Source organism: Pseudomonas sp. SDI, from assembly GCF_003105155.1.
Classification (GTDB): domain Bacteria; phylum Pseudomonadota; class Gammaproteobacteria; order Pseudomonadales; family Pseudomonadaceae; genus Aquipseudomonas.
The window spans coordinates 55,091-108,537 of record NZ_QETK01000018.1 but is presented as its reverse complement, the minus strand read 5'-3'; the positions used below and the strand labels follow the sequence as shown (position 1 = coordinate 108,537).

The following is a 53,447-nucleotide window of genomic DNA, read 5'->3' as shown; positions in this document are numbered from 1 at the left end:
ACAGGGTAGGCGCTGCCTTTGTGGGAGCGGGCGCGTCCCGCGATTGGCTCAGCGCAATCTCGAACGGATCCGGTGACACACATCCAGCACCTGCGCCACATCCTGCTCGCCCAGGTCGATCTTGCAGGCCATGTTGCTGAACACCTGCGCCGCCTCGGCCTTCAGCTCGCGGCCCTTGTCGGTCAGCAGCAGGTTGCGGCGCCGGCGATCGCTCGGGTCCAGGTACACCGTGATAAACCCGGCATCGGCCAAGCGCTTGACGATCGGCGTCAACGTCCCCAGGTCAAACAGGGTCAGCTCGCTCAGCGCACTGATGGAGACATCGTCCTTGCCCCACAGCCCGGCCATCACCAGCAGTTGCGGGTAGGTCACGCCACGGCGCTTGAGCGGTTCGGCGTAGTCGCGAACCATGGCGTTGGCGGTCGAGTACAACGAGAAGCAGAGCATCTTGTCGAAGTCGAAAGTCGGATCAAGCATGCACACCTCCTGCAACGCGGCTGAACTCGTGCACCGCGTCGACCAGCACAGCCACCGCCTCGGGCGAGACAGCCGCCGAAATCCCATGGCCCAGATTGAACACATGGCCAAAACCCGCCGCCGGCGGCCCCAGGCTCTGCAACACCCGACGCACTTCACGACGGATACTGGCCTCATCGGCGAGCAGGATACTCGGGTCGAGGTTACCTTGCAGGGCTACCCGGCTGCCCACCAACTGCCGGGCCATGGCCAGGTCGCAGCTCCAGTCCACCCCCAGCGCATCGGCACCGCTGTCGGCCAGCACATTGAGCCACTGGAACGCGCCGCGGGTATGGATCAGCGAAGGGATCCGCTGGCCGTTGTGGCTCTTGTGCAGGCGTGCCAGCACTTCGCGCATGTAGAACAACGAAAAGCGCTGGTACATGCCGTCGGCCAGTGCCCCGCCCCAGGTATCGACCACGATCACCGCCGCCGCGCCTGCCTCGATCTGCGCGTTGAGATCGGCCGCCACCGCCTGCGCCAACGTGCGCAACAGGCTGTGCAGCAGCTCTGGGCGCCGGTAGAGCATCTTCTTGATCAGCTGGAAATCGCCCGGCGGCCCACCTTCCACCATGAAACAGGCCAGACTCCAGGGGCTGCCGGCAAAGCCGATCAGCGGCACCCGGCCGGCCAGCTCGCGGCGCACCTGGGCCATGGTCAGGTAAAGATGTTCGAGGGCATGCGGTTCGGGCACACGTAAGCGCTCTATAGCCGCCTCGTCGCGCAACGGATGGCGAAAGCGCGGGCCCTCGCCGTGGACGAAATACAACCCCAGGCCCATGGCGTCGGGCAGTTGCAGGATGTCCGAATAGACCACCGCCGCATCCAGGTCGAACCGTCGCAACGGTTGCAGGGTAGCTTCGGTGGCGTAGTCCGGGGTGCGCAGCAGGTCCAGGTAGGAGCCGGCCCGCGCGCGCAACACGCGGTGCTCGGGCAGGTAACGCCCGGCCTGGCGTAATAGCCAGACCGGCGTACGCGCCGTGGGTTGACGCAGCAAGGCCTTGATAAACATATTATTTTGCAAGGACGGGTAACTCATATTGTTCGCGGAAAATCGACAGGCGCAGGCAGCTCGGTTAACGCCCGATGGCGTCGGCCATCGTGCTGCGCAAGGCATGGATGGTGGCGCGGTAGTCGCGTGTGGCGAAGATTGCGGTGCCGGCGACGAACATGTCGGCGCCGGCGGCGGCCACCTGGCCGATGGTCTCGAGGTTAACGCCGCCGTCCACTTCCAGGCGGATATCGCGGCCGCTGGCATCGATCAGCTTGCGCGCCGCCTCGATCTTGGGCAACACCGAGGGGATGAACGATTGCCCACCGAAGCCCGGGTTCACCGACATCAGCAACAGCAGGTCGAGCTTGTCCAGCACATAGTGGCTGACCTCCAGCCCGGTGGCCGGGTTGAACGCCAGGCCCGCCTTGCAACCAAGGTCCTTGATCAGTTGCAGCGAGCGGTCCAGGTGCAGGGTGGCATCGGGGTGGATCGAAATGTAGTCGGCCCCGGCCTCGGCAAACGCCTGGATCATGCTGTCGACCGGAGTGACCATCAGGTGCACATCGATCGGCGCGGTGATGCCATGCGCGCGCAGGGCCTTGCAGAACATCGGACCCATGGTCAGGTTAGGCACATAGTGGTTATCCATCACATCGATGTGGATGACGTCGGCACCGGCGGCCAGCACCTGCTCGGCTTCATCGCCGAGGCGGGCAAAGTTGGCCGCCAGTATCGACGGAGCAATCCAGAACTCTTTCACACGCGTACTCCATTACTCATTGACTAATCGTTGCAGCGGGCCCTGCTCACTCTGAGCCAGCGCCGCGTTGATCTGCTCGATCAGCACGGTGTCGGGTTCGTCCAGGTGGAAGTGGTGACCGCCGTCGTGCCAGTGGACCCGCGCGGCCCACGGCAAGGCTTTTTTGCGTTTATCGAAGCCGGGGCCGGCAAACAGCCCCTGGCGGCCGAGCATCAGGTGCAGCGGGCAACTGATCTGGCGAAGGAAGTCGCAGGCTTGCTGTTCGGTCAGTTGCATCGGTTCGGGCAATACCAGCCGCGGGTCGTGGCGCCAACGGTAGCCGTCGCCGACGCCGAGCAGGTCGCGCAGCGCCAGCAGCCGCGCGCCTTCGGCGGACAAGGTGCCGTCAATGCTGTTGCGCCGCTCGTTGATCGCCGCCTCGACGCTGCTGAACTGCACGCTGTCCGGCGCCGAGAAACCATGCAGGCGCGTGCGCAGCGCCAGGCGCAGCAGGCGATGGGACTTTTTCAGGTGCTCGACGGTGTCCTGCTCGTCGATGGTGAACGGCGCGCCCATGCCATCGATAAAGATCATGCTGTCGATCGACTTGTTCATCGCGGCCAAAATCGAGGCCACGCCACTGCCCATGGAATGGCCCAGCACCGAGAAGCGCTTCCAGCCCAGGCACTCGACCAGGGCGTTCATGTCATCGGCGTGCTCCCACAGGTAATAACCGCTGTCGCCGCGCCGGTGCGAGGAACGGCCGTGGCCGATCAGGTCCGGGGCGACCACAAAGCAGTTCTGCAGGTGCGGTGCCAGACGGTCGAACGAAGCAGCGTTGTCCAGCCAGCCGTGCAGCGCCAGCACCGGGTGCCCGCTTTCGTTGCCCCAGATGCGCAAGGCGATCTGGTTGCCGTTGACGTCCAGCGTTTGCTCCCTGCCCTTGTTGCTCAGACTCATGACGACACTCCTAGGCCACTGACTCGACGAAACGGGCGCCGCCGGCGCCCACCCGGTTCAACCGGCAACTGCCAGCTGTGCGTTGCGTGCATGCACCTGCAACTGACGTAGATCGAACTTGCCATTGGCGGTGCGTGGCAGGTTGCTTTCGATGCGGATCGCCAGCGGCACCTTGTGCGCTTCGAGGCCGGCACGGCAGCGTTCGAGCAGGAGTTCGCTGCTCAGCGGAACGCCCTCGCCCAGGCTGACGAAAGCCCACAGGCCTTCGCCGACGGCCTCGTCTTCGACCCCGACCACAGCGGCAGCCTCGACGCCGTCGATGGCATAGAGGAAGCTTTCCACCTCGCTCGGGCTGACCTTCATGCCGCGCGACTTGATCACGTGGTCCATGCGCCCCTGGAAATACAGGTAGCCGTCTTCGTCGAGGCTGCAGTAGTCACCGGTGTACAGCACGCTTTCGCCGGGGTACAGGCCCGGCTTGAGCTTCTCGGCGCTGGCCTGCGGGTTGCGCCAGTAGCCGGCCATGACCGTCGCGCCACGAATCACCAGTTGGCCGACCTGATACGGCTGTTCGATGCGCTGGCCGTCTTCATCCACCAGCCACAGCTCGGTGTTGGGGATCGCGATGCCAACGCTGCCGGGCTTGCTGTCGATGTCTTCCGGCGGCAGGTAGGTGCAGCGCTTGCACTCGGTAAGGCCGTACATCGAGTAGATCAGCGCCTGCGGGAACAGCGCCTTCATCTGCGCGATGTGATTGGCCTTGAGCGCCGCGCCGGTGTTGGTGACCATGCGCACCTGCTCGAACACCGCGTCGCGCTTGTGCGCGTACTCGTGCAGCAGCATCAGCATGGTCGGCACGAACGGAATGACCGTGACCTGGTACTGGCGGATCTTCTTGATCAGGAAGATCGGCCAGGTGAATTCCTTTTCCAGCACCAGCGTGGCTCCGGCGCTGAGCGCCATGATCATCTGGTACAGGCCATAGTCGAACGACAGCGGCAACGAACACAGCACGTTGTCGCGCTCGTTGTAGCCGAGGTAGGTGTGCAACGAGTTCAGCGCCGCCAGCATGTTGCGGTGAGTCAGCATCACCCCCTTGGGCGCGCCGGTGGAGCCGGAGGTGTAGATGATCGCCGCCAGGTCCAGGTCCAGCGTGCCGCACGGCAGCGGCGCGGCGCCGCCTTGGCTGAGCACGCTTTCGAAGGTCAGCGTTTCGGCGGCATCGGCGATGCCGTCGAGCAGCACGATGGCGCGCAGGTGCGCCAGCGCCCGGGTCGACGCCGGCAGGCTGGCGAACTTCTCGGAGGTGGTGATCAGCACCGAGGCCTCGGCATCGCGAACGATGTAGTCGAGACCGTCGGGCGGAGTTTCCAGGCCGACGTTGACCACCACCCCCCCCGCCTTGAGCACGCCCCAGAAGGCACAGACGGTTTCCACCCGATTGCCCAGGCACAGCACCACGCGCTCCTGGCGTTGCAGGCCGAGCACTTGCAAACCGGCACCCAGCCGCGCGCTGGCTTCGTCCAGCTGCGTGTAGGTGTAGGTCTCATCGGCATAGATGATCGCAGCCTTGTCCGGGTGCTGGCCGTTGCGCGCCTCCAGGACATGCTGCAAAAGCACCTTAGACACGCTCATGGTGCACCTCGGCGAAGCCTGCTAGCGCGCGGGCCGGCGCCGGCCGGCTGTGCGCGTCGACATACTGGGCCAGGCTGGCCACGGTATTGAAATGGCCGGGCGTGATGGTGTCGGGGTTGACGAAGAAGCCATCGATCTGGTCTTCGAGGTGGACCAGCAGCTCCATCGAGGTCAGCGAGTCGAGGCCAAGGTCATCACGCAGGTGCGAGTCGGCGCCGATCTGGGTGTGCTCGGGAAGCTTCAGCACTACCCGCAGGATTTCGCCCAGCCGCCGCTCGGTAGCCGCCTGGCTGGCCGTGGCACTGGCCGCCGCCGTCGGCAGGCTGACCACATTGGTGCCGAGCATCTCGCTGACCGGTACGTCGGCATGGCTGTCGCGGATGTCGATGGCCGTCTGGCGGGCACGGGCGAGGAACAGCCGGCCATTGCTGGCAATCACCTCGGCCGGGTGGCCATGGCTATGGAACAGGGTTGGCGAAGCGGTCGGGCCATAGGCGCCGGAGGCCGTTACCGCGAGCACGTCGCCTTCGCGCAGGGTTTCGATGCGCACATCGCGCCCGAGCAAGTCGTCGGGGCTACAGAGCGGCCCGGAGATATGGTATTCGCGCAGCGGCGCACCCGTGCTGCCGCTGGCATGGACAATGCGGAAGTTGCGCTTGAGCACCTGACCGCTGCCGGCCGCGGCGCCGTGGCAGTTGGTGCCACCGTCGGTCACGGCGAAGGTCTTGCCGTGGTTTTCCTTGATGTTGTCGACGGTCACCAGCAGCGCACCGCATTTACCGGCGATGAAGCGGCCCGATTCGAGGATGATCCGGGTGTTCGGGAACTGTCGGTGGAAGGTCTCGAACAAGGGCGCCAGCAACTGCTTGAGCGCGTGGGTGTCGAGTTCCTTTTCATTCTCGTAATACTTGATGCCCAGGCCGCCGCCGACATCGACCATGCTCAGGTTCAAGCCATAGCGCAGGGTGAGGTTGCGGTACAGGTCGAGGATGTAGCTGGCGTTGTCGTAGACCGACTGCGCGTCGAGAATCTTCGTGCCGTTGTAGACGTGGATACCCTTGATGTCCAGGTTCGGCAGCTTGATGTACTCGCCGAAATGCTCGACGGCGGTGTCTTCCTCGATGCCGAAATGGGTCGGCCGCCCGCCCATCTTCCACGGCGAACCGGAGGCGGAGAAATTCGGGTTGATGCGGATCGCTACCGGTGCCACGCAACCCAGCTCGCCGGCCAGCAGCGAGAGCTTGCGCAGCTCGGTTTCCGACTCGACGACAATCGCGAACACCCCGACCTCAAGGGCACGGCGGTGCTCTTCAGGTTTCTTGTAAGGACCGAGGAAAATGATGTCCTGGGCGGCAACCCCGGCCTTCAGGGCAATTTCCAGCTCACCCAGCGAACACACCTCGGTATTGCCGCCGTAGGAACGGATCAGTTTTACCAGGGACAGGTTCGGGTTCACCTTCAGGGCGTAGAAGATGTCCACACAGTCCGGCAACGCGTGGCGCAACTCGCTGAAACTGCTGCGCAACACGGTTTCGTCGTAGATATAGGTCGGCGTTCCGAACGTCGCTGTGGCCTGGTTGACGAGTTCCTTGGAAAGCTTCATCTGTTGCTCCCTTCGTTATTATTTTGCCGGTGCCAAGGCGCCGCCACAGGACTGGCAACGGTGCCGTTCCCGGGGGGCTCAAGGCGTCTGGGCGTCAAGTGTGGGTTGCGCATGACAGACAGGCCGAATGGCGTCCTGCCGAAAACTTTGCGCGCAAAGTTTGAGAAATTCTCTATCGCGCTTCGCAGTGATGTCAAGATAATTCCACTGTCTTGCGGGTGCGGCCGAACGCCGCTTGTTTAGTCCGCAGACAACTGAGTAACAGCGAATAAATTTTTGCATTTATCCAGAACAGTAGGCATTTGACTCAATGATTACGGGGCCATTATCTGATCTGTATATATGTCTGGTTTCTGAGTCTGTTTAGTTTGCGGCGAGCTTCCTAGCATCTGCGCCTGCATTCGACCCCAAGGTGGGGCGAGCCTGGAAAGGAACCGTGGATAAACAGCCATGAACACACATCAACATGTGCAGGCCTACAACTACAGAGTGGTCCGACAATTCGTCGTCATGACGGTGGTCTGGGGCGTTATCGGCATGGCCATGGGCGTTTGGATTGCCTCGCAACTGGTCTGGCCAGACCTCAACCTCGACCTGCCGTGGACCACCTTCGGCCGCTTGCGCCCGCTGCACACCAGCCTGGTGATCTTCGGCTTCGCCGGCAGCGCGCAATTCGCCGCCAGCTACTACGCCGTGCAACGCACCTGCCAGGTGCGGCTGTACAGCGACTGGCTGGCCAGTTTCACCTTCTGGGGCTGGCAAGCAACCATCGTCATCATGCTGGTGAGCCTGCCGCTGGGGCTGACCACCACCAAGGAATACGCCGAAATCGAGTTTACCGGCGCGGTCTGGATGGCCATTGTCTGGGTGGCCTATGGCGTGGTGTTCTTCGGCACGCTGCTGCGGCGCAAGGGCAAGCACATCTACGTCGGCAACTGGTTCTTTGGCGCCTTCATCGTGGTGATCGCCATGCTGCATGTGGTCAACCACCTGTCGATCCCGGTGAGCTGGTTCAAGTCCTACCCGGTGTATGCCGGCGCCACCGATGCGATGGTGCAATGGTGGTACGGGCACAACGCGGTAGGCTTCTTCCTGACCACCGGGTTCCTCGGCATGATGTATTACTTCGTGCCCAAGCAGGTTGGGCGGCCGGTGTATTCGTATCGGCTGTCGATCGTGCACTTCTGGGCGCTGATCACCCTGTACATCTGGGCCGGCCCGCACCACCTGCACTACACCGCCCTGCCCGATTGGGCGCAATCGCTGGGCATGGCGATGTCGCTGATTCTGCTGGCACCGAGCTGGGGCGGCATGATCAACGGCATGATGACCCTCTCGGGCGCCTGGCATAAGCTGCGCACCGACCCGATCCTGCGCTTCCTGGTACTGTCGCTGGCGTTCTACGGCATGTCGACCTTCGAGGGGCCGATGATGGCGATCAAGACCGTCAACGCCCTCTCGCACTACACCGACTGGACCATCGGCCACGTGCATGCCGGTGCGCTCGGCTGGGTGGCGATGATCACCTTTGGCGCGGTGTACCACATGATCCCGAAAATCTTCGGTCGCGCGCAGATGCACAGTATCGGCCTGATCAACGCGCATTTCTGGCTCGCGACCATCGGCACCGTGCTGTACATCGCCTCGATGTGGGTCAACGGCATTACCCAGGGCCTGATGTGGCGGGCGACCAACGACGACGGCACCCTCACCTACTCGTTCGTCGAGGCCCTGGTGGCCAGCCATCCGGGTTTTGTGGTGCGCTTTGCCGGTGGCGTGTGCTTCCTCGGCGGCATGCTGCTGATGGCCTATAACATGTGGCGCACCGTGCGCGTGGCCGACTCGGCCGTGGCGCTGGCGAACGCGCGCACCGCCTGAGGAGTCGCGCGATGAACGATTGGCTATATGGCCTGTATTGCTTCAGCGGGGTGCTGTTCTTCTACCTGATCACCAGCGCCTGCCTGAAACGGCACGACACGCGGATCGACGACGAAGCCAGCCTGATCCCCTTCGCCGACGACCCGCAGGTAGCGCGGCGGGTCGAGCGGGCGATTGGCAAGGCGGTGCCGGCCACCGCCCCAGATGCCGCGCTGAAGGCCTGATACGCACTGCGGGGCAGCGCACTGCAAGGGTGACGCTGCCCCGTGGATCGGCTTAGGATAGGCAACTTTTTCGTTGCCCATCGAGCCTGCCATGCCCCTGAATATCCGCCCTGCCCGCGTCGAAGACGCCGAACAGATTCTGGCCTTCATCATCGAACTGGCCGAGTACGAGCGTGCTCGTCAGGCAGTTGTCGCCAGTGTCGAGGATATCCGCCATAGCCTGTTTGGCGAGGGCGCAGCGGCCAAGGGGCTGATCTGCGAGCGGGATGGCCAGGCGATTGGCTACGCGGTGTATTTCTACAGTTATTCGACCTGGCTGGGACGCAATGGGGTGTACCTGGAGGACCTGTACATCACCCCGGAGCAGCGTGGCTCCGGGTCGGGCAAGCAACTGCTGCGACACATCGCTCGCGAGGCGTTCGAGCAGGGTTGCGGGCGCCTGGAGTGGAGCGTGCTGGACTGGAACGAACCGGCGATCCAGTTCTACACATCCCTGGGCGCCGAACCGCAGGACGAGTGGGTGCGCTATCGCCTGGAAGGTGAAACGCTGAGGAATTTTGCGCGGGGTTGAGCCCCCCTGCAGGCACCGCTCCCACAGCGTATGTGCGTGGCCGGCAACTCATCACTCTGCCAGCAAGAAGCCTTCGACTTCATGCGCCGCCGCATGTGGGTCTTCCTGCATGAAGCAGTGCCCGCCCGCCACCTGACGCGGCTCCACCCGCGGCGTCAACCTTGCCCAGCTGTGCAGCGACAGCGGTACAAACGGGTAGGTTTTCTCGCCATACAGCACCAGGCACGGCGTCTGCACCTTGGCCAGCGACGCCCACATGCGCTGCGGGAACGAGCTGAAGATCTCCACTTCCCGACTCGGCCGGCACTTGAGTACCACGCCCTCGCCACAGTCGCCAATCGCGTGTTCGACATACGCCTGCAGTGCCGCCTCGCTCCAGCCCTTGAAAATCCCTCGGCCCTGTAGCGAGTCGTACGCCGCCTGGCGGTCCGGCCAGTAACTGCGGCGGGTTGCCGCCTTGCGCGCCAGGGCGTGCCGGCGGTGCAGGCCGAACAGCGCCGCCACGCCCATCACGCCGATCATCGTGCGGCTGAACACCACCGGATCGAGCAGCACCGCGCGCTGGAACAAGCCCGGCGCACGTGCCAGCATCAACCCGGTCAAGACCCCGCCGAAACTATGCCCCAGGGCAAAACACGGCACCGCGCCATACTCGCCGCGGCCCGCCTGGAACGCCTCCAGGGCCAACTCCGCAGTGCGGTTCCAACCAACGAAGGCGCCGCCATGATCACTGTCGCCATGGCCCTGCACATCGCACAGCCACAGGTCGAAGCGCTCGGCAAGAATCTCCAGCATCGGCTGATAGGCCAGCGCGCAGAAACCATTGCCATGCAGGAAATGCAGCAGCGGCTTGCCGCTGGCAGGCGAACGCCAGCCGCGCAAGGTGAAGTGTTCGGCGCACTCATGCGACCAGGGGATCAGTTCCATCGGGACTCGCTGCAAGGCTCAGGAAAAGCCGGATTCTACAAACAGCAGCGGATACAGCGATAGCACCAACAGCGCCGCCATCAGCAAATTGAACAGCATCAGCCAGCGCGGGTTCTGCAACACGTTGCGCAGGGCACTGCCGAACATCACCCAGACACACACGCTGGGCAGGTTGACGACGGCGAAGACGATGGAAATCACCCCCACGTTGAACAGGTACCCTTGCGCCGGGGTGTAGGTGGTGATTGCGCCAATGGCCATCACCCAGGCCTTGGGGTTCACCCACTGGAACGCCGCCGCCCCCCAGAAGCCCAGCGGCGTGCGGCGCTGCGGGTCGGTCGCCGACAGCGGCCCGGAGCTGGCGATCCTGTACGCCAGGTACAACAGGTACAGCGCGCCGATGTAACGCAGCACGGTATAGGCCAGTGGATAGGCCTTGAACACCTCGCCCAGGCCCAGGCCGACGGCCAGCACCATGACCATGAAGCCAAGGGTCACGCCCATGGCGTGGGGAATGGTCCGGCGCACCCCGAAGTTCACCCCGGACGCCAGCAGCATGGTGTTGTTCGGCCCCGGCGTAATCGACGAGACGAAGGCAAACAGAACGAAGGCTGTCAGCAGGTCGAGCGAGCTCATCATGACGGGCATCCGGGGCAAGTGGGTGATTGACACTACCCAGGTTTGGCCCCGCCCCAGCCATACAGCTGCAGGAAATTGTGCCGCTACACTTGCCTGGCTTGTCGGCATTGGCGCACCGGGCACCTGACATTTCTGTCAGTAGCGGATGCTCGGCAATTGCACCATCCTGCGGTTCTATCGTCGATTTTCAGGTTTGGCGCCATGCCCACCCAACAGAAAATGGCCGGATCCCACTACCATTACGATGCGCTAGACCGCTTGCAGGATTGTTCGTCCGGTGGCACGCGGTTCTATCGTGGCGATCAGGTGGTCAGTGGGATCGACGCCAAACGCAATTTCACCCTGTTCCAGCACGAAGCGCACCTGTTGGCGCATTGCCAACGCCAGGCCGAAGCGCCGACAGTCACGCTGCTGGCTGCCGACGCCCAGCGCACGCGCCTGGAACTCGTTTGCACGGCCTATGGCTATGCCCGGACGGCCACTGACCTGCCGGGTTTCAATGGCGAACTGCCGGACCTTGCCAGCGGGCACTACGTGCTCGGCAGCTACCGCCTGTACAGCACCGTGCGGCTGCGTTTCAACAGCCCGGACAACGCCAGCCCGTTTGGCGAGGGCGGCTTGAACGCCTATGCCTATTGCGCTGGCGACCCGGTGAACCGCAGCGACCCCAGCGGGCACAACGTCCTCGCGTCGCTGCGCCTGGCGGCAGGCATTCTGCCGCGGCGGGTCAAAGCCGCGGACGCGTTTCACTTCAGCAGCCAAACACGCGACGTTTACAACATCAAACGTTTCAGTAAAGGTATCTCCACCTTCGAAGACAACTTCAAAGGAGGGCGTCGCCTGAACATTGTCGGCCATGGTTACCAGCAGAAGATGAAATCGGCACGGATTTCGCTGAACGGCGATAAAAGCGAGTTCCTCACCGGCACGCAATTCGGCAAGCGGCTAAAAGAAAGCCCTGATTTCGACGCGTCGAGGTTCAACTCGATTCAAATGTACATGTGCAAATCTGCGCTAGGCGGGAGCGAATCCTTTGCGGCCCAGTTGGCGAAAGCCGTGAAACTCCCGGTCAAGGGCCAACATGGCGTGGTTACGTCCTTGGACACTGAAGCGCTCGCGTATGGAGGGCCTGGGCGTTTCACGGTCGACAAGATCGAGGGCTCCTACCGCTCCGAGATGTTCTATCCGCCGTTTTACGAAGCGCGAAGAATCATTCGCCTGCTGCGCCAGCCGGAGAGTCGGCTCGCCTTACACGGTTAGAACAGGCCCAACTGGCGATCGATCAAGGCACAGAAATCATCGCCGACGAACGGCAGGATCGCATCGGCTACCGGTTGCAACTGCCGGCTCAGGTAATGCTCGTAGTCGATACCGTTGCGGCGGTTTTCCAGCGGTTCGGGCCCGGCGAGGGTGATCACGTAGCTGATCCAGCCGCCATTCTGGTACTGCCGCGGGCGGCCCTGGCTGTCGTTGAAAGCATCGGCCAGGCGCGCGGCGCGCACATGCGGCGGGACATTGCGCTGGTAATCGCCCAGCGGCCGGCGCAGGCGCTTGCGATAGATCAGCAACTCGTCCAGTTCGCCGGCCAGGGTGCGCCGCACATATTCGCGCACATACTCCCTGTAGGGCTGGCGCAGGAAAATCCGCTGGTACAGCGCCTGCTGGAACTGCTGGGCCAGCGGCGACCAGTCGGTACGCACGGTTTCCAGGCCCTTGTAGACCATCTCCTGCTGCCCGTCGGCCCTCTGCACCAGGCCGGCGTAGCGCTTTTTGCTGCCCTCCTCGGCGCCACGGATGGTCGGCATCAGGAAGCGTCGGTAATGGGTTTCGAATTGCAGCTCCAGCGCACTTTCCAGGCCATAGCTGTCACGCAGGTGCTCGCGCCACCACTGGTTGACCTGCTGCACCAGGCGGCGGCCAATGCGGGCTGCGGCGTCCTCGTCATGCTCGCGCTTGAGCCAGACGAAGGTGGAGTCGGTGTCGCCGTAAATCACCGCATACCCCTGGGCCTCGATCAGTTCGCGGGTGCGGCGCATGATTTCATGGCCACGCATCGTGATCGACGACGCCAGACGCGGGTCGAAGAACCGACAACCGCTGGAGCCGAGCACGCCGTAGAAGGCATTCATGATGATCTTCAGGGCCTGTGACAGCGGCGCATTGTGCTCGCGTTTGGCCGCCTCGCGCCCCTGCCAGACCCGTTCGACAATCGCCGGCAGGCAATGGCTGCGGCGCGAAAAACGCGCCCCGCGAAAGCCCGGCACCGAATGCACATCGTCTGGTTCGCGCAACCCTTCGACCAGGCCGATGGGGTCGATGAGAAAGCTGCGGATGATCGACGGGTACAGGCTCTTGTAATCGAGTACCAGCACCGACTCGTACAGGCCTGGTCGCGAGTCCATGACGAAGCCGCCCGGGCTGGCTTCGTCCGGCCGCCCGCCGAGGTTCGGCGCAACGAAGCCCTGGCGGTGCATCAGCGGGATATACAAGTGACAGAAGGCCGCCACCGAACCGCCGCTGCGGTCCGCCGGCAAGCCGGTGACCGTGGCCCGCTCGAGCAGGAAGGTCAGCAGCTCGGTCTTGGCGAAGATCCGCGTCACCAGCTCGCAGTCCTTGAGGTTGTAACGGGCCAGTGCCGGCTTGTCCTCGGCGAACATGCGGTTGATTTCGTCCATGCGCTGGTACGGCGTGTCGATGGCCTTGCCCTCGCCGAGCAGGGTTTGCGCGACATTCTCCAGGCTGAACGAGGAAAAGCTCCAGGTCGCCGAGCGCAGCGCTTCGATACCATCGATGATCAACCGCCCGGCAGCGCCGGCAAAAAAGTGCGCACGGCTAGCGTGCTCGCGCCACTCCATCGGCGCACCACCGCGTCCCAGGCGCAGCGGCACCTGCAACTGCTCGGCATGCTTTTGCAGCACGCGCAGGTCGAACTGCACCAGGTTCCAGCCGATGATCGCATCCGGGTCGTGGCGCGCCAGCCAGGCATTCAGGCATTCGAGCAGCTCGGCGCGGCTGGCGCAGTAGGTCAGGTCGAAATCGACGCCGCTGGCGTCGCCATTGGCCGGGCCGAGCATGTACACCTGGCGCTGGCCACAGCCCTCAAGGGCAATCGAATAAAGTTCGCCGCGCTCGGTGGTCTCGATGTCCAGCGACACCAGCCTGAGCGTCGGCCGGTAATCTGCCGCTGGCTTGAGCTGGGCGTCCAGCAGCAGGCCATTGGCATCGGGCGTACCACTGAAACTCACCGGCGCGGTGATGAAGCGCTCCATCAGGAAGCGCTCTGGCGGGCGGATGTCGGCTTCCAGGACATCGATGCCGCCGCCGCGCAGGCGCTTGTCGAGCTGGATCAGTTGACGGTGCTGGCGGCAATACAGGCCGAGCACCGGGCGCTGCGCGAAATCGCGCAGGGCCAGCGGCCGCAGCTCGACCTCGCGCTCGTTGCGCAACAGCGCTTCGGCGCGCTCGCGTTGTTCGGCGGGAATGAACGCGACCGACGTTTGCAATGGCAAGCGCACCTGCCGCGGGCCCTGGTCGGTGGCCAACCAGAACTCCACGTGCGTACCGCCCGGCGTATCTCGCCAGTGCCGGGTCAGGACAAAGCCCTGTTGAACCTCCACCGCAGTAACCTCGAAACGCTGTGTGTGGCGGGATTCTACCTGAGCGGCACCGGCTTAACCCGGATTGCCCCCGTCTTGAGCACTGCGTTCGGGGTAGCAGGCAACTGATACTTTTATCAGGTTCAATTGTTTTTATTCCGCCTTACACTCCGCACGTACCAGGCAGAGGCCCGCACAACCCAGGAAGAACGCCTCCGGACCAACGACATCAAGGCGTTCACAAGAATCGGTCAGGTAGCGCTGTACAAGGGCAACGTTCAATACGCCCCCGTCGTATCAAACCGTCAGCAACCCAGCAGATCCGCCGTTCGGCATGAAACCGTACGTGGCGATGGCCTGCAACGACCTGGAAACACGCATCTGCTGTGGCCATCCGGCCAACAGCTTTCAGCGCCCCCCCGGCAACGGCTAGAATGGCCAGCGTTGCGCAGGATCTGTCATCGAAGGAGCGTTGAAACCATGAACACCGCAACAGCTTTTTTCCGCCCGCCAAGCCTCGGGCACAAGGATCGCAAACGTGCGTCGTGACCGCCCTCTTCTTTCACTGTTGTGCCTGTACCCGCTCCTGGTCGTGGCCGATCCACCAGCAATCGACCCCCACGCCGACCTGCTGTACCGCCAGGCCCTGCCGTTTCTGGAACAGGCCGACGCGCAAAGCAGCGCTCTGGCCAGCGGCAACGGTCCCAGCGACCGCGAGCTGGTCACCCAGGTAGAAGCCCTGGGCCGCACGCTGGAGCCGGCCGTCGACCTGCTCGACAAGGCCGCCGAATTGCACCACCCGGTCGCGCAGTACCGGCTGGCCTTGCACTATATCGCCTACCTGCCCACGGCAAAAATCTCCACGGCGGCCTGCCCGTTGCTCGACGCCAGCCTGGCGCAGGGCTTCGCCCCGGCCGCGCTGGCCATCGACAGCTGGTGCCCAAGCCTGCGCAACGCGCCTGGTTATCGCCACGCGCTGGAGCGCGCGGCAAGCCTGGACACGCGCTTTGCCGCGTACTTCCCGCAACCGGCCGTGCGCCTGCAGTGCCAACGGGGCCAGCCACAAGGACTGGCCATGCAGTGGGGCCGGCAGCGCGACTTCCAGGCCGAGATCTACCGTCTGCTGGCCAGTGTCGACCACGCCCAGCGCACCCTGTATTTCCAGAAGGCCGTCGATATCAACGGCTGCGTCGGCGCTCAGCGGCGCCTGACCAGCCTGCACTGAGCGGCTCGTCACCAGCCTGGCGGCGGTGTTGGGTAGAAAAAAAACCGGGCACAGCAAGATCGTTCAAGCCCTGATGCCGACGCCTCTGGCATGCTGGTCAACCGTTTTCCAGCGTGCCCTCGTTCATGCCCACTGCCCAGCTTGCCCGCGCCGCCTTCCTGCGCGGCACCATCGCCATCCTGCCGCTGTCCCTGGCCGTCGCGCCATGGGGCCTGCTGGCCGGCTCCATGGCCATCGAGGCCAACCTTACCCCACTCGAAGGCCAGGGCCTGTCGGCCATCGTCTTCGCCGGCGCTGCGCAACTGGTGGCGATCGGCATGATCAAGGGCGGCGCCAACCTCTTCTCGATCCTGCTGACTACCCTGCTGCTGACCTCGCAACACCTGCTCTACGGCCTGTCGATGCGCCCGCTGATCGCCGATCTGCCGCTACGCTGGCGCATGGGGCTGGGCTTTCTGCTCACCGACGAGTTCTTCGCCCTCACCAGCCAGTATGACAAGGCCCAGTTCAACCGCTGGTATGCCCTGGGCATCGGCCTGACCTTCTATGTGGCGTGGAACCTGTTCACCTTCGCCGGCATCGTCCTGGGACGCAACATCCCGCACCTGGACCAGGTGGGCCTGGACTTCTCCATCGTCGCGACCTTCGTCGCGCTGATTGCCCCGGTGGTGCGTAACCTGCCAACCGTGGTGTGCGTGGCGGTATCGCTGTTCTGCTCGGTGCTGTTCAGTTACTGGCACTGGGAAACCGCGCTGGTGGCCGCCGGCCTGTTGGGCATGAGTGCCGGCTTTATCTGTCAGAAATTCACGGGAGCACGGGCATGATTTTCCTGGCGATCTTCGGTATGGGCCTGGTGGTGTTCCTCAACCGTTATGCCTTCCTTGAACCGCGCCTGCCGCTGCGCCTGAGCTCGAACGCGCGGCAGTTCCTCGGCTTTGCGGTGCCGGGGATGCTCACCGCAATCTGCGGGCCGATCGTGTTCCTGCCGGGCCAGCAGCTCGACCTGAGCCCCACCAGCCCGTACCTGCTGGGCTCGGTGGTGGCCACGGCACTGGTGCTGTTGACCCGTAACGTGTTGTTCAGCATGCTGGCGAGCATGGCGTTCTTCTTCGTTTACCGCTGGTGGCTCAACGGCGCAGCATGAAAACTTCCCCGCAGGAACAGACCCGCTTCTGGCAGGCGTCGGCACTCGGCGACATCGAGATGCTGCGCGCGCGCTATTTCCAGCAGCGCTTCGCTCCGCACGTGCATGAAGGCTATGCAATCACCATCATCGAGTCCGGCGCCCAGCGCTTCTGGCACCGCGGTGCCGAGCACCTGGCCCCGGCCGGCAGCGTGGTACTGATCAACCCGGACGAACTGCACACCGGGGCCAAGGCCCACGCCCAGGGCTGGCGCTACCGCGGCTACTACCCGCAGGCGGAGCGCATCACTAGCGTGCTCGATGAATTGGGGCTCAAGCACGACATCGTGCCGGCGTTCGACGGCAGCGTGTTCCACGACCCGCAGTTGGCACAGGCGTTCATTGCCGTGCATCGCCTGGCCGAAGAAGGCGCCAGTGCCTTGCAGCAGCAGAGCGCCTGGCGCGAGGTGGTGCTGATGCTGGTACAGCGTCATGCGCGGGTGCGCGGCGTGGCCGCAGCCGGGCAGGAACCCGGCGCGGTGGCGCGGGCCAAGGAACTGCTCGACAGTCGCCTGGCCTACCCGCCGTCGCTGGAGGAACTGGCCACCGCGGTGGGCCTGTCGCCATTCCACTTTGCCCGGGTGTTCCGCCAGGCCACCGGCTTGCCGCCACATGCCTGGCTCAAACAGCGCCGGCTGAGGCGCGCCCGCGAGTTGCTCAAGCGCGATTGTGCGCCGTTCACTGTGGCGTTCGAGCTGGGCTTTTCCGACCAGAGCCATTTGAACCGGCAGTTCAAGCAGGCCTATGGGGTAACGCCGGGGGAATACCGTAAGGCCTGTGTCGCTACCTAAGGCCTCATCGCGGGACGCGTCGGGTCGTCGCATCGCCGCTCGCACAAGTGCGACAGCGCCCTAGCCAGCAGGTTGTTGGCGCGTCAGACAACCGTCTGAATATCTCATCCGGAAGCGGCGTCCGCCGCCCTCGCCCCAACGCCGGCGGCGACAACCTGTAAACCTCGACAGGGGGCCGGACGTCCAGACCGCCCCCTGAGCGGTACCAAAGTGCCGTTACCAGTTGTAGGTGAGGTTGGAGGTGATGGTCCGGCCTTCGCCGTAGTAGCAGTCGAACGGCCCGGTGCAGCTACTGACGTAGGCCTTGTCTTCGAGGTTGGTCAGGTTGACCTGCAGTTTCACCCCGTTGAGCTTGAGCGGCGACTGGCCGAAATCGTATGAGAGCATGCCATCGAGCACGGTGTACGAGGGAATGTTGAAGTAGTCCTGGGCGGTGTCGGTACCCTCGCTGCCGCGCACATAACGCACGCCCAGGCCACCACCTAGGCCGGCAAACAGGGTCTCGCCGGTCAGCGTGTAATCAACCCACAGCGACGCGGTCAGCGGCGACTGGCCGGCCGGGTGGCGACCTTCGCGGCCACTGTTGTCGCTGGTGTATTTCACATCGTTGCGCGATACCGATGCCGTCAGGTTGAGGTTGTCGGTGAGGCTGGCCTTGCCCTCCAGCTCGACGCCACGCGAACGCAGGGCGCCGGACTGGTTACTGAACCGCGGGTTCTGCTTGTCGATGGTGAGGATGTTTTCCTGATCGATCTGGTACACCGACGCCTGAATGAAGCTCTCCTGCCCCGGCGGCTGGTACTTCACCCCGGCTTCGTACTGCTTGCCGGTGGACGGGCTGAAGGCACTGCCGGCGGCACTGGTACCGCTCAGTGGCAGGAACGATTCGGCATAGCTGAGGTACGGCGTCACGCCGTTGTCGAAGGCGTAGCCGAGGCCGGCGCGGCCGGTGAATTTCTCGTCCTTGGCTGCGGTCTTGGTGCCGGCCTGCGGGATCTTGTTGGTGGTGTCTGCCCAATCGTAGCGGCCGCCCAAGGTCATGAACCAGTTGTTCCACTTGAGCTGGTCCTGCACGTACAGGCCGGTCTGGCTGATGGTGTTGTCCCAGCGGTACGGCTTGACGAAGTTCAGCGCCTGGCCATACACCGGGTTGTAAAGGTCGATCACCGGCGGGGTGAAGTCGTAACGGCCAAGGAACTGCGAGTTGAAGTGGTAGTAATCCAGCCCGATCAGCACAGTGTGGGCCACGTCGAAGGTGTCGAATTTGGCCTCGGCCATGTTGTCGACACCGAACACCTTGTTGTGCTGCGCCCAGTCGACACCGAAACGCTCCTGGTAACGCTGGTCGTTGGCACCGGTCTGCGGGTTGGCGACAAAGTCATAGCCGTGCAGCGGCGCGCGGTAGCGGTCGTCGACATAGGCGTAGCGGGTGTTCTGCTTCAGCGTCCAGACATCGTCCAACTCATGGCTCAGCTCGTAGCCAGCGGTGAACTGTTCGCGGTCGTAGGCATTGCTGCCCGGTTCGCCGATGAAGCGGCTGCGCTTGATCTTGCCGTTGGGGCTGTTGAACAGCGTGCCGAGCGCTGGCAGGCCCTGGGCCTCGGGCACGTCGTTGTCCTTCTGGTACTGCGCGTAGAGGGTCAGCCTGGTCTGCTCGTTGGGGCGCCAGGCCAGGCTCGGGGCGAGCAGGAAGCGCTGCTTCTGGACGTAGTCGATCTGGCCGTTTTCATCGCTGGCGAGGCCGGTCACGCGGTACAGCAGCGTGCCCTGCTCGTTGAGGCGATCGCCGTAGTCGAAGGCGCCGTAGCGGCGGTCGAAGCTGCCACCGCCAAGCATGATTTCGCGCACCGGGGTGTTGCTCGGGCGCTTGGACACCATGTTCACCAGGCCACCCGGCTGGTTCTGGCCGTACAGCACCGACGACGGGCCCTTCATCACTTCGATGCGTTCCAGGGTGTACGGGTCGATCTGCAGCGCACCGCCGGTGCTGCCACCGCCGTATGGCAGGTGAAGACCATCGAGGTACAGCGGAGTCGGGCTGAAGCCGCGCGAGGTCGGCTCGTCGAAGATCCCGACGCGGTCCGGGAAACCGCCACCGGTGATGCCGGGGGTGTAGCGCAGGGCCTGGGTCAGGGTTTGCGAGCCACGCACCTTGATTTCGTCCTGGGTCACCACGTTGATGGTCTGCGGCACTTCCAGCACCGAGGTGTCGGTTTTGGTCGCGGTGGCCGTGCGAGTTGCCACGTACCCCTGGACCGGGCCCCAGGCGCTTTCGCTGTCGCGTTCGACGATCTGCGTCGGGCCCAGCTCCAGCGCTGCGCTGTCGGCGGCCGGCGCCAGGCTCCAGGTGCCGCCGGCGGTGGTGCTGAGCTTCAGCCCACTGCCCGCCAGGGCTTGCATGGCCGCTTGCTCGGGGCTCATCTGCCCCGTGATGGCCGGTGCCCGGCGCCCTTGCAGCAAGGCCGGAGGTACCGACAGCAGGTGCCCGGATTCCCGGGCGATGCGGCTCAGGGTCTCGCCCAGGTTGCCCGCAGGAATATCGAAACGTTGCTGGCTGAGAGTGCCTGGGCTGCCAGTGGCGGCACAGGCGGGCAAGGCGGCGCTGCTACCCAAGGCGATGGCAAGGGCCAGCAGGCTGGGGCGAAGGATGACGTCGGGCATGGCAAGTCGGCTCGATTAAAGTGGTTTTCCATAACGAGGACACGCCAGCTACAGGATCCCCTCACAGCGAATGCAAATTCTTCGCATTTATTTCAGGTCGATGCGGGTCAGCCAGGGACCGAAGCGCTCAACCCGGATCGGCAGGGTTTCGGCCAGCGATTGCAGAGTGCGCGCGCTGTCGTCGAGCAGGAAGCTGCCGTAGACCCGCACCTGCGCTGCTTGCGGGCTGATCCGCAACAGGCCGGCGCGGTACGGGCGCAATGCCTCGACCAGCTCGCCGAGCGGCTCGTCGCGTACATCGATGCGCCCGTCGCGCCAGGCCGCGCGGGTGCGCATGCTCGGTGCCAGCGCGGCAATGTGCTGGCTGTCGAAGCGGAACGCCTGGCCACTGTCGACCTGCTGGCTGCGGCCACTATTGGTAGTCAGCAAGACGCTGTGCTGCTGCACCGCAACACAACTGGCAGCGCTCTGCTGGCTGACGCTGAAGCGGGTGCCGAGGGCCTGCACGCGGCCGTCGTGGGTTTCGACGATAAACGGCCGCGCCGGGTCGGCGACCACATCCACTTGCAGTTCGCCATCACGCAACAGGATGCGCCGGCTGCGCCCGTCGAAACGGAGGTCGACGGCGCTACGCGCGTTCAGGTGCAAGCGCGAGCCATCGCTCAGGATCACGCTGCGACGCTCGCCGGTAGCGGTGTGCAGGTCGGCCAGCAGCCCGCCCAATGGCGTCACGCGCTGGGCGATGCCAGCGCCACCGAGCCCCAGCAGCACCATCGCCAGGCCACCGCCCAGGACCTTGCGCCGCGACGGCGACGGCAACCCACGCAAGGCCCGGCTGGCGGCAGCGAGCTGGCCGGGATGGCGCTGCTCGGCCTCATGCAGGTCGGCCAGCGGCGCGCCGAGCAGGCCGTTGACCTGGGTCCAGGCCCTGGCGTGCGCGGGGTTGCTCCCCAGCCAGCGCTCGAAGGCCTGGCGGGTCGGGCTGCCGGGCGCCTGGCCTTCGAGTTTGAGCAGCCAGTCGACGGCTTCGTGGGTAGCGTGATCAAGCGCGGTAAAGGTCATTCCGGCCGCGCACTCAGGCAATGCAGGAAGGCCCGGCGCAGGTCGCGTTCGACCGTGGCCACAGAGACCCCGAGCTGGTCGGCGATGGCCGCCTGGGTCAGCCCTTCCAGGCGGTTGAGCAGGAAGGCGTGACGCACCCGCAGCGGCAGGCCGTCGAGCAGGCGGTCGATCTGTTCCAGGGCTTCGCGGACCACTGCCAGTTGTTCTTCGCCGGGGATGCAGTGGTCGGGCAGATGGGCCAGTTCTTCGAGGTAGGCATGTTCCAGCGCGCGGCGGCGAAACAGGTTGATCAGCAAACGCCGGGCTACCGTGGCGAGGAAAGCACGCGGTGCTTCGAGGCTGGGCAACTGACTGCTGCTCATGGCGCGCACGAAGGTGTCCTGGGCCAGGTCGGCGGCATCCTGCGGGCACTGTAGGCGCCGGTACAGCCAGGCGCGCAGCCAGCGGTGGTTGTCACTGTAGAGTTCGGCCACGACGGCCTTGGAGTCGACAGAGCTGGACACGAAGGAATTCGCCACAAATGGTAATTGATCTCATTATCACGACAGTGATAGCAGAAGACAATCCCTCATCCAATCGAATGATTGAAGGTGGCTGTGGCCGGACCTGAGCGCGGCACACTTCAACCTGCAGGTGCTGGCTTGCCTGGCCTAGGTCGGCGCCCGGGGCGCCCAGCAGCGAGCTGAACGTCCAGGACATCGTCCCCGTCAGCCGCTAACCGTCGGCAGGCTGTAACGCTCGGCAACGTACTGGTGCAGCAATGCTACCGGCACTTTCGCCGAGCTGAGCAACGGCGTGGTGTACAGCGGCCAGATGCCCGCCAGGCGGTCGTGCAGGCCCAGGCGGATATCCAGCAGCGGACAATTAGGCCGGACGCAGGATCAACACCGCCAGCGGCGGCAGCTTCAACCCCAGCGACAACGGCTGCCCATGGCTCGGCAGCGCGGCACTCTCCACCGCCCCACCATTGCCATAGTTCGACCCGGCATAGCCTTGCGCGTCGCTGTTCAACACCTCCACCCAGCGTTCGCCGAACGGCACGCCAATCCGGTAGCCCTCACGCGGCACCGGGGTGAAGTTCGCCACCACCAGCAACGGCTCGCCCGTGGCACTCCAGCGCAGCCAGGCATACACGCTGTTGCGCGCATCGTCGCCGATCAACCACTGGAAGCCCTGCGGCAAGCAGTCCTGCTCATGCAGCGCCCGCTCCTCGCGGTACAGACGGTTGAGGTCGCCGACCAGCCGCTGCACACCAAGGTGTTCCTTGTACTGCAGCAGGTACCAGTCCAGCTCGCTGTCATGGTTCCACTCGCGCCACTGGCCAAACTCGCAGCCCATGAACAGCAGCTTCTTGCCCGGATGGCACCACATGAACGTCAGGTACGCGCGCAGGTTGGCAAATTTCTGCCAGCGATCGCCGGGCATCTTGTCGATCAGCGAATGCTTGCCATGCACCACTTCGTCATGGGAAATCGGCAGAATGAAATGCTCGGAATAGGCATAGATCAGCCCGAAACTCATCTCGTTGTGATGATAGTTCCGGTGGATCGGGTCGTTCTGGATGTAATGCAGGGTGTCGTGCATCCAGCCCATGTTCCACTTGTAGGCAAAGCCCAGGCCGCCCTGCTGGGTTGGCTGGCTGACCCCCGGCCAGGCTGTCGACTCCTCGGCAATCACCAGCGCCCCCGGCACCTCTTGTGCCACCACGTCGTTCAAGTGACGCAGAAAATCGATGGCTTCCAGGTTCTCTCTTCCACCGTGGCGGTTCGGCACCCACTCGCCGGCCTTGCGCGAATAGTCGCGATAGAGCATCGAGGCCACCGCATCCACGCGCAGCCCGTCGATATGGAACTGCTTGAGCCAGTACAACGCCGACGCCAGCATGAAGCCGTGCACCTCGTTGCGCCCAAGGTTGTAGATCAGCGTGTCCCAGTCCTGGTGAATGCCTTCCAGCGGGTTCTCGTACTCATACAGCGCAGTGCCGTCGAAGCGCGCCAGGCCATGGCTGTCGGTCGGAAAATGCGCCGGCACCCAGTCGAGGATCACGCCGATCTCGGCCTGGTGGCAGGCATCGATGAACGCCGCGAAGTCCTCCGCACTGCCATAGCGCGCGGTCGGCGCGAACATCGACAGCGGCTGGTAGCCCCAGGACCCGCCAAACGGGTGTTCCATGATCGGCATCAGCTCGATATGGGTGAAGCCCAGTTGCTGGATGTACGGCACCAGCCGCTGCGCCAGCTCGCGCCAGTTGAAGAAGCGCGTGACCTCGCCGCTGTCGTCCAACTCGCACTGCCAGGAGCCGGCATGCAGCTCGTAGATCGACAACGGCGCGTGGCTGGCCTGGCGTTGCCCACGCACGGCCATCCACGCCTGGTCCTGCCATGGGTGAGCAAACTCGCCGGCGACCCGCGAGGCAGTGCTCGGCGGCAGCTCGGTAGCACGCGCCAGCGGGTCGGCCTTGAGCGGCAGCACGCCGTCGCGGCCGAGCACTTCATATTTATAAGCCTCGCCCGCGTGCAGGCGCGGCACGAACACTTCCCACACCCCACTCGGGTGGCGCAGGCGCATCGGGTGGCGGCGGCCGTCCCAGTTATTGAAATCACCGACCACCGAAACCCGCCGGGCATTCGGCGCCCACACGGAAAAACGTACCCCGGCGATGCCATCCACCTCGACCACTTGCGCACCAAGGCGGTTGGCCAGGTCGCGGTGATTGCCTTCGGCGAACAGGTAAAGGTCGATCTCGCCCAGCAGCGGGCCGAAACTGTACGGGTCCTCGCTCAGTTGCTCGCCGCCGGCCCAGTTGATCTGCAGCAGATACGCCTGCGGCGCGGCCAGACGGCCGACGAACAGCCCCGGCACACTGCCCTGTTCCATTTCCGCCAGCACTTCGCCGGACGCCCGCGCTACCACCCGCGCGCTCAAGGCATCGGGCAGGTATGCCCGCACATAGTGCCCACCTGCACCATCCGGATGCGGTCCCAGTACTGCGAAGGGGTTGGCGTGCCGCGCGTTCACCAGGTCATCGATGTCCGCCCGGCCCAACCCTCCATGTTCCCGCTTGTGCGTGCTCATCTACTGCTCTCCCCAGGTACTGACCAGCCCATGCAGGCCATGCAAAGGCACGGCCAGCCAACTCGGGCGATGTTCGGCTTCATACAGAATTTCGTAAGCGGCTTTTTCCAGGCTGAACAGCTCAAGCGCCGCGCGCTCGCCGTCGGCCTGTGGCCAGACGTGCGGCACACTGGCCGTGGCCAGGCCATAGGCCTGGACGAAGGCATGACGGGCCTGAGCAGGTACTGCCGCGCCACCCGCTGACGCGCCTGACGGGCTGCGGCCGAGACGTCGCCCCCCGACGCACTGCGCAGCACCGTCGCAGCAGCATAGTCGAAGGATCGCAGCACACCGCTGACATCCTTGTACGGGCTGTGCCTGGCCCGACGCTCGTCCAGCGGCCGCGCGGGTTCGCCTTCGAAGTCGATCAGGTAGGCATCGCCCTGCACCACCAGCACCTGACCCAGGTGCACGTCACCATGGACCCGCATCAGCAGGCCGCCGACGGCCTGTCTGGCCCGTTGCGTGACTTCCTTGAGCAAGTCCTTGCGCTGCGTCTGCAATTCGTCGACCAGCGCCTGGCTGCCGTGCTCAAGGCCGTCGCGGTGTTCGGCCAGCAGGCCCAGCGCGCGGTTCAGTTGCTCGCCGATGTGATGGGCCCAGGCCTGGCTGTCCTTGGCCGTGCTCGGTCATGGCTGGTGCATCTCGCCCAGCCGCTGGCCAAGCATGGCAGCGAAGGCCGAGAGTTCCTGCAGGGCGTCGGCGTGCGGTGCCAGACAGGCTCAGGGCTGGCGCTGACAGGGCGTCGCTGCTGGCCAGCTGGCTGCTTTCGAAAGGCTCATCACGGGTCATCGAACATCGCTCCGTTACAAGGTGACGGTAAGGGTTCAGAGCAATGGCAGCCGTGGGGGTTCAATAAAAAATGAGCGCAGCGCGCGGGGGCTGGTCCAAGGCTGAGTCACGTCTACTTCACCCCCCCGCGAGGTGAGGCCATGAACATTCCCATCCCGGCGGAAACGCCCGATCCGAATATCGACGACCCGAACCTGCCAGCACCGGCGCCTACAGTAGATTTCACCGCGCAGTCAGCTCCTCGATGCTGATTTCGCGCATGCGGAACTTCTGTACCTTGCCGGTCACGGTCATCGGGAACGCCTCGACGAACCGGAAGTAGCGCGGGGTCTTGAAGTGCGCGATACGGCTCTTGCACCACAACTGCAGCTCTTCGCTGGTAGCGCTGTGCCCCGGGTGGAACTTGACCCAGGCCACCACTTCCTCGCCGTAGCGCTCGTCGGGAATGCCGATCACCTGCACGTCGGCCACCGCCGGGTGGGTAAAGAAGAACTCTTCCAGCTCGCGTGGGTAAATGTTCTCGCCGCCACGGATGATCATGTCCTTGTTGCGCCCGGCGATGCACACATAGCCCTGCTCGTCCATCGTCGCCAGGTCGCCGGTATGTATCCAGCCTGCCGGATCGATGGTTTCCGCAGTTGCCGTCGGGTTGCCCCAGTAGCCGAGCATCACACTGTAGCCGCGGGTGCACAACTCGCCGATCTGCCCGCGTGGGACAATACAGCCCTGCTCGTCGATGATCTTGCTCTCCAACTGCGGCTGAGTCCGCCCGACGGTGGTCACGCGCAGCTCCAACTCGTCGTCCGGACCGGTCTGCAACGACACCGGGCTGGTTTCGGTCATGCCGTAGGCAATCTGCACCTCACCCATGTGCAGCTCGTTGATCACCCGGCGCATCACCTCGATCGGGCAGGTCGCACCGGCCATGATCCCGGTGCGCAGGCTACTCAGGTCGTAGTCGGCACGCTGCGGTTGGTCGAGGATGGCGATGAACATGGTCGGCACGCCATAGAGCACCGTGGCCCGTTCCTCGGCAACGCAGCCGAGGGTCAGCGCCGGGTCGAAGGCATCACTGGGGTAGATCATGGTCGAGCCGTGAGTAATACAACCCAGGTTGCCCATGACCATGCCGAAGCAGTGGTACAACGGCACCGGAATGACCATGCGATCCTGCTCGGTCAAACCAAGGCTCTCACCGACCATGTAGCCATTGTTGAGAATGTTGTAGTGGCTGAGGGTCGCCCCCTTGGGGAAGCCGGTAGTGCCGGAGGTGTACTGGATGTTCACCGGCTGGTCGAACTGCAGGCTGCGCTGACGCGCCACGTAGTCGGCAGGATCGATCTGTGCCGCCAGCGCGGCCAGCGCTGGCCACGGCAGGAAGCCCGGCGGCGGCTCGGCATCCAGGCTGATCAGCCCGCGCAACTCGGGCAGGCGCTCGCAGTTGAGCTGGCCGGCGACCTGCAGCGGCAGCTCGGGCAGCAGTTCGCCGAGCATGGCGTGGTAGTTCGAGGTTTTGAACGCACCGGCGCAGATCAACCAGTGGCAGCCGGACTGCTTGAGCACGTATTCGAGCTCGCTGCTGCGGTACGCCGGGTTGATGTTGACCAGGATGATCCCGGCCTTGGCGCTGGCGAACTGGGCAATACACCACTGCGCGCAATTGGGCGCCCAGATGCCAAGACGATCGCCGGCTTTCAGGCCCAGGGCCATGAAGGCGCGGGCATGCAGGTCGACGCTGTCGGCCAGCTCGCGCCAACTGAAACGCTGCTGCTGGTGCCGCACTACCAGGGCTTCACGCTCGGCAAAGCGCGCTACGGTGTCATCGAACGCCTGACCGATGGTCATGGCCAGCAAGGGCTTGTCTTGGCGGCCCCGCGTGTAGCTGGGTTGATTCATGGCGATCCCTTTTTGTGTTTGTTCTGGGAGCTGATTCAAGCGCAATTACTCTGGCGCAAATTAACGTTAACGTAAAGGTCACTACGCGATTGACAGTTTGCGGGGCCAGGTTTACGTTAACGTCAAGGCGATAGGCCGCCGTGCGCCTATCGCGGGACCCGCCCCCATTCCAAGAACAATCACAAGAAGGTGACAGCATGCGTTATCCCTCCCTGAACTTTGCCCTGGGCGAAACCATCGACATGCTGCGCGACCAGGTGCAGGCCTTCGTCGCCTCGGAACTGGCCCCGCGCGCTGCACAGATCGACCATGACAACCTGTTCCCCAACGATATGTGGCGCAAGTTCGGCGACATGGGTCTGCTCGGCGTCACCGTCTCCGAAGAATATGGTGGTGCCGGCCTCGGCTATCTGGCCCACGTGGTGGCCATGGAAGAGATCAGCCGCGGCTCGGCCTCGGTCGCCCTCTCCTACGGCGCTCATTCCAACCTCTGCGTGAACCAGATCAACCGCAACGGCACCCCGGCGCAAAAAGCCAAGTACCTGCCCAAGCTGATCAGCGGCGAACACATCGGCGCCCTGGCCATGAGCGAGCCGAACGCCGGCTCCGACGTGGTCTCGATGAAGCTGCGCGCCGACAAGCGCGGCGACCGCTACGTGCTCAACGGCAGCAAGACCTGGATCACCAATGGCCCCGACGCCAACACCTATGTGATCTACGCCAAGACCGATCTGGAAAAGGGCCCGCACGGCATTACCGCCTTTATCGTCGAGCGTGACTGGGCCGGCTTCAGCCGCGGCAGCAAGTTCGACAAACTCGGCATGCGCGGCTCCAACACCTGCGAACTGTTCTTCGACAACGTCGAAGTGCCGGAAGAAAACATCCTTGGCCAGCTCAACGGCGGGGTAAAAGTGTTGATGAGCGGCCTCGACTACGAGCGTGTGGTGCTGGCCGGCGGCCCGACCGGGATCATGCAGGCGTGTATGGACCTGGTGGTGCCCTACATCCACGACCGCAAGCAGTTCGGCCAGAGCATTGGCGAATTCCAGCTGATCCAGGGCAAGGTCGCCGATATGTATACCCAGCTCAACGCCAGCCGCGCCTACCTGTATGCCGTGGCCCAGGCCTGCGACCGTGGCGAGACCACCCGCAAGGACGCCGCCGGGGTCATCCTGTACACCGCCGAACGCGCCACGCAAATGGGCCTGGAAGCCATCCAGATTCTTGGCGGCAACGGCTACATCAACGAATTCCCGGCCGGCCGCCTGCTGCGCGACGCCAAGCTCTACGAGATCGGTGCCGGCACCAGCGAGATCCGCCGGATGCTGATTGGCCGCGAACTGTTTAACGAGACGCGCTGAAGCGCGCCAGTGGCAAGCCTCAAGCCACAAGCTGCAAAAAAAAGCAGCCGTTGCACCGACCTACTCTTGCAGCTTGAAGCGTGTCGCTTGAAGCTGCGCCAGGAGCTCCGATGATTCTGAAGTCTCAGCTAAACCCGCGCTCAGCCGAGTTCGCGCTCAACAGCGCGGCCATGCTCGAACAGGTCCAGGCCCTGCGCACACTGCTTGCCCAGGTCCATCAGGGCGGTGGGCCAAAAGCCCAGGAACGCCACACCTCGCGCGGCAAACTGCTGCCGCGCGAGCGCATCGACCGGCTGCTCGATCCGGGCTCGCCGTTTCTCGAAATCGGCCAGCTCGCCGCCCATGAGGTGTATGGCGAAGACGTACCGGCCGCCGGGGTGATCGCCGGGATCGGGCGGGTCGCCGGGGTCGAGTGCATGATCGTGGCCAACGACGCCACGGTCAAAGGGGGTTCCTACTACCCGCTCACGGTGAAAAAACACCTGCGCGCGCAGACCATCGCCCAGCAGAACCGCCTGCCCTGCCTGTACCTGGTGGACTCCGGCGGTGCCAACCTGCCGCGCCAGGACGAAGTGTTCCCCGACCGCGAACACTTCGGGCGGATTTTCTTCAACCAGGCCAACATGAGCGCCCTGGGCATTCCACAGATCGCCGTGGTGATGGGCTCGTGCACCGCCGGCGGCGCCTATGTGCCCGCCATGGCCGACGAAGCGATCATGGTCCGCCAGCAAGCGACCATCTTCCTCGCTGGCCCGCCGCTGGTGAAAGCAGCCACTGGTGAGGTGGTCAGCGCCGAAGACCTCGGCGGTGCCGACGTGCATTGCAAGACCAGCGGCGTTGCCGACCACTATGCCGACAACGACGAACACGCCCTGGCCATCGCCCGGCGCTGCGTGGCCAACCTCAACTGGCATAAACAGGGTGAGTTGCAGCAGCGCACGCCGATTGCCCCGCTGTACAGCGCCGACGAGCTGTACGGGGTGGTACCGGCCGACGCCAAGCAGCCGTTCGACGTGCGCGAAGTGATCGCCCGGCTGGTCGACGGCTCGCTGTTCGACGAGTTCAAGGCCCTGTTCGGCACCACCCTGGTGTGCGGTTTCGCCCACCTGCACGGCTATCCGGTAGCGATTCTGGCGAACAACGGGATCCTCTTCGCCGAAGCCGCGCAAAAAGGCGCGCATTTCATCGAGCTGGCCTGCCAGCGTGGCATTCCGCTGTTGTTCCTGCAGAACATCACCGGTTTCATGGTCGGCCAGAAATACGAAGCCGGCGGCATCGCCAAGCACGGCGCCAAGCTGGTAACCGCAGTGGCCTGCGCCAAGGTGCCGAAGTTCACCGTGATCATCGGCGGCAGCTTCGGCGCCGGCAACTATGGCATGTGCGGGCGTGCCTACGACCCACGCTTCCTGTGGATGTGGCCGAACGCACGAATCGGCGTGATGGGCGCCGAACAGGCCGCCGGGGTGCTGGCTCAGGTCAAGCGCGAACAGAGCGAACGCAGCGGCCAGCCGTTCAGCAGCGACGACGAAGCGCGGCTCAAGCAGCCGATCCTCGACCAGTACGAACATCAGGGCCACCCCTACTACTCCAGCGCCCGACTGTGGGACGACGGCGTCATCGACCCGGCGCAAACCCGCGACATTCTTGGCCTGGCCCTCTCGGCAGCCCTCAACGCACCGATCGAACAAAGCCGTTTCGGCATTTTCCGGATGTGACCGATGAGCGACTTCTCTACCCTTGAACTGATCAAGGACCCCCGTGGTTTCGCCACCCTGTGGCTGAGCCGGGAAGACAAGAACAACGCCTTCAACGCGCAGATGATCCGCGAACTGATCGTGGCCATCGAGCGCCTCGGCGCCGATGCCAGCCTGCGCTTCGTGCTGCTGCGCGGCCGTGGTCGGCACTTCAGCGCCGGCGCCGACCTGGCCTGGATGCAGCAGTCGGCCGAACTCGACTACAACACCAACCTCGACGACGCCCGCGAGCTGGCCGAACTGATGTACAACCTGGCCAAGCTCAAGCTGCCGACCCTGGCCGTGGTGCAGGGCGCGGCCTTCGGCGGCGCGCTGGGGCTGATCAGTTGCTGCGACATGGCCATCGGCAGCGAAGACGCGCAGTTGTGCCTGTCGGAGGTGCGCATCGGCCTGGCCCCGGCGGTGATCAGCCCATTCGTCGTACAGGCCATGGGCGAGCGCGCGGCACGCCGCTATGCGCTGACCGCCGAACGCTTCAGCGGCAGCCGCGCCCGCGAACTGGGCCTGCTCGCCGAAGCCTATCCGGCGGCCGAGCTGGAGCAGCAGGTCGAGGCCTGGATCGACAACCTGCTGCAGAACAGCCCACAAGCCATGCGCGCCAGCAAGGAGCTGCTGCGCGAGGTTGGCCATGGCGAGCTGACCAGCGCGGTGCGGCGCTATTGCGAGAATGCCATTGCCCGGATCCGCGTCAGCAGCGAGGGCCAGGAAGGCCTGCGCGCCTTCCTCGAAAAACGTAAACCGAACTGGCTGAACACACCTTCGGACAAGGAGCCGCGCCCATGAGCCGTCCCGTGCTGACCACCCTGCTGGTTGCTAACCGCGGCGAAATCGCCTGTCGGGTCATGCGCACCGCCAAGGCCCTGGGCCTGACCACCGTGGCCGTGCACAGCGCGGTCGACCGCGATGCCCGGCACAGCCGCGAGGCGGACATCCGCGTCGATCTCGGCGGCGCCAAGGCCAGCGAAAGCTACCTGGACGTCACCAAGCTGCTGGCAGCGGCCAAGGCCAGCGGCGCCCAGGCGATCCACCCGGGCTACGGCTTCCTCTCGGAGAACGCCGGGTTTGCCAAGGCCATCGAGGATGCCGGGCTGATCTTCCTCGGCCCGCCCGCCTCGGCCATCGAGGCGATGGGCAGCAAGTCGGCGGCCAAAGCGCTGATGGAAACCGCCGGGGTGCCGCTGGTGCCGGGTTACCACGGCGAAGCCCAGGACCTGGAAACCTTCCGCGCGGCTGCCAAGAACATCGGCTACCCGGTGTTGCTCAAGGCCACCGCCGGCGGTGGCGGCAAGGGCATGAAGGTGGTCGAACAGGAAAACCAGCTCGGCGAGGCCCTGGCCTCGGCGCAGCGTGAGGCACTGTCGTCGTTCGGCGATGCGCGCATGCTGGTAGAAAAATACGTGCTCAAGCCACGCCACGTCGAGATCCAGGTATTTGCCGACCAGCACGGCAACTGCCTGTACCTGAACGAGCGCGACTGCTCGATTCAGCGCCGCCACCAGAAAGTCGTCGAAGAAGCGCCGGCCCCTGGCCTGAGCCTGGAACAGCGGCGCGCCATGGGCGAAGCGGCGGTTCGCGCGGCGCAGGCCATCGGCTATGTCGGCGCCGGGACCGTGGAGTTCCTGCTCGATGCACGCGGCGAATTCTTCTTTATGGAGATGAACACCCGCCTGCAAGTGGAACACCCGGTCACCGAAGCCATCACCGGCCTCGATCTGGTCGCCTGGCAGATTCGCGTCGCCCGTGGCGAAGCGCTGCCGATCACCCAGGCGCAGGTGCCGTTGATCGGCCATGCCATCGAAGTGCGGCTGTACGCCGAAGACCCGGCCAACGACTTCCTGCCGGCCACCGGGCACCTGGCGTTGTACCGCGAGTCGGCGCCGGGCGCTGGGCGCCGGGTCGATACCGGGGTCAGCGAAGGCGACAGCGTTTCGCCGTTCTACGACCCGATGCTCGGCAAGCTGATTGCCTGGGGTGAAGACCGTGAACAGGCGCGCTTGCGCCTGCTGGCAATGCTCGACGAGTTTGCCATCGGCGGGCTGAAAACCAACATCGCCTTCCTCCGACGGATTCTGGCACACCCGGCATTCGCCGCAGCCGAGCTGGACACCGGGTTCATCCCACGTTATCAGGACGCGTTGCTGCCAGCGCCGTGCGAGCTGCCGGCGGCGTTCTGGCAAGCGGCTGCCGAGGCCTATATCCAGAGCGAAGCGCCGCTGCAGCGGGCAGACGATCCACATTCGCTGTGGGCCTCGCGCGACGGTTTGCGCGCCGGGGTGCCGGCGCAGGTCAGCCTGCACCTGAGCTGCAATGGCCAGGACCGGGCCGTGAACCTGACCCGCGCAGCGGCCTCGACCTGCAGCCTGGACGGCGAGCAACTGGTGATCGACGTCAACGGCTTGCGCCGCCAGCACCTGGCGATTCGACGCGGCTCGACGCTATACCTGCAGTGGGATGGCGAGCTGCAGGCGGTCAACGCCTACGATCCGATTGCCGAAGCGGATGCCAGCCATAGCCATCAGGGCGGGCTGAGCGCGCCCATGAACGGCAGCATCGTGCGGGTGCTGGTCGAGGTAGGTCAGGCGGTCGAGGCCGGGGCGCAACTGGTGGTGCTGGAAGCCATGAAGATGGAGCACAGCATCCGCGCCCCGCATGCCGGGACGGTAAAGGCACTGTACTGCCAGGAAGGCGAGATGGTCAGTGAAGGGAGTGCATTGGTGGAGCTGGAGGTTGTAGAGGGCTGATGGCCCTGGCACCGGCACCTCCGGCCCTCATAGAAAATGGCGTCATCGGCTGTGGGGGCCGGCCTTGCCGGCGATGCACGATCAAGCAAACTTGGCCATGGCCCGCACCACCACGCCAAGCACTTCGCCTTCATCGCTCCAGAGCAACTTCGGGTAGGTCGGGTTCAGCGGCCGCAGATAGCGTTGCCCGCCCTCCTCGATCAACTGCCGGAACAGCGGCTGCGCATCTGCCTGCAAACGCGCCAACACCAGCTTGCCGGGTTCGGCGTCCTGCCCGCAGTCGACCAGCACCAACATGCCGGCCGGCACACTCAGCCCGAGCGGCGCAGTCATCGCATCGCCCTCCACCGACAGCCAATAGGCCGTGCCGTGCGCCGCGTAGTCACACAGCTCAGTGTGCGCCTGGTCCAGTGTAAGATCATTCCACGCCCGTAGCGGGTAGCGGTACACCGCCTGCCCCTCTTGCGCAGCATACTGCGCCATCGGTTCGGCCACGTCGGTACTGGCATTCATCTGCAAATGCCCAAGGCCGAGCACCACCAGAATCTCGTTCATGCGGTCCAGCGTCGGCTCGCGCTCTTTGCGTAGCCAATGCCCTACTGCGCCTTGGGTGACCCCCATGCGCTCCGCCAGTTTTTCCTGCGTGAGCTTCAATTCACGCATCCTGGATTTGACCAGAGTTATCCATTTATCCATCGCAGGCACGATACGGACTGCCTCCGGAGGCTCAATACACATACTGTAGTATTTAATACATTGAAACCAATACACTACGTATTAGTATTGCCGTGCAGACCTCCCATCTACCGACAAGGCAGTCCTATGAAACCACCCTCCTTTGATGAACTGGATAGCGAAGCGGCACGCCGTGCACTGGATTTCTACCTCAACCCCACCACCTCGCAACGACCGGTTACCGATGAACCCCTGGTCGTTGCCCGTGAAGACCTCAACGCCGACGAAGCCATCACCCACGCCGCAGCGTTGCTGCGCAGCGTCGCCGCCACGGTGTTCGAAGCCGCCGAACACCAACGCGGCACGGTCCGTGACAGCCTGTATACGGTGATGCATTTAATGAACATGGCGCGTGCACTGCTCGATCGCTACATCATCGAACAGGAAAAAGCCGACACTCAGTAGCAGCCGCTACATAGCGCAGAGACGCGCTGCCCATACAGGCTCGGGCAGGCGGAAAAGAAATTTCGCCGGATGGCGAAAAATTCATTTGACTTGAAAATGAGAACGGTTATTATTTCTCGCAACTGGTCGCGAGACTGGTTGGGTAACCTGAAAGCCCTTAGGTCGGACTCTCAGATTATCTCCTCATCAGGCTAATCACGGTTTTTGACCCGGCTTTTTGCCGGGTCTTTTTTTTGGCTCTTCAGGCTAATGAAGGCGGGAGTTGCTTGAATGACGGCGATGATAGCAAAGGTATGTCTCAGAATGTAACCCTGAGTAACAGGACTTTGCCGATTTAGCACTTGAGAATCAATCTCATGTTGGCTAAGCTATCGCAGCGTCAAGGAAGATGCCCCCTACTGCTAAACGCCCCGGCCGTTCCACTTCAGCAAGGAGCTTGTGCCATGACCCGTCTGTTGCTGCCCCTTGAACACACTTCCAACGCCGCTGAGCTTGGCGACGATGACCTGCTCTGGCGCCTCAACCGGCTGCCACGTCGGGTTCAGCAGGTGTTTCTGCTCAGCCGTCTCGACCAGCAGTCTTTCTCCAGCATCGCGCAACGTCTCGACCTGCCCTGCGCGGCGATCGAACGCCACATGAACCAGGTGCTGCAAACGGCCCAGCAAGCCCGCTCGACGATTACCCGCGAAGCCTGCCAATGGTATGTGCGCCTGCAAAGCCCAGACGTGACCGCCAGCGAACGCATCGATTTCCGCCGCTGGCTGGACGCCACCCCGCACCACCTGCAAGCGTTCCACGACACCGAACTGCGTTGGCGCACACTGCTGGCCCCGGCGCAACTGCTCGGTCACGGCCAGTGGTACCGGCAACCCTGGGCGGCGTTATCGCTGGGCGGTTGCTCAGTGGTAATCGGCCTGGGCCTGGCGGCATTGCTGGCGATTGGTTTCTGGTCCTGAGCCAGGCGTGTAGAGTAGGTTGCACAACAACTCTACAGGAGCCTGGCAATGACCGTGACGCTGTCCCCCATAAGCATCGAGTGCGATTTCGACGCCGGCAACATCCTCGTGCGTGACGCCAGCAACCCGGCACAGGTCCGCCTGGCCATCCGCCCCGACACTCACAGCGAGCATTTCCAGTGGTTCCACTTCAAGGCCAGCGGCCTGACGCTGGGACAGCGCCATCAGTTCATTCTGGAAAACGCCGGTGAATCCTCCTACAACGCGGCGTGGGATGGCTATCATGCGGTTGCCTCCTACGATCAGCAAAACTGGTTCCGCGTGCCCAGCCAGTTCGATGGCAAGGCCCTGAGCTTCAGCCTGCAAGCGCGTGAGCCGCAGGTGTGGTTCGCCTATTTCGAGCCCTACCCACGCGCCCGGCACAATCAATTGATCGAGCGTGCCGTGGGCTTGCCAAATGTCGAACTGCTGGCCACCGGGCGCAGCGTCGAGGGTCGCGATATTCAGTTGCTGCGCGCCGGCGATGGCGCGGCAGGCAAACGCAAACTGTGGATCATCGCCCAACAACATCCGGGCGAGCACATGGCCGAATGGTTCATGGAGGGCGTGATCGACCGCCTGCAGCACAATGACGCCGGCGTCCAGGCGCTGCTGGCCAAGGCCGACCTGTACCTGATCCCGAACATGAACCCGGATGGCGCGTTCCGCGGTCACCTACGCACCAACTTCAAGGGCAAGGACCTCAACCGCGCCTGGCAGGACGCGAGCATCGACAGCACGCCGGAAGTGTTCTTCGCCAAGCAGCAGATGAAACTGCATGGCGTCGACCTGTTCCTCGACGCCCATGGTGACGAAGAGATTCCCCACGTGTTCACTGCGGCCTGCGAGGGCAACCCCAGCTATACGCCGCGCATTGCCGGGCTGGAGCAACGCTTTCGCGCATTGCTGAGTGGCTTGAGCAACGACTTCCAGACCGTTCACGGCTATCCGCTGAGCGCGCCGGGCGAAGCCAATATGACCCTGGCCTGCAACGCCGTGGGCGCTGCGCATGACTGCCTGTCGCTGACCCTGGAAATGCCCTTCAAGGACCACGACGACGCGCCGAACCCGCTCACCGGCTGGTCGGGCAAGCGTTCCCGGGAGTTGGCCAGCGCGGTGCTGGATACGTTCGAGCAGATGGCCGCGGAACTGCGTTAAGCCCTGTCGCGGGACGAGCCCGCTCCAGCAGTAGGTGGCGGTACGCCTTCCTCTGTGAGAGCAGCGGTGCGGCGACCCGATTCGTCCCGCGATGAATCCACGGCAATCCGGCGACACTCCTCGGCCCCCACCACCCGCCCATCCGCCGCCCGCACCTCCAGCGGCGTGAGCGGCGCGCCGGTGCGCGTGTCCACCAGCAGCGAATGCGCCTCGCCGTCCGCGTAGAAAAACGCCTCGCCCCACTGCCGCAAGGCGACGATCAACGGAAACAGCCCGCGCCCCTTCTCGGTCAAGCGGTACTGCTGATACGCGCTGCCATCCGCCGCCGGCACCAGTTCCAGGATCCGGTGCGCGACCAGCTGGCGTAAGCGTGCCGCGAGAATATTCTTGGCCATCCCCAGGCTGCGCTGGAACTCGCCAAAACGTGTCAGCCCATCGAAGGCATCGCGCACGATCAACAACGACCACCAATCGCCAATCGCATCGAGCGAGCGCGCCACCGGGCATTCGGCGTCCTGAAAACGGGTGCGCTGGACCATGCTTCCTCCACGCAGAGCAGAAAAGTGGTTGCAATATAAAACCTGTGCTTCTAGGGTACAACAGGTTTCATATTGCAACCAGAAAGGACGCCATCATGCCTGCCTCATCCGTTCCGCGACTTTCGCCTGCGGTGGTTCTGCTGTTTTCACTTGCCAGTGCGCTGGCCGTTGGCAATGTCTACTACGCCCAGCCGCTGCTGGAGGCCATGGCCCGCGACCTGGCCATCGACACTGCGCTGCTCGGCCTGGTGGTGACCCTCAGTCAGATCGGTTATGGCCTGGGGCTGGTGCTGCTGGTGCCGTTGGGCGATCTGCTCGACCGGCGCAAGCTGATCGTCGGCCAGACGCTCCTGTCGGTACTCGCCCTGCTGCTGATTGCCGTCGCCCCGGGCCGCCACTGGCTGTTGCTCGGCATGGGCCTGAGCGGCCTGCTGGCGGTGGTCGCCCAAGTGCTGGTGGCACATGCCGCGACACTGGCGGCCATTGAGGAGCGTGGCCATGTAGTGGGCATCGTCACCAGCGGTATCGTCATCGGCATCCTGCTGGCACGGACCCTGTCCGGGGCGGTGGCCGACTTTGCCGGCTGGCGTGTGGTGTACCTGCTCTCGGCGCTGCTCACGGCGTCGATGGCGCTGCTGCTCTGGCGCGTGCTGCCGGCGCAGCAGCGCGTGCCTAGCGGTGCCAGCTACCGGCAGTTGATCGGTTCCCTGTGGGATTTGCTGCGCGACGAGCCGGTACTGCGTCAGCGCGCCTGCCTGGCCCTGCTCAGCTTCGCTTCGGCGATGGTGCTGTGGACGCCCCTGGTGTTGCCGCTCAGCGCCCCGCCGCTGTCGCTGTCGGCCAGCCAGGTGGGCCTGTTCGGCCTGGCCGGCGCCGCGGGTGCGCTGGCTGCGGCACGCGCCGGGCGGCTGGCCGACCGTGGCTGGGGGCAGACGGTCAGTGGCGGCTCGCTGTTGCTGATGCTGCTTTCCTGGGGGGCGATTGCCCTGACCCAAAGCTCGCTGTGGGCACTGCTGCTGGGCGTGGTGCTGTTCGACCTTGGTTTACAGGCGCTGCACGTCGCCAGCCAGAGCCTGATCTACCGTCTGCCGGCCGACACCCACAGCCGCCTGACCGCCGCCTACATGCTGTTCTACTCGGTCGGCAGCGCGCTCGGCTCGCTGGCGGCAACCCTGGTGTACGCCTGGGGTGGCTGGCTGGCGGTCTGCGCACTGGGCGCCGCGCTCAACCTGCTCGCCCTGGGCTATTGGTGGACCACCTTGCGCAGCCCCATGATTCAAAACTGCACATCCAGCATCACACTGTCCGAATAGGCATCCGCCGGCGGCGTCGGCTGGTCGGTGTAGACCTTGGCGTTGTAGTTGAACACCTGACTACCGGCCCCGGTGCCCACACCTGGGTTGATGTCGGCATCGCTACTCGACCGCCGCGCGCCGGTCAGCGAGCCCCAGCGCACCGCGCCGGCACTCTTGAAGATGTCGTAGGCCAGGTAGTTGTTGCTATTCACCGCCTTCATCCGCCGCCGCCCACCAGCCCCGTACAGGCCATCGTTCAGGCCCACCGTATAGGCACTGCCCTTGGTGCACGACAGGCTGACGCTCTGGTTCACCGTGGCAAAGCCACTGACCACCGGCGCGCCGCCAAAGCTGATGTTCGGCGTGGTAATCAGGCAATCGTTGGTCACCGTCAGGCTGACCGTGAACGAACTGCTGCCGCTCAGCTTCTGCCGCCCCAGGCACGCCGCACCGAGCCCGATGCCCCAGCAGTAATCCCAGTCCCAGAACACGTTGATGGTTTCGGTATAGAGGCCAGCCGCGACGTTGCTGCCGGTAATCGTCCCCAGGTACACCGGAATGCTCTTCGGCGTGATGCTGCCGAGCAACCCCAGCAGATCGATGATGCCGTTGCGGGCAAAGTCGTAAGGCTGGCCGCGGGTAATCGGGTAGCTGCTGGAGTTGTTGGCGAACAGCGTGTAGCCGATCACGTCGCCGGTCGGCCCGACCAGCCCGGTACTGCCATTGGCACCGCTGAACGTGCCCTTGAAATAATCGTCGCTGCGCAACGCCGTGAGCAGCGAGCCGGTGCACTGCAAGCCCGCATTGCTGGTCGACGACGGTTGCGAAACCACCTGCACCTGGTTCGAGGTGACACTGCCGAACGCCGCCGGCGCCCCCGCCTGCACCGCGCACAACGCCTGCACCTGGCCGGCCGCCAGGAGGCCGAGCAACCCCCACGGCGAGCGTTTCATTGGCACACCAGCGGACCGATCAGCGGCACCTGGTCCTGCTCGGCCTGGAGCCCGAACTGCACCTGGCACTGCCCGCCACCGGCCACCTCGACCTGCAGGGTGTTCTGCTCGGCAAGGTCCTCCAGGTACACCAGCCCGTCCCAGCCCACCACCGCCTGGACGCCGCTCTGTACATGCGTCACCTGGCTGCCCAGGGCCAGGTCCTTGCGCGCGCTGTCGACCAGCACCAGACTGGCCGCGCGCACCTTGCGCAACGGGAATTCCAGCAGGTAACCGCTGCCGCGACGCACCGCCACACGCTGCTCGACATCGCCGGCGCGCACGTTCGGCGGCAGCTCCAACGGGTCGATTTCGTACTTGCCACGGTAGTAACCGCTGCTCCACGGCACCAGCAGATGGCCGTTGGCATCGGTGCGCCCGACCGTCTGGTTCTCGTAGCGCACCGGTACATCGGCAAAGCCGTCGGTGCTGACCAAGACGAAGGCATCGTCGATACGATTGGCAGCAAACAATCCGGCGTCCATCAACACCACAGAACCGCTGGCATCGGCCCAGCGGGTCATGCTGTCGCTGCTGCCATACAGGCCGGCCTGCAGTTGCACACCTTGCAGGCGCCAGGTCAGGTCGGCCTGGCGGTACGCCGCGCGGGCGCCGTCAGCATAGCCGAGGTTGAAGCCGACGCCGCCCTCCACCGGCACCGCGCGGCTGTAGTTGACCCGCTGCACACTTTCGCCCTGCTGGTTGCGTTCCATGCTGAAGCTCAGCGTGCCGCGCAGGTCGAACGGGATCACCAGTTGCGCCTGCATCGCCCACTGGCGGTCGCCGATCTCGCGGTTGGCCGACAGGTACAGGCTGCTGTTGCCCCACAGCGACTTGCTCCAGCTCAGGTTGAGCAACTGGGTGCGCGAACCGTCGCCGGCATGCACATCGAAATAACCGGCGCCGATGCTGCCGTAGCGTTGCAGGTTGAGGCTCAGGGTGACCTGTTCGCTGCGCTGGCTGAGCCGCGTGTACGGGCTGTCGACCAGCGACAGGTCGGCGTAGTCGCCGCGCCGTTGCAGGCGTTGGTAGTTGAAGCCGAACCGCTGGCTGCTGTACTGGTAGCCGAGGCTCAGTTGCTGGCCGGTTTGGCCGTCGAGCCGGCTTTGGGTCATGGCGGCGTTGACCACCCCGTAATTGCCGATCTGCAGGCTGCCGCCCAGGCCGCCAAGGGCCAGCGACTCGGCCGCCTCGACATGGCTTTCGACGGTCACCCGGTCGCTCAGGCCGTAGCGTAGGCTGCCCGTCGACACACCTGGGCCGTAGGCAAAGTCGCGCACGCCATAATCACGACGCAGGCTGCCGAGCGCCACCGAGAAATCGCTCAGGCCTTTCTGCAACAGACTGCTGGTGACGTAGAACGGCAAGGTGGTCGAGACCTGCCGGCCGAGCGCATCGGTGGTCACCACCACGGCATCGCCGGCACCGTTGATGAACGGCACGTTGGTCAGCGTGTAGGGACCGGGTTGCAGGTCGGCGCTGGCGCTCTTGTAGCCGTTGATGAACAGGTCGACCGAGGACGGCACCGCCGCCTCGCCGACGAACGCCGGCAGCGGGTAGGTCACCAGGTCCGGGCGCACGCCGAAGTCACGCGACAGCTGCACGCCGCCGACCCGCACCGAGGTGGTCCAGGGCAAGGCGCCGGTCACTACATCGCCGGCTTCCCAGGTCAGCAGGCGTGCTTCGTCGGAGTAGCGCCAGGTCGTGTCGTAGCGGCGAAAGCCCTGCTGGCTGCTGTCGAGCTGGGCGCCGCCGAGCGATTCGCGCCACTGCCCGGTACTGGAAAAGCTGCCCCAACGGTCGAACACGCGCAGCTCGTTCCAGGCCGCGAGGTAGGTCCCGCCATCATCGCTGTCGTTGAGGTAAAGGTCATAGTTGAACACGGCGCCGAAACTGCTTAGGGCCTGACCGGCCGCCGACAGGTCGCGAGTGCCGATGCGCTGGTTCGGCAGCCAGGCCGGTGGCACCTGCAACAGCAGACGCTGACCCTGGCTGTCGTAATCGCTGTGCAGCTCAGGTATCGCTTCCAGGGCCACCTGCGGGTCGCTCTGGCCAGGAATCGTCAGGCCCAGCGCCTGCAAATCGGCATAGGCCATGTACAGACGACCGTTGCGTTGCTGCACCGGCACCAGGTTGGGGCTACTCATCTGGTTCACCACCAGTTCCAGGTACAACTGCGCTTCGGTTATGGCATCCAGCCCCGACGGCGGCGGCGGCAATTCGCCAGCGAGCACTGCGCTGCCGACGAGCAGGCTCGCGCCACACACCTGCAACAGGCGGCGCGGCAGCGCCGGAAATTTGCTCACGCACTGTGTCCAACCATATCCGGGCCTCCCTGGCCGCTGGCGTTATCCTCGGGCGGTCAGCGCCCCTGACGGATGGTCTGGGCCGCTTCGGTGCCGTTGATCCGGCCCTTGAGTACGCTGGCCGTCGACAGCTGTGCCGGGGCCGGCCAGCGCATGCTCACGCCCGGCAGCACATAGCCGAGCAAGCCTTCGACCAGCGGCTGGGCCTGGCTGCCCTGGTGCAGGACGACGTCGGTCAGGCGCGCATGCACCGGGCCGCTGTTGCGGATTTCGACATAGGGTTTGCCCTGCACCGAGACCTGGCGCCAGCTCAGCACCGGCTTGCCCACGGCGGCTGTATCGCGCTGCCCGGCAGCATCGGGTTTGCCCCAGAGACCTTCGCCGTAGACGAACAACGGCACCGAGTAGCGCATCTGGAAGCGGATCGCGGCCTCGGGTTTATCCTCGCTCGCGGAGGGCGGTAGCGCCGCGGGGATCTCGTCGATGATGATCCGGTAGGCCTGCTCCTGGCCGACCGGCGAAACACCGGTGCGGGTCAGCCGGATCAACTGTTTCTGCCCCGGCGCGACATTAGCCACTGGCGGGCTGCCGATAATCTCGCGCTGCTGTTGATACTGGTCGTCGAAGTCGCCCTGGCGCCAGGCGAACACCCGCACCTGCAGGTTGGCCGGGGCCGTGCCACGGTTCTCCAGCCACAGCGCACCGGCCTTGTCGCTGGCCTCGATCACCGGATCAATCGGCCAGATCAGCACCGACGTCGCCGCCTGCGCCATGCCGCTCCCCAGTAGTGCCAGCGCCAACAGCCCGCCGCTCATTTCCTTGCGCATACCGCGAGCGCAGCCCCCCATGCACAGCCTCCTTTGGCTTTGGTCGAAACTTCCCCGTGAACCCGCTCACCAGGACAACGTCACTTGCAGCACATCGGTATAACTGCCGGCGGCAAGCACCCCGCTCGGCTGCGTGCGGGCATAGACCGGCAGCATGATAGCGGTCGGGTCGCTGTAGCTCACGGCGACAGTCTGGCCAATCCCCAGGGCCTGGCTGAAGCCGGCGTCGCTAAACAGCTGGTAGCTCAGCAACTGCGGGCCGCCGCTGCGCTTGAGATTGCGGGCGCCGTTATTATTCTGGCCGCCGTCGATAGCCATGTTCAGGCTCACCCCCGGCGTGCATTGCAGGGTTACCGTGGTGCCGCTCAGGGCGGCGGTCAGGACGCTGCTCGACAGCGCCGAGGCGCTGCCGAAATTCAGGTTGCCGTAGGTGCTCGCCCCGCCCACCACCAGGCACCCGGCGATGATCGAAGCGCTGACCTGAAAGGTGCTGGTCAGCACGGCACCCAGCGGCAACGGCAGCAGCGCCGAGACTGCAGCGAGGGCAAGCGGCAGCCGCCGGTGCATGGCTCAAAAACTCAACTCGACCGCGACCAGATCGGTATAAAGCCCTGCCGGCAACCCGGCCTTGCCTTTGGCCTGGCCGTACAGGTTGACGGTTTGCGCCACCCCGGTGCTGGTCGGCAAGGTGATGGTGCCGCCAACGACCAGCAGCGTCGAGAAACCGGAGTCGGTGTAGAAGTCATACGGCACGTAGTTCGCCACCCCGTCGTAGAGCGCCCGCCCGCCGCCGCTGGATTGCCCGTCATGGGCCCCGGCATTGACCTTGATGATCGGGATGGTGCCCGCCGAGCAGAGCACGCTGAAGCCCGAACCGCCGCTGAGCACCTGGGCCCCGGCCGTGCTGAACAGGGCGCTCTGGCTGCCGAAACTCAGGGTCCCGAAGGTGACCCCGCTGACCGCGCTGGAGCCGTTCACCTGGCACGCCGAAGTCAAGGTCAGGGTGGCGTTGATGTTCCCGGTGACGGTTGCCGCCTGGGCCTGTGTGCACAACGCCAGGCCAAGGCCGGCGAGCAGTAGACGCGATACGGTTGAAGTCATGAGTCACTCCTTGCGTGTTACCAGTCCAGGGTCACCATCAGGGTGTCGCGATACACGCCGGCCGGCAGCGCCTTGGCGTTGGCCACCACGGCGCCGTAGATCGGAATGGGGATCTGTGCCGCACTGCTGATCGAGAAGTTCATCTGCTGGCCAATGCCGTAGCTGGCCGCACCAGTCGGGTCGGCCGACAATTGATAGGGAATCAGGTGCCGGCCATTGCTCAAGCGGCGGGTGCTGCCATCGGCGTTGCTACCGCCATTGATGCTCACGGTGAAGGCCCGCACCGAAGGGTTGCAGCTCACCTGCAGAGCACCGGCCGTGTCTTCGTCCAGCGCCGAGCGTAACGGGTTGGCCCAGGTCGGGCCCTGCTGGCCGAAATCGAGCAGGCCACTGCCGAGCATGGTTTCGCCGGGCTGGCCATTGCTCACCTGGCAGGCCGCGCTGATTACCAGGCGGGCCTCGATGAAGCCGCTGACCGCGCCCTGCACGGTCGAGCTGAGCAACAGTGGCCCAAGGCTCAACAACAGGACTCGCGTTGTATTCATCTGCCAGTTCCTTTAGCAGCCTGCGCAGGTGCGTCACCAACTGACGGTCACCTTGAGCAGGTCGGAATAACGGCCGGCGTGCGGCACCTGGGTCAAGCGGTCGATGCGAGCGAACAGCGGCAGTTCCACCGAGCCGCTGTCCGGCACGCGCCCATGCAACACCGTGTCTACCGGCAGTGGCACACGCCAGGCCGGGTCTTGATAGAGTCGATAGGGAATCGGCCGAACGCGCGCCTGCTCGCTGGCCATGAAGCGCACCTCGCCGAGGCCGCCATGTTCGCCGCCATCGACCTTGAGCTGGTAAGCGGTATCGGGGTTGCATTCAAGACGCGGCGGGCGCTGGCTGAGCAACGCGGTGCTGAGCGGGCCATCCGCAGCATCAAGACGGGCAGGCTGGCCGAAGTCCAGCAGCCCCAGGGCCTGGGCGCCGGCTGTACGGGGTTGATTGACCAGGGCGCAGCCGCGCTGGACATCGACCCGCACTTCCACCAGAAAATCCGCAGCGGCGGCACTGTCGCCCACGATCAGGCCGAGCAGCGCTGCAAAAGAGCGTCCTTTCACCGTTACCATCCTTGAACACAGGATTGCGCTGAGGTGTAGGGTAGCAGCCGTTGAAAATGCTGCCAGTTCGATAGGAAATGTACAGGGCTTGTACAAGGACCTTCGCTCATGCCGGGGCGAGCGCGCTGGCGGCGCTTTGCCCTATTGGTTAAATTAGCGCCGCTCGTGCACGGTGGCCCCGCCCTTTCCGACTGTTCCAAGGAGCCCGCGATTGTCTGGTTTACCTACCGCCTGGATCCGATCGTCGCGCCGCGCCCGCTGCAGGCGGATCGGGCCAGCAGGTGCGCGACAGCCTCGGCGGCAGCGCGGCGGACCTTGCCCGCACGCGCAGCCGCCTGGGTCAACCGAGCCCCTGTAGCCCACTGCCCTGCCCGACCTGATCAGCCAGCGCGAGCGAGGCTGGCCAGGACGTTTTCGATCTCCAGCAGTACCGCCGGGTCGTCGAGGGTGGAGGGCGCTGTGTAGGGCTGATGGTCGGCGATCTTGCGCAGCACGGCACGCAGGATCTTGCCCGAGCGGGTCTTCGGCAGGCGCTTGACCAGCCGCACCTGATTGAAACAGGCCAGCGCGCCGATCTGCTCACGCACGCGGGCCACCAGTTCGCTCTGCAAAGCGTGCTCGGCAATGCTTTCGCCATCCTTGAGGACCACCAGCGCCAGCGGCACCTGGCCCTTGATCTCGTCATGCACGCCCACCACCGCGCACTCGGCCACGGCCGGGTGGCAGGCAACCAGGTCTTCCATCTCGCCGGTGGACAGGCGGTGGCCAGACACGTTAATCACATCGTCGGTGCGGCCCATGATGTAGACGAAGCCGTCGTCGTCAAGGTAGCCACCGTCGCCAGTGTGGTAATAGCCGGGATAGGTCCTCAGGTAGGCCTGCAGGTAGCGCGGGTGGTCGCCCCACAGGGTCTGGCTGCAACCGGGCGGTAGCGGCAGCGCGATGACGATAGAGCCTTGCTGGTTGGGACCGAGCAGGTGGCCGTCGTCGTCGACCACCTGAACGTGGTAACCAGGCACCGCGCGGTTACTGGAGCCGGGGCGCACGCCGCTGCCTTCGAGCCCGACGCAGGGCGCGGTCACCGGCCAACCGGTTTCGGTTTGCCACCAATGGTCGTGGACCGCCTTGCCGCTGGCGGTTTCGAGCCAATGGTGGGTACTGGAGTCAAGTTTTTCGCCGGCGAGGAACAGCTGGCGCAGCGAGCTCAGGTCGTACTGGCGCAACAGCTGGCCTTCGGGGTCTTCCTTGCGGATTGCGCGCATGGCGGTGGGCGCGCAGAACAGCCCGTTGACCTTGTATTGCTCGACGACCCGCCAGTAGGCGCCGGCGTCCGGGGTGCGGATTGGCTTGCCTTCGTAGAACACCGTGGTGCAGCCGTTCATCAGCGGGCCATAGACGATCAGCGAGTGCCCGACCACCCAGCCAACGTCGGAAATCCCCCACCAGACATCGCCGGCCTGCATGCCATAGATATGCCGCAGGGTGAAACGCAGGGCCACCGCGTTGCCGCCGTTTTCGCGGACGATACCCTTGGGCTTACCGGTGGTGCCAGAGGTGTACATGATGTACAGCGGGTCGGCGGCCGCCAGCTCAACCGGGGCCACCGGCTGGGCGCCCGCCAGGGCGCTGTGCCAGTCGAGGTCGCGGCCTTCGAGCAATTCGGCACGGGCCTGCGGGCGTTGCAGCACCAGTACCTTGCGCGGTTGATGCTGGGCCAGTTGCAGGGCGCGATCGACCAGTGGCTTGTAAGCAATGACGCGGTCGAATTCCAGGCCACAGGACGCGGTCAGCACTAGCGCCGGGCGGGCGTCGTCGATGCGCAGGGCCAGTTCGTTGGCGGCAAAACCGCCAAACACCACCGAGTGCACGGCGCCAATGCGCGCGCAGGCAAGCATGGCCATGGCGGCCTGCGGGACCATCGGCATGTAGATGATGACGCCATCGCCCTGCTTTACCCCCAGTTCACGCAGCAGGCCAGCCAGACGGGCGACCTCGTCGCGCAACTGGTTGTAGGTGAAGGTTTGCTGGGTGGCGGTGACCGGGGAGTCGTAGATCAGGGCGATCTGTTCGCCGCGGCCTTGTTCGATCTGGTGATCGAGGGCCAGGTAGCAGGTGTTCAAACACCCATCGGCGAACCACTGGTGGGTGCCGTCGGGACCTTCGCTGAGGGTTTGCGTGGGCTGGCGGAACCAGGCGAGGTCGCGCGCCTGGTCAGCCCAGAAGGCAGCGGGGTCGGCGATGGAGCGGTCATAGCAATGCTGGTAAGTCATCGATACGGAACCCTGGGTTTGTTGTTATTAAAAGGGCGAGTACCGAGTATGGTCGGGTGTCGCCGGGCTGCCATAGGACTTAAGTCTCATCGGTTGTGCAGAAATGCCCCCTTGTCACGGCGGGTCGACGCGTGCTCGGGATGACCTGAACGTTGCACACCCTCAGATCCACAAAATATTGTACAAGGCTGAATTATTGTACAACTTTTGATATCGGAGTACCCTGTGACCACATTGCCATGATCGGCTCCAGCAACGCCGCTTCAGCAGGTGCCCGAGGGTGATGGCAAGACGGGGAAGCGAACGGGTGGAGCACACATGAACAGATTCAACCCACGAAAACTTGGACTGTCCAAATGGACTGCCCGTGAGCCGGTCAACCGAGAAAAACACTTCCTGGTCACCGAGCTGATTTGCGACGAAGAAGGTACGCCTCTGCAGATTGAACTGCAGGCCGTCCACAGCGGGCGAAAACAGTTGCTTGATTGGCGAGAGCTAAGGAATAGCCAACGCTGGAAAATCGGCTGGTGCTGAGCACCTCGGCGTTCAGCGTGATAGCTGGAGCACTAGCAGCTCGATAGCGACACACTATTTATATCTGTACAGGCCGTAGAGCGATACTCGCTCACTGACCTCGGGTGAGTAGCTGCAAAGGTTCTTGCGCGTTACTCACTGCATTCATCCTTCAATCAACATACATCGCCTTATGGAGCCCCAAGCATGTTCATGCGCACCCGCAAACTGAGTACCGCGCTGCGCGAGAGTGAGGAACAGCGGGCTGGTCTTGCTGCCGAGCATGACGCCCTGCACAGCGCCATGGCGATCATCGAATTCAGCCCGACCGGCGAAGTGCTCGATGCCAGTCCACTGTTTCTGAACATGCTGGGTTACACGCTGAACGATATTCGCGGTCAGCACCATCGCATGTTCTGCGAGCCGCAGTATGTACAAAGCCCTGAGTACAACGCGTTATGGCAGCGACTGAGGCAGGGGCAGAGTTTCAGCGCTCACTTTCTGCGCTTGACGCGCGCCGGAGAGCGGCGTTGGCTGGACGCAAGCTATGTGCCGGTGCGCGATGCTGCCGGCAATGTGCAACGTATTGTCAAAGTCGCCTTCGACGTCACCGAGCGCACGCTGCGCTCACAGACTGAATCAAGCTTCATGCAGGCAGTCGATCGCTCAACGGCGGTGATCGAGTTCGACCTGAACGGCCAGGTCATCAATGCCAACGCCAATTTCCTGAACGTCATGGGCTTTAGACTGGAAGACATTCGCGGCCGCCACCATCAGATGTTCTGTCGGCCCGACGAGGTACTCAGCGAGGACTATCGTGTTTTCTGGTCCGGTTTGAACCGCGGCGACTACAGCGCTGGTGTGTTTCAACGCGTCAAAAAAAACGGCGATATCGTCTGGCTTCAAGCGACCTACAACCCGCTGTTTGACGCCCACGGCAAGCTGTATGGCGTGGTTAAGTTCGCCACCGATATAACCCGTCAGGTTGAACAGCGCAAAACCGAGTCAGAAGCAGCGCAACTGGCATTCGATACGTCCCGGCAAACCGACGAGCACGCCAGGCTTGGATCCAGCGTGGTTCAGCAAACCGTCACGGTGGTAAAAAGCATCGCCGACGAACTCGAACAAGTCACCCAGGTGATCAACGCGCTCAGCGTGCAGTCCGAAGAGATTGGCGCCATCGTCGGTGCGATCCGGGGCATCGCCGAGCAAACCAACTTGCTCGCACTCAACGCCGCCATCGAAGCAGCCCGGGCAGGCGATCAAGGTCGCGGGTTCGCGGTGGTCGCCGACGAAGTACGCAACCTTGCCCGGCGTACCAGTCAAGCGACCGTTGCGATCACCGACGTGGTGGGCAAGAACCGCGAACTGGCCAGGCAAGCGGTTACCAATATGCAATCCGGTACGCTCAAGGCAGAACAAGGCGTACACCTTGCTCATCAGGCCGGCACGGTAATCATGGACATCCAACTGGGGGCACAACAGGTTGTGGATGTCATCGGCACATTTGCCCAGACACTCGACACCCAGCACTGATCTGCGCTGCCGCCCCCACTTCAGGGCGCAGGCCAGGTCACAGCCGGTAGTGCTTCGAATGCAGGGCGAGCAAAGAGATAGCCCTGAAAGAGATAAATGCCGAGGTGCTGCAACTGACGCAATTCACCAAGCGTTTCTATGCCCTCGGCAATCACTTCGATGTTAAGCACCTGGCAGACGCCAAGTATGCCCTGGACAATAGCTTGGCGCACCGGGTCGGTATCGATGCCGCGAACCAAGGCCATGTCCAGCTTGATGATGTCCGGCTGAAACTCGGCGAGCAGGTTCAACCCAGAATAGCCGGCGCCAAAATCATCGATGGCAGTCATGAATTTCTGCCGCTGATACTCGTGGATGATCCCTTTCAGGTGTTCCTTGTCCACCAGCTCTTCGCTCTCGGTGATCTCGAAGATGATCCGGTCCGTAGGGAAGTCGAAGCGCTGCGCAGCGGCTAGCGTGGCACGAATACAGGTAGCCGCCTGATACACGGCATTGGGCAGGAAATTGATGCTCAAGAGGCACGGGATGCGCAGTTTCGCCGCCAGTTCCACGGCCTTGAGTCGGCAAGCCTGGTCGAAGGCATAACGGTTCTCATCGTTAACCTGGCGAAGAATCGTCAGGGCGCCGCTGCCATCGAGGCCACGCACCAACGCCTCGTAGGCGTACAGGCTGTGATCCCGTATATCGACAATCGGCTGGAACGCCATGCTGAAATCAAAGCCCAGTGCCTGGCCATCTCGACAGGCGCTACACGGAGGAATAGCGGATTGCTCGCTCATAGGAAAAAAATGCCCAGATAAATGTTGTGCACGGTGCAAAGACACGATTGCTTGATGAACGCCCCTGCATCAACCAACGTTTGAAGTGGATCAAAAATCCCTTTTGTGCAAACAGCGCGCTACGCGCCTCATCGGCCCCTTGCGTGTCGCGAGCCACGCGCGACACAAACGTCTACAGAATTGGCGGGGCCTACGCCCAAAACAGAGGGCACCTCGCCACAACTAAGGCAGGGCCGGCCCGTCAAAGCGACCGCCCCTAAACCAGACCGAACAGAATCAGCCCGCCAGCCCGACGTAAACGTTCTGCACATCATCGTTATCATCGATCGCCTCGAGGAACGCCTCGACCTCGGCCATCTGCTCATCGCTCAACGCGCTTACCGGGTTTTTCGGGGTATACCCGATCTTGGCCGACAACACCGTGAAGCCCTGCTCCGGGAGCGCTTTCTGCACCGCGTCCAGGTCAGTGGTATCGGTAATGAACAGGGTGTTCCCCTGCTCTTCACCTTCGGCAAAATCCTGCGCACCCGCTTCAATGGCAGCCATCTCAGGATCGGCATCCGGTTTAGCCGGCGCCGCCTCGATCAGCCCGACATGGTTGAAGTCCCACGCCACCGAACCGGAAGCGCCCAGCTGGCCCTTGCGGAACAGCACACGAATCTGCGCAACGGTACGGTTAACGTTGTCGGTCAGGCACTCGACAATCAGCGGCACCTGGTGCGGTGCAAAGCCTTCGTAGGTAACCGCGGTGTAGTTCACCGCATCGCCATCCAGCCCGGCACCCTTGCGAATCGCCCGTTCCAGGGTCTCACGGGTCATCGAGGCCTTCTTCGCCTGTTCGATCGCCAGGCGCAGGCGCGGGTTCATGTCCGGGTCGGCACCGGACTTCGCCGCCATCTGGATCTCCTTGGACAGCTTGCCCATGATCTTGCCCTTGGCGTTGGCAGCTGTTTCTCTATGCTTGGCTTTCCACTGTGCGCCCATCTCGACTCTCTTGTATCAGTGGCCGGTTCAGGTAGCGACCGGCAAAGTGGGTGCAGTTTATACGCCCTGTGCCCGGCAATCGACAAAAAATCTTCAGCCCTTGTGCAGCTTGCCCGCCGCTGCGGCACAGCCTGCCAGGCGCTCGTCCAGGCGCCGCGAGCGGCGCCGACAGGGGGGCGACAGGGGGGCGACAGATCAACCACAGCGGCTCACCACTGGCGCTTGTCCGGCCGGCTCAGCCCGAGTTTCTCGATGCGGTAGCGCAGCATGTCGCGGCTCAACCCGAGCAAGCGTGCCGACTTGGTCACGTTCCAGTCGGTGCGATCGAGCATCTTGCGCACCATGTCGCGCTCCACCTCCGGCAGGTTCATCGAATCCATGCTGTCATGCATCACCGGCGACGCCACCAGCGCCGCCGGTGGCAATTCATCCGCCTCATCCACCAGGCTCATGCACACATTCAACTGGTTCGGTCCAATCACCTCATGCTGCGCCAGCAATACCGTCTGCTCCAGCATGTTGCGCAACTCGCGGACATTCCCCGGCCAGCTGTAACTGAGCAACAGCGCCTGCGCTTCGGCGCTGAAACGCAACTGCGACTTGCCATAGCGCTTGCCGTGCTGACCGAGAAAATGCCGGGCCAGCAACAACACATCGTCGCCCCGGGCAAACAGCCGCGGCACCTTGATCGAGATGATCCGCAAGCGGAAGAACAGGTCGCGACGGAACTTGCCCTGCTGCACCATCTGCTCCAGGTTGCAGTTGGTTGCACTGATGATGCGCAAATCAACCTTGCGCTCCTTCACCGCGCCAATCCGGCGAATGGTGCGGTCCTCCAGCAACTTGAGCAGTTTGGCCTGCAACAGCAGGTCCATTTCGCCAATTTCATCGAGGAACAGGGTACCGCCGTCCGCCGCCTCGACCAGCCCGAGCCGGCGGTCCTTGGCGTCGGTAAACGCCCCCTTCTCATGCCCGAACAGCTCGGCTTCGAGCAAGTTGGCCGGAATCGAGGCGCAGTTGAATTCGATGAATGGCCCCTTGCTGCGCGGCCCGTCGAAATGCAGCGCGCGCGCCACCAGTTCCTTGCCGGTGCCGGTCTCGCCCTCCACCAGCACCGGAGGCAGGTCGCCGCTGGTCATGCGCCGCTCGGCCTCCAGCAACTGGCCGATGGTGCGCTTGAGATCGAGCATCGCCAACGACTCGCCGAGCAACGCCTGCACCCCGGACTTCTGCGCCTCGCGCTCCTGATAGAAGGACAGCGTGCGCTCCATTCGCTCGGTGGCCAGCGCCTTGTCGAGCATCAACTTGAGTTCGGTCAGCGCCACCGGCTTGGTCAGGTAATGGAAGGCGCCCTCCTTCATCGCCATGACCGCGTCTTCGACGTTGCCATAGCCGGTCATCATGATCACCTTGAGCTCCGGCGCCTTGGCTACCAAGGTGCGCAGCAGCTCATGGCCGTTCATGCCCGGCAGCGAATTGTCGGTCAGCACCGCATCGGGCTGGCACTGCTGCAGCAGCTCCAGGGCCTCCTCGGCGCTGTGGCACACGGTTACTTCAAAGTCGCGCCGCTCCAGATAGGTCTGGATGTTCTGGGCGAGCAGCTCGTCATCCTCGACCACCAGAATGCTGTGTTCCATGATCCCCTCCGGCAACATTGAAAGTCAGGCTGACGCGGGTTCCCTCCTCCTCACGGCTGGTCAGGCTGACCGCACCGCCAAATCGTTCCATGATGCGTTTGACCAGGACCAGGCCGACCCCGAGGCCGCCCTGCTTGGTGGTGAAAAACGGTTTGAAGACCATCCGCTCCTGCTGCTGGCTCATGCCCTTGCCGGTGTCGCTGAGCAGCAGCTGCAATTGCCGGCCGCCCGCCAGCAGGCTCACCTCGATGCTCAGCCGACCACCGCCGGGCATGGCTTCCAGGGCGTTGGAGAACAGGCTGTTGAGAATCTGCGTGAGCAGCACCGGCTGGCTCACCACCATGGCAGTCGGTGGCGTCTGCACCTGCAGCTGCACCGCATTGCGCTTGATCTGCGGGGCGAACGCCGCACGGGTGTCGTCGATGGCCGCGAGCAGGTCGACCGCCTCGGCATCGTCGTGCACCGGGCGTAGCGACACCAGCAGCTCGCGCACCCAGCGCGACATACGATCGACCTGGCTGATGATGTCGTCGATATTCTTCTGCGCCGGCACGCTGGCCACGTCGTGGGCCAGCTCGGCACTGGAACGGATGGTCGCCAGGGGATTGCGCAGGCTGTGCGCCACCGCCGAGGACATCTCGCCAAGGGCGACGAAGGTTTCGCTGGCAATCAGCTGGGTTTGCTGCGAAGCCAGCATGTTTGCGCCGCGGCGCACGATCCAGAACAAGCCCAGGTACACCAGCACGCCGCCGATGGCGGTGCTGCCCCAGATCAGCACGTAACCGCGCTGGATCCGCCGCACCAGGTCCTGCGGCTCCTTGTACACCTCGACCATCGACACCACCTTGCTACCGTCGCTGTTGAACATCGGGATGTAGTTCTCGATGAACAGGTAGTTCGGCTCGCGGAGGAATTTCTGCTCGTCGCGGTCCTCGTCGGCCTTGTGATAGCTGGACGACACCGGCACGCGCGATTCGAACGACTCGTCGAGGTCGTCGTCGGCTTCGATCTTCTTGCCGATCAGTTGTGGGTTGGTCGACCAGACCACCGTCCGATCGTGGGCGTAGACGTTGGCCAGCAGGGTGTCCGGCAGGTGCTCGACGTGATCGAGAAACTCGATGCGCGCAGCCGCGGCTACCGCAGCGTCAACGTTCGGGTACTGGTCATCCATGCGCGGGTCGAGCAGATCGCCCATGGTCACCCCGGGGGCGATCTGCGCATGGCGCACTTCGGCATGGGCCATGGCCTGGATGAACTGCGCGGTGAGCATCGCGTCGCGCTCGACGCTTTCGTTGACCACGAAGGCCGTCGAGACATAGCCCAGCCCCACCGCCACCGACGTGATGATGACCAGGCTGACCAGGGAGAACCAGCGCAACAGGTTGAACTGGCGTTGATGTCGAACAC

The 53,447-nt window shown here is 64.1% G+C and carries 45 protein-coding genes and 3 pseudogenes (1 of these 48 cut by a window edge); 19 read left to right on the top strand and 29 right to left on the bottom strand.

The window, feature by feature from the left end; genetic code table 11:
- Positions 1-48: 48 nt before the first annotated feature.
- The 6 genes from DCO48_RS13955 to DCO48_RS13930 are packed head-to-tail and all read right to left on the bottom strand — an operon-like array spanning position 49 to position 6,447.
- On the bottom strand, positions 49-477 hold the full coding sequence (locus tag DCO48_RS13955) for a MarR family winged helix-turn-helix transcriptional regulator (protein ID WP_116551193.1): 429 nt from the start codon (positions 475-477) through the stop codon (positions 49-51).
- The gene (gene hemE, locus DCO48_RS13950; protein WP_116551192.1) at positions 470-1,555 is read right to left on the bottom strand and encodes a uroporphyrinogen decarboxylase; all 1,086 of its coding nucleotides are present in this window, start codon (positions 1,553-1,555) and stop codon (positions 470-472) included. The genes DCO48_RS13955 and hemE overlap by 8 nt, the downstream gene beginning before the upstream one ends.
- 37 nt (positions 1,556-1,592) lie before the next feature.
- Positions 1,593-2,270, bottom strand: a complete 678-nt coding sequence (gene rpe, locus DCO48_RS13945; protein ID WP_116551191.1) for a ribulose-phosphate 3-epimerase — start codon at positions 2,268-2,270, stop codon at positions 1,593-1,595.
- Between the two features lie 12 nt (positions 2,271-2,282).
- Positions 2,283-3,209 (bottom strand): alpha/beta fold hydrolase, encoded by a 927-nt coding sequence (locus DCO48_RS13940; protein ID WP_116551190.1) that lies wholly within the window; start codon positions 3,207-3,209, stop codon positions 2,283-2,285.
- Between the two features lie 57 nt (positions 3,210-3,266).
- Positions 3,267-4,844: a class I adenylate-forming enzyme family protein gene (locus DCO48_RS13935; protein WP_116551189.1), complete on the bottom strand. Its 1,578-nt coding sequence runs from the start codon at positions 4,842-4,844 to the stop codon at positions 3,267-3,269.
- Positions 4,831-6,447, bottom strand: coding sequence for a phosphopantetheine-binding protein (locus tag DCO48_RS13930; protein WP_116551188.1), 1,617 nt, complete (start codon positions 6,445-6,447; stop codon positions 4,831-4,833). Before DCO48_RS13930 ends, DCO48_RS13935 begins: the two co-directional genes overlap by 14 nt.
- A gap of 450 nt (positions 6,448-6,897) precedes the next feature.
- On the opposite strand from DCO48_RS13930, the gene ccoN reads away from it, so the two are divergent.
- From ccoN to DCO48_RS13915, 3 genes are all read left to right on the top strand, one after another.
- A complete protein-coding gene (gene ccoN, locus DCO48_RS13925) occupies positions 6,898-8,325 on the top strand; it encodes a cytochrome-c oxidase, cbb3-type subunit I (protein ID WP_116551187.1) in 1,428 nt (475 codons plus the stop codon).
- A gap of 11 nt (positions 8,326-8,336) precedes the next feature.
- Entirely contained in the window at positions 8,337-8,549 is a 213-nt protein-coding gene (locus DCO48_RS13920) for a cbb3-type cytochrome c oxidase subunit 3 (protein WP_116551186.1), read from the top strand.
- 91 nt (positions 8,550-8,640) lie between these two features.
- Positions 8,641-9,120 carry a GNAT family N-acetyltransferase gene (locus DCO48_RS13915; protein ID WP_116551185.1) on the top strand — a complete coding sequence of 160 codons (480 nt, stop codon included), beginning with the start codon at positions 8,641-8,643 and terminating at the stop codon, positions 9,118-9,120.
- A 51-nt stretch (positions 9,121-9,171) separates the two neighbouring features.
- On the opposite strand, the gene DCO48_RS13910 is transcribed toward DCO48_RS13915, so the two are convergent.
- Both DCO48_RS13910 and DCO48_RS13905 read right to left on the bottom strand, forming a co-directional pair.
- Positions 9,172-10,047 carry an alpha/beta fold hydrolase gene (locus tag DCO48_RS13910; protein ID WP_116551184.1) on the bottom strand — a complete coding sequence of 292 codons (876 nt, stop codon included), beginning with the start codon at positions 10,045-10,047 and terminating at the stop codon, positions 9,172-9,174.
- Between the two features lie 18 nt (positions 10,048-10,065).
- Complete coding sequence (locus DCO48_RS13905) at positions 10,066-10,695, bottom strand: LysE family translocator (protein ID WP_177410614.1); 630 nt, start codon at positions 10,693-10,695, stop codon at positions 10,066-10,068.
- A gap of 192 nt (positions 10,696-10,887) precedes the next feature.
- On the opposite strand from DCO48_RS13905, the gene DCO48_RS13900 reads away from it, so the two are divergent.
- Positions 10,888-11,946 carry an RHS repeat-associated core domain-containing protein gene (locus tag DCO48_RS13900; protein ID WP_116551182.1) on the top strand — a complete coding sequence of 353 codons (1,059 nt, stop codon included), beginning with the start codon at positions 10,888-10,890 and terminating at the stop codon, positions 11,944-11,946.
- On the opposite strand, the gene DCO48_RS13895 is transcribed toward DCO48_RS13900, so the two are convergent.
- The gene (locus DCO48_RS13895) at positions 11,943-14,303 is read right to left on the bottom strand and encodes a DNA polymerase II (protein ID WP_116551181.1); all 2,361 of its coding nucleotides are present in this window, start codon (positions 14,301-14,303) and stop codon (positions 11,943-11,945) included. The two genes, DCO48_RS13900 and DCO48_RS13895, sit on opposite strands and share 4 nt — an antisense overlap.
- 517 nt (positions 14,304-14,820) lie before the next feature.
- Between DCO48_RS13895 and DCO48_RS13890 the strand changes: the two genes are divergently transcribed.
- The 4 genes from DCO48_RS13890 (at position 14,821) to DCO48_RS13875 (ending at position 17,481) form a co-directional block, all read left to right on the top strand.
- Complete coding sequence (locus tag DCO48_RS13890; RefSeq protein ID WP_371919509.1) at positions 14,821-15,507, top strand: sel1 repeat family protein; 687 nt, start codon at positions 14,821-14,823, stop codon at positions 15,505-15,507.
- Between the two features lie 125 nt (positions 15,508-15,632).
- Complete coding sequence (locus DCO48_RS13885) at positions 15,633-16,331, top strand: AzlC family ABC transporter permease (protein WP_116551179.1); 699 nt, start codon at positions 15,633-15,635, stop codon at positions 16,329-16,331.
- Positions 16,328-16,651: an AzlD domain-containing protein gene (locus DCO48_RS13880; protein WP_116551178.1), complete on the top strand. Its 324-nt coding sequence runs from the start codon at positions 16,328-16,330 to the stop codon at positions 16,649-16,651. Before DCO48_RS13885 ends, DCO48_RS13880 begins: the two co-directional genes overlap by 4 nt.
- Positions 16,648-17,481, top strand: a complete 834-nt coding sequence (locus tag DCO48_RS13875) for an AraC family transcriptional regulator (RefSeq protein WP_116551177.1) — start codon at positions 16,648-16,650, stop codon at positions 17,479-17,481. The genes DCO48_RS13880 and DCO48_RS13875 overlap by 4 nt, the downstream gene beginning before the upstream one ends.
- 216 nt (positions 17,482-17,697) lie before the next feature.
- Here DCO48_RS13875 and DCO48_RS13870 read toward each other — a convergent pair whose 3' ends face one another.
- The 6 genes and pseudogenes from DCO48_RS13870 to DCO48_RS13845 form a co-directional block, all read right to left on the bottom strand.
- Complete coding sequence (locus DCO48_RS13870; protein WP_116551176.1) at positions 17,698-20,142, bottom strand: TonB-dependent siderophore receptor; 2,445 nt, start codon at positions 20,140-20,142, stop codon at positions 17,698-17,700.
- Positions 20,143-20,229: 87 nt separating this feature from the next.
- Positions 20,230-21,204, bottom strand: coding sequence for a FecR family protein (locus tag DCO48_RS13865; RefSeq protein ID WP_116551175.1), 975 nt, complete (start codon positions 21,202-21,204; stop codon positions 20,230-20,232).
- A complete protein-coding gene (locus tag DCO48_RS13860) occupies positions 21,201-21,707 on the bottom strand; it encodes a sigma-70 family RNA polymerase sigma factor (protein ID WP_116551198.1) in 507 nt (168 codons plus the stop codon). Before DCO48_RS13860 ends, DCO48_RS13865 begins: the two co-directional genes overlap by 4 nt.
- A 361-nt stretch (positions 21,708-22,068) precedes the next feature.
- Positions 22,069-24,279: a 1,4-alpha-glucan branching protein GlgB gene (gene glgB, locus DCO48_RS13855; RefSeq protein WP_116551174.1), complete on the bottom strand. Its 2,211-nt coding sequence runs from the start codon at positions 24,277-24,279 to the stop codon at positions 22,069-22,071.
- Positions 24,280-25,025 (bottom strand): annotated as a pseudogene (locus DCO48_RS13850) (alpha-amylase); the annotation flags it as partial.
- Positions 25,026-25,332: 307 nt separating this feature from the next.
- Complete coding sequence (locus DCO48_RS13845) at positions 25,333-27,006, bottom strand: AMP-binding protein (RefSeq protein WP_116551173.1); 1,674 nt, start codon at positions 27,004-27,006, stop codon at positions 25,333-25,335.
- 197 nt (positions 27,007-27,203) lie between these two features.
- On the opposite strand from DCO48_RS13845, the gene DCO48_RS13840 reads away from it, so the two are divergent.
- The 4 genes from DCO48_RS13840 (at position 27,204) to DCO48_RS13825 (ending at position 32,862) form a co-directional block, all read left to right on the top strand.
- Positions 27,204-28,367 carry an isovaleryl-CoA dehydrogenase gene (locus tag DCO48_RS13840; protein WP_116551172.1) on the top strand — a complete coding sequence of 388 codons (1,164 nt, stop codon included), beginning with the start codon at positions 27,204-27,206 and terminating at the stop codon, positions 28,365-28,367.
- Positions 28,368-28,477: 110 nt separating this feature from the next.
- Positions 28,478-30,082 (top strand): carboxyl transferase domain-containing protein, encoded by a 1,605-nt coding sequence (locus tag DCO48_RS13835; RefSeq protein WP_116551171.1) that lies wholly within the window; start codon positions 28,478-28,480, stop codon positions 30,080-30,082.
- A 3-nt stretch (positions 30,083-30,085) separates the two neighbouring features.
- Complete coding sequence (locus DCO48_RS13830; protein WP_116551170.1) at positions 30,086-30,904, top strand: gamma-carboxygeranoyl-CoA hydratase; 819 nt, start codon at positions 30,086-30,088, stop codon at positions 30,902-30,904.
- Positions 30,901-32,862, top strand: coding sequence for an acetyl/propionyl/methylcrotonyl-CoA carboxylase subunit alpha (locus tag DCO48_RS13825; protein ID WP_116551169.1), 1,962 nt, complete (start codon positions 30,901-30,903; stop codon positions 32,860-32,862). The genes DCO48_RS13830 and DCO48_RS13825 overlap by 4 nt, the downstream gene beginning before the upstream one ends.
- An 81-nt stretch (positions 32,863-32,943) precedes the next feature.
- Here DCO48_RS13825 and DCO48_RS13820 read toward each other — a convergent pair whose 3' ends face one another.
- Complete coding sequence (locus DCO48_RS13820) at positions 32,944-33,558, bottom strand: LexA family transcriptional regulator (RefSeq protein WP_116551168.1); 615 nt, start codon at positions 33,556-33,558, stop codon at positions 32,944-32,946.
- 126 nt (positions 33,559-33,684) lie between these two features.
- On the opposite strand from DCO48_RS13820, the gene DCO48_RS13815 reads away from it, so the two are divergent.
- From DCO48_RS13815 to DCO48_RS13805, 3 genes are all read left to right on the top strand, one after another.
- Positions 33,685-34,002 (top strand): DUF6124 family protein, encoded by a 318-nt coding sequence (locus DCO48_RS13815; RefSeq protein WP_116551167.1) that lies wholly within the window; start codon positions 33,685-33,687, stop codon positions 34,000-34,002.
- Positions 34,003-34,445: 443 nt separating this feature from the next.
- Positions 34,446-34,958, top strand: a complete 513-nt coding sequence (locus DCO48_RS13810) for a DUF4880 domain-containing protein (RefSeq protein ID WP_116551166.1) — start codon at positions 34,446-34,448, stop codon at positions 34,956-34,958.
- A 48-nt stretch (positions 34,959-35,006) separates the two neighbouring features.
- Positions 35,007-36,155 (top strand): M14-type cytosolic carboxypeptidase, encoded by a 1,149-nt coding sequence (locus DCO48_RS13805; protein ID WP_116551165.1) that lies wholly within the window; start codon positions 35,007-35,009, stop codon positions 36,153-36,155.
- Between the two features lie 98 nt (positions 36,156-36,253).
- Here DCO48_RS13805 and DCO48_RS13800 read toward each other — a convergent pair.
- Positions 36,254-36,694, bottom strand: a pseudogene (locus tag DCO48_RS13800) (winged helix-turn-helix transcriptional regulator); the annotation flags it as partial.
- A 95-nt stretch (positions 36,695-36,789) separates the two neighbouring features.
- Here DCO48_RS13800 and DCO48_RS13795 point away from each other — a divergent pair.
- The gene (locus DCO48_RS13795; RefSeq protein WP_116551163.1) at positions 36,790-38,007 is read left to right on the top strand and encodes an MFS transporter; all 1,218 of its coding nucleotides are present in this window, start codon (positions 36,790-36,792) and stop codon (positions 38,005-38,007) included.
- On the opposite strand, the gene DCO48_RS13790 is transcribed toward DCO48_RS13795, so the two are convergent.
- The 8 genes from DCO48_RS13790 to DCO48_RS13755 form a co-directional block, all read right to left on the bottom strand.
- Positions 37,971-38,942, bottom strand: a complete 972-nt coding sequence (locus DCO48_RS13790) for a spore coat U domain-containing protein (RefSeq protein WP_116551162.1) — start codon at positions 38,940-38,942, stop codon at positions 37,971-37,973. The two genes, DCO48_RS13795 and DCO48_RS13790, sit on opposite strands and share 37 nt — an antisense overlap.
- Complete coding sequence (locus DCO48_RS13785) at positions 38,939-41,257, bottom strand: fimbria/pilus outer membrane usher protein (RefSeq protein WP_371919511.1); 2,319 nt, start codon at positions 41,255-41,257, stop codon at positions 38,939-38,941. Before DCO48_RS13785 ends, DCO48_RS13790 begins: the two co-directional genes overlap by 4 nt.
- Positions 41,258-41,343: 86 nt before the next feature.
- Positions 41,344-42,114: a molecular chaperone gene (locus tag DCO48_RS13780; protein ID WP_116551161.1), complete on the bottom strand. Its 771-nt coding sequence runs from the start codon at positions 42,112-42,114 to the stop codon at positions 41,344-41,346.
- A 66-nt stretch (positions 42,115-42,180) separates the two neighbouring features.
- Positions 42,181-42,681 carry a spore coat U domain-containing protein gene (locus tag DCO48_RS13775; protein ID WP_116551160.1) on the bottom strand — a complete coding sequence of 167 codons (501 nt, stop codon included), beginning with the start codon at positions 42,679-42,681 and terminating at the stop codon, positions 42,181-42,183.
- Between the two features lie 3 nt (positions 42,682-42,684).
- Positions 42,685-43,215, bottom strand: coding sequence for a spore coat protein U domain-containing protein (locus tag DCO48_RS13770; RefSeq protein ID WP_116551159.1), 531 nt, complete (start codon positions 43,213-43,215; stop codon positions 42,685-42,687).
- A gap of 17 nt (positions 43,216-43,232) precedes the next feature.
- The gene (locus tag DCO48_RS13765) at positions 43,233-43,760 is read right to left on the bottom strand and encodes a spore coat U domain-containing protein (protein WP_116551158.1); all 528 of its coding nucleotides are present in this window, start codon (positions 43,758-43,760) and stop codon (positions 43,233-43,235) included.
- A gap of 33 nt (positions 43,761-43,793) precedes the next feature.
- Positions 43,794-44,321, bottom strand: coding sequence for a spore coat U domain-containing protein (locus DCO48_RS13760; RefSeq protein ID WP_371919508.1), 528 nt, complete (start codon positions 44,319-44,321; stop codon positions 43,794-43,796).
- 380 nt (positions 44,322-44,701) lie between these two features.
- Entirely contained in the window at positions 44,702-46,591 is a 1,890-nt protein-coding gene (locus tag DCO48_RS13755) for a propionyl-CoA synthetase (RefSeq protein ID WP_116551156.1), read from the bottom strand.
- Positions 46,592-46,909: 318 nt separating this feature from the next.
- Here DCO48_RS13755 and DCO48_RS13750 point away from each other — a divergent pair, with 318 nt between their 5' ends.
- From DCO48_RS13750 to DCO48_RS23255, 3 genes and pseudogenes are all read left to right on the top strand, one after another.
- Positions 46,910-47,125 (top strand): TIGR02450 family Trp-rich protein, encoded by a 216-nt coding sequence (locus DCO48_RS13750; RefSeq protein ID WP_116551155.1) that lies wholly within the window; start codon positions 46,910-46,912, stop codon positions 47,123-47,125.
- Between the two features lie 186 nt (positions 47,126-47,311).
- Positions 47,312-48,088 (top strand): annotated as a pseudogene (locus DCO48_RS23260) (PAS domain-containing protein); the annotation flags it as partial.
- Between the two features lie 90 nt (positions 48,089-48,178).
- A complete protein-coding gene (locus tag DCO48_RS23255) occupies positions 48,179-48,640 on the top strand; it encodes a methyl-accepting chemotaxis protein (RefSeq protein ID WP_371919510.1) in 462 nt (153 codons plus the stop codon).
- A gap of 20 nt (positions 48,641-48,660) precedes the next feature.
- Here DCO48_RS23255 and DCO48_RS13740 read toward each other — a convergent pair whose 3' ends face one another.
- From DCO48_RS13740 to DCO48_RS13725, 4 genes are all read right to left on the bottom strand, one after another.
- Entirely contained in the window at positions 48,661-49,419 is a 759-nt protein-coding gene (locus DCO48_RS13740; RefSeq protein ID WP_218276125.1) for an EAL domain-containing protein, read from the bottom strand.
- A 276-nt stretch (positions 49,420-49,695) separates the two neighbouring features.
- Positions 49,696-50,403 carry a YebC/PmpR family DNA-binding transcriptional regulator gene (locus tag DCO48_RS13735; RefSeq protein WP_116551152.1) on the bottom strand — a complete coding sequence of 236 codons (708 nt, stop codon included), beginning with the start codon at positions 50,401-50,403 and terminating at the stop codon, positions 49,696-49,698.
- 209 nt (positions 50,404-50,612) lie between these two features.
- Positions 50,613-52,040: a sigma-54 dependent transcriptional regulator gene (locus DCO48_RS13730; protein WP_116551151.1), complete on the bottom strand. Its 1,428-nt coding sequence runs from the start codon at positions 52,038-52,040 to the stop codon at positions 50,613-50,615.
- Positions 52,009-53,447 carry the 3' portion of a sensor histidine kinase gene (locus DCO48_RS13725; protein WP_116551150.1) on the bottom strand. 55 nt of this gene lie beyond the right edge of the window, so the window shows 1,439 of its 1,494 coding nt (coding positions 56-1,494); its start codon lies off the right edge, out of view — the gene reads right to left on this strand; it ends in the stop codon at positions 52,009-52,011. The genes DCO48_RS13730 and DCO48_RS13725 overlap by 32 nt, the downstream gene beginning before the upstream one ends.

What these genes read in the sequence shown, in the direction of transcription:
- DCO48_RS13905 (WP_177410614.1), bottom strand. Translation starts at nt 10,695, where the DNA reads ATGCCCGTCATGATGAGCTCGCTCGACCTGCTGACAGCCTTCGTTCTG.
- DCO48_RS13865 (WP_116551175.1), bottom strand. Translation starts at nt 21,204, where the DNA reads ATGACCTTTACCGCGCTTGATCACGCTACCCACGAAGCCGTCGACTGG.
- DCO48_RS13765 (WP_116551158.1), bottom strand. Translation starts at nt 43,760, where the DNA reads ATGAATACAACGCGAGTCCTGTTGTTGAGCCTTGGGCCACTGTTGCTC.
- DCO48_RS13900 (WP_116551182.1), top strand. Translation starts at nt 10,888, where the DNA reads ATGCCCACCCAACAGAAAATGGCCGGATCCCACTACCATTACGATGCG.
- DCO48_RS13835 (WP_116551171.1), top strand. Translation starts at nt 28,478, where the DNA reads ATGATTCTGAAGTCTCAGCTAAACCCGCGCTCAGCCGAGTTCGCGCTC.
- DCO48_RS13770 (WP_116551159.1), bottom strand. Translation starts at nt 43,215, where the DNA reads ATGACTTCAACCGTATCGCGTCTACTGCTCGCCGGCCTTGGCCTGGCG.
- DCO48_RS13830 (WP_116551170.1), top strand. Translation starts at nt 30,086, where the DNA reads ATGAGCGACTTCTCTACCCTTGAACTGATCAAGGACCCCCGTGGTTTC.
- DCO48_RS13795 (WP_116551163.1), top strand. Translation starts at nt 36,790, where the DNA reads ATGCCTGCCTCATCCGTTCCGCGACTTTCGCCTGCGGTGGTTCTGCTG.
- DCO48_RS13755 (WP_116551156.1), bottom strand. Translation starts at nt 46,591, where the DNA reads ATGACTTACCAGCATTGCTATGACCGCTCCATCGCCGACCCCGCTGCC.
- DCO48_RS13840 (WP_116551172.1), top strand. Translation starts at nt 27,204, where the DNA reads ATGCGTTATCCCTCCCTGAACTTTGCCCTGGGCGAAACCATCGACATG.
- DCO48_RS13750 (WP_116551155.1), top strand. Translation starts at nt 46,910, where the DNA reads ATGAACAGATTCAACCCACGAAAACTTGGACTGTCCAAATGGACTGCC.
- DCO48_RS13730 (WP_116551151.1), bottom strand. Translation starts at nt 52,040, where the DNA reads ATGGAACACAGCATTCTGGTGGTCGAGGATGACGAGCTGCTCGCCCAG.
- DCO48_RS13775 (WP_116551160.1), bottom strand. Translation starts at nt 42,681, where the DNA reads ATGCACCGGCGGCTGCCGCTTGCCCTCGCTGCAGTCTCGGCGCTGCTG.
- DCO48_RS13935 (WP_116551189.1), bottom strand. Translation starts at nt 4,844, where the DNA reads ATGAGCGTGTCTAAGGTGCTTTTGCAGCATGTCCTGGAGGCGCGCAAC.
- DCO48_RS13910 (WP_116551184.1), bottom strand. Translation starts at nt 10,047, where the DNA reads ATGGAACTGATCCCCTGGTCGCATGAGTGCGCCGAACACTTCACCTTG.
- DCO48_RS13805 (WP_116551165.1), top strand. Translation starts at nt 35,007, where the DNA reads ATGACCGTGACGCTGTCCCCCATAAGCATCGAGTGCGATTTCGACGCC.
- DCO48_RS13810 (WP_116551166.1), top strand. Translation starts at nt 34,446, where the DNA reads ATGACCCGTCTGTTGCTGCCCCTTGAACACACTTCCAACGCCGCTGAG.
- hemE (WP_116551192.1), bottom strand. Translation starts at nt 1,555, where the DNA reads ATGAGTTACCCGTCCTTGCAAAATAATATGTTTATCAAGGCCTTGCTG.
- DCO48_RS13875 (WP_116551177.1), top strand. Translation starts at nt 16,648, where the DNA reads ATGAAAACTTCCCCGCAGGAACAGACCCGCTTCTGGCAGGCGTCGGCA.
- DCO48_RS13880 (WP_116551178.1), top strand. Translation starts at nt 16,328, where the DNA reads ATGATTTTCCTGGCGATCTTCGGTATGGGCCTGGTGGTGTTCCTCAAC.
- DCO48_RS13780 (WP_116551161.1), bottom strand. Translation starts at nt 42,114, where the DNA reads ATGCGCAAGGAAATGAGCGGCGGGCTGTTGGCGCTGGCACTACTGGGG.
- DCO48_RS13845 (WP_116551173.1), bottom strand. Translation starts at nt 27,006, where the DNA reads ATGAATCAACCCAGCTACACGCGGGGCCGCCAAGACAAGCCCTTGCTG.
- DCO48_RS13955 (WP_116551193.1), bottom strand. Translation starts at nt 477, where the DNA reads ATGCTTGATCCGACTTTCGACTTCGACAAGATGCTCTGCTTCTCGTTG.
- DCO48_RS13870 (WP_116551176.1), bottom strand. Translation starts at nt 20,142, where the DNA reads ATGCCCGACGTCATCCTTCGCCCCAGCCTGCTGGCCCTTGCCATCGCC.
- DCO48_RS13885 (WP_116551179.1), top strand. Translation starts at nt 15,633, where the DNA reads ATGCCCACTGCCCAGCTTGCCCGCGCCGCCTTCCTGCGCGGCACCATC.
- DCO48_RS13920 (WP_116551186.1), top strand. Translation starts at nt 8,337, where the DNA reads ATGAACGATTGGCTATATGGCCTGTATTGCTTCAGCGGGGTGCTGTTC.
- DCO48_RS13825 (WP_116551169.1), top strand. Translation starts at nt 30,901, where the DNA reads ATGAGCCGTCCCGTGCTGACCACCCTGCTGGTTGCTAACCGCGGCGAA.
- glgB (WP_116551174.1), bottom strand. Translation starts at nt 24,279, where the DNA reads ATGAGCACGCACAAGCGGGAACATGGAGGGTTGGGCCGGGCGGACATC.
- DCO48_RS13940 (WP_116551190.1), bottom strand. Translation starts at nt 3,209, where the DNA reads ATGAGTCTGAGCAACAAGGGCAGGGAGCAAACGCTGGACGTCAACGGC.
- DCO48_RS13815 (WP_116551167.1), top strand. Translation starts at nt 33,685, where the DNA reads ATGAAACCACCCTCCTTTGATGAACTGGATAGCGAAGCGGCACGCCGT.
- DCO48_RS13820 (WP_116551168.1), bottom strand. Translation starts at nt 33,558, where the DNA reads ATGGATAAATGGATAACTCTGGTCAAATCCAGGATGCGTGAATTGAAG.
- DCO48_RS13930 (WP_116551188.1), bottom strand. Translation starts at nt 6,447, where the DNA reads ATGAAGCTTTCCAAGGAACTCGTCAACCAGGCCACAGCGACGTTCGGA.
- DCO48_RS13740 (WP_218276125.1), bottom strand. Translation starts at nt 49,419, where the DNA reads ATGAGCGAGCAATCCGCTATTCCTCCGTGTAGCGCCTGTCGAGATGGC.
- DCO48_RS13735 (WP_116551152.1), bottom strand. Translation starts at nt 50,403, where the DNA reads ATGGGCGCACAGTGGAAAGCCAAGCATAGAGAAACAGCTGCCAACGCC.
- DCO48_RS13790 (WP_116551162.1), bottom strand. Translation starts at nt 38,942, where the DNA reads ATGAAACGCTCGCCGTGGGGGTTGCTCGGCCTCCTGGCGGCCGGCCAG.
- ccoN (WP_116551187.1), top strand. Translation starts at nt 6,898, where the DNA reads ATGAACACACATCAACATGTGCAGGCCTACAACTACAGAGTGGTCCGA.
- DCO48_RS13915 (WP_116551185.1), top strand. Translation starts at nt 8,641, where the DNA reads ATGCCCCTGAATATCCGCCCTGCCCGCGTCGAAGACGCCGAACAGATT.